This window comes from Flavobacterium sp. NRK1 (assembly GCF_024054175.1).
In the GTDB taxonomy this organism is placed as follows: domain Bacteria; phylum Bacteroidota; class Bacteroidia; order Flavobacteriales; family Flavobacteriaceae; genus Flavobacterium.
The window spans coordinates 1,292,199-1,349,869 of the sequence record NZ_JAMXLA010000001.1; the positions used below are offsets into that span (position 1 = coordinate 1,292,199).

At 36.1% G+C, this 57,671-nt stretch carries 57 protein-coding genes (2 of these 57 cut by a window edge); 47 read left to right on the top strand and 10 right to left on the bottom strand.

Annotated features, from left to right (window positions below):
* Positions 1 to 288: the 3' portion of a DUF5684 domain-containing protein gene (locus NHE85_RS06080; protein WP_252810684.1), read on the top strand. 111 nt of this gene lie to the left of the window's left edge; only the last 288 of its 399 coding nucleotides appear in the window; the start codon falls outside the window, past its left edge; its stop codon occupies positions 286 to 288.
* An 80-nt stretch (positions 289 to 368) separates the two neighbouring features.
* On the opposite strand, the gene tatA is transcribed toward NHE85_RS06080, so the two are convergent.
* On the bottom strand, positions 369 to 563 hold the full coding sequence (tatA, locus tag NHE85_RS06085; RefSeq protein ID WP_252810686.1) for a twin-arginine translocase TatA/TatE family subunit: 195 nt from the start codon (positions 561 to 563) through the stop codon (positions 369 to 371).
* Between the two features lie 192 nt (positions 564 to 755).
* On the opposite strand from tatA, the gene NHE85_RS06090 reads away from it, so the two are divergent.
* The 14 genes from NHE85_RS06090 to purD all read left to right on the top strand — a co-directional run bounded on the left by NHE85_RS06090 (position 756) and on the right by purD (position 18,021).
* A complete protein-coding gene (locus NHE85_RS06090; RefSeq protein WP_252810688.1) occupies positions 756 to 1,625 on the top strand; it encodes a M23 family metallopeptidase in 870 nt (289 codons plus the stop codon).
* Entirely contained in the window at positions 1,625 to 3,109 is a 1,485-nt protein-coding gene (locus NHE85_RS06095; protein WP_252810690.1) for a GH3 auxin-responsive promoter family protein, read from the top strand. The genes NHE85_RS06090 and NHE85_RS06095 overlap by 1 nt, the downstream gene beginning before the upstream one ends.
* Positions 3,110 to 3,207: 98 nt before the next feature.
* Positions 3,208 to 4,896, top strand: a complete 1,689-nt coding sequence (locus tag NHE85_RS06100; RefSeq protein WP_252810692.1) for a hypothetical protein — start codon at positions 3,208 to 3,210, stop codon at positions 4,894 to 4,896.
* A gap of 3 nt (positions 4,897 to 4,899) precedes the next feature.
* Complete coding sequence (locus tag NHE85_RS06105) at positions 4,900 to 5,907, top strand: hypothetical protein (protein WP_252810695.1); 1,008 nt, start codon at positions 4,900 to 4,902, stop codon at positions 5,905 to 5,907.
* 48 nt (positions 5,908 to 5,955) lie between these two features.
* Positions 5,956 to 7,200 carry an oligosaccharide flippase family protein gene (locus NHE85_RS06110; protein ID WP_252810697.1) on the top strand — a complete coding sequence of 415 codons (1,245 nt, stop codon included), beginning with the start codon at positions 5,956 to 5,958 and terminating at the stop codon, positions 7,198 to 7,200.
* A gap of 13 nt (positions 7,201 to 7,213) precedes the next feature.
* A complete protein-coding gene (locus NHE85_RS06115) occupies positions 7,214 to 8,206 on the top strand; it encodes a glycosyltransferase family 2 protein (RefSeq protein WP_252810699.1) in 993 nt (330 codons plus the stop codon).
* Positions 8,203 to 9,504, top strand: a complete 1,302-nt coding sequence (locus tag NHE85_RS06120) for a hypothetical protein (protein WP_252810701.1) — start codon at positions 8,203 to 8,205, stop codon at positions 9,502 to 9,504. Before NHE85_RS06115 ends, NHE85_RS06120 begins: the two co-directional genes overlap by 4 nt.
* Positions 9,494 to 10,657: a glycosyltransferase family 4 protein gene (locus NHE85_RS06125; protein ID WP_252810703.1), complete on the top strand. Its 1,164-nt coding sequence runs from the start codon at positions 9,494 to 9,496 to the stop codon at positions 10,655 to 10,657. The genes NHE85_RS06120 and NHE85_RS06125 overlap by 11 nt, the downstream gene beginning before the upstream one ends.
* Complete coding sequence (locus NHE85_RS06130) at positions 10,641 to 11,876, top strand: O-antigen ligase (RefSeq protein ID WP_252810705.1); 1,236 nt, start codon at positions 10,641 to 10,643, stop codon at positions 11,874 to 11,876. The genes NHE85_RS06125 and NHE85_RS06130 overlap by 17 nt, the downstream gene beginning before the upstream one ends.
* A 24-nt stretch (positions 11,877 to 11,900) precedes the next feature.
* Entirely contained in the window at positions 11,901 to 13,013 is a 1,113-nt protein-coding gene (locus NHE85_RS06135; protein WP_252810707.1) for a glycosyltransferase family 4 protein, read from the top strand.
* 39 nt (positions 13,014 to 13,052) lie between these two features.
* Positions 13,053 to 14,432, top strand: coding sequence for a hypothetical protein (locus NHE85_RS06140; protein WP_252810709.1), 1,380 nt, complete (start codon positions 13,053 to 13,055; stop codon positions 14,430 to 14,432).
* On the top strand, positions 14,377 to 15,360 hold the full coding sequence (locus NHE85_RS06145) for a UDP-glucuronic acid decarboxylase family protein (RefSeq protein WP_252810711.1): 984 nt from the start codon (positions 14,377 to 14,379) through the stop codon (positions 15,358 to 15,360). Before NHE85_RS06140 ends, NHE85_RS06145 begins: the two co-directional genes overlap by 56 nt.
* 2 nt (positions 15,361 to 15,362) lie before the next feature.
* The gene (locus NHE85_RS06150; protein WP_252810713.1) at positions 15,363 to 16,724 is read left to right on the top strand and encodes an undecaprenyl-phosphate glucose phosphotransferase; all 1,362 of its coding nucleotides are present in this window, start codon (positions 15,363 to 15,365) and stop codon (positions 16,722 to 16,724) included.
* A gap of 25 nt (positions 16,725 to 16,749) precedes the next feature.
* Positions 16,750 to 18,021 carry a phosphoribosylamine--glycine ligase gene (gene purD / locus NHE85_RS06155; RefSeq protein ID WP_252810715.1) on the top strand — a complete coding sequence of 424 codons (1,272 nt, stop codon included), beginning with the start codon at positions 16,750 to 16,752 and terminating at the stop codon, positions 18,019 to 18,021.
* On the opposite strand, the gene NHE85_RS06160 is transcribed toward purD, so the two are convergent.
* Positions 18,016 to 18,246, bottom strand: coding sequence for a uracil phosphoribosyltransferase (locus NHE85_RS06160; RefSeq protein WP_252810717.1), 231 nt, complete (start codon positions 18,244 to 18,246; stop codon positions 18,016 to 18,018). The two genes, purD and NHE85_RS06160, sit on opposite strands and share 6 nt — an antisense overlap.
* A 48-nt stretch (positions 18,247 to 18,294) precedes the next feature.
* On the opposite strand from NHE85_RS06160, the gene NHE85_RS06165 reads away from it, so the two are divergent.
* From NHE85_RS06165 to NHE85_RS06175, 3 genes are all read left to right on the top strand, one after another.
* The gene (locus tag NHE85_RS06165) at positions 18,295 to 19,224 is read left to right on the top strand and encodes a DUF6427 family protein (RefSeq protein ID WP_252810719.1); all 930 of its coding nucleotides are present in this window, start codon (positions 18,295 to 18,297) and stop codon (positions 19,222 to 19,224) included.
* Between the two features lie 68 nt (positions 19,225 to 19,292).
* On the top strand, positions 19,293 to 19,898 hold the full coding sequence (locus tag NHE85_RS06170; protein ID WP_252810721.1) for a DUF4254 domain-containing protein: 606 nt from the start codon (positions 19,293 to 19,295) through the stop codon (positions 19,896 to 19,898).
* Positions 19,899 to 19,908: 10 nt separating this feature from the next.
* A complete protein-coding gene (locus NHE85_RS06175) occupies positions 19,909 to 20,946 on the top strand; it encodes a glycosyltransferase family 9 protein (RefSeq protein WP_252810723.1) in 1,038 nt (345 codons plus the stop codon).
* Positions 20,947 to 21,055: 109 nt separating this feature from the next.
* On the opposite strand, the gene NHE85_RS06180 is transcribed toward NHE85_RS06175, so the two are convergent.
* Complete coding sequence (locus tag NHE85_RS06180; RefSeq protein WP_252810724.1) at positions 21,056 to 22,108, bottom strand: ferredoxin--NADP reductase; 1,053 nt, start codon at positions 22,106 to 22,108, stop codon at positions 21,056 to 21,058.
* 129 nt (positions 22,109 to 22,237) lie between these two features.
* On the opposite strand from NHE85_RS06180, the gene NHE85_RS06185 reads away from it, so the two are divergent.
* The 22 genes from NHE85_RS06185 (at position 22,238) to NHE85_RS06290 (ending at position 42,579) form a co-directional block, all read left to right on the top strand.
* Positions 22,238 to 22,585: a PadR family transcriptional regulator gene (locus tag NHE85_RS06185; RefSeq protein ID WP_252810726.1), complete on the top strand. Its 348-nt coding sequence runs from the start codon at positions 22,238 to 22,240 to the stop codon at positions 22,583 to 22,585.
* A gap of 3 nt (positions 22,586 to 22,588) precedes the next feature.
* Positions 22,589 to 23,200: a hypothetical protein gene (locus NHE85_RS06190; protein ID WP_252810729.1), complete on the top strand. Its 612-nt coding sequence runs from the start codon at positions 22,589 to 22,591 to the stop codon at positions 23,198 to 23,200.
* A complete protein-coding gene (locus NHE85_RS06195) occupies positions 23,193 to 23,810 on the top strand; it encodes a hypothetical protein (RefSeq protein ID WP_252810731.1) in 618 nt (205 codons plus the stop codon). The genes NHE85_RS06190 and NHE85_RS06195 overlap by 8 nt, the downstream gene beginning before the upstream one ends.
* 128 nt (positions 23,811 to 23,938) lie before the next feature.
* A complete protein-coding gene (locus NHE85_RS06200) occupies positions 23,939 to 24,631 on the top strand; it encodes a hypothetical protein (protein WP_252810738.1) in 693 nt (230 codons plus the stop codon).
* A 69-nt stretch (positions 24,632 to 24,700) separates the two neighbouring features.
* The gene (locus tag NHE85_RS06205; RefSeq protein WP_252810743.1) at positions 24,701 to 26,173 is read left to right on the top strand and encodes a DUF5687 family protein; all 1,473 of its coding nucleotides are present in this window, start codon (positions 24,701 to 24,703) and stop codon (positions 26,171 to 26,173) included.
* Positions 26,174 to 26,188: 15 nt separating this feature from the next.
* Positions 26,189 to 26,884: an ABC transporter ATP-binding protein gene (locus NHE85_RS06210; protein WP_252810745.1), complete on the top strand. Its 696-nt coding sequence runs from the start codon at positions 26,189 to 26,191 to the stop codon at positions 26,882 to 26,884.
* Between the two features lie 136 nt (positions 26,885 to 27,020).
* Positions 27,021 to 29,843 (top strand): gliding motility protein, encoded by a 2,823-nt coding sequence (locus NHE85_RS06215; protein WP_252810748.1) that lies wholly within the window; start codon positions 27,021 to 27,023, stop codon positions 29,841 to 29,843.
* Positions 29,844 to 29,846: 3 nt separating this feature from the next.
* On the top strand, positions 29,847 to 30,242 hold the full coding sequence (locus tag NHE85_RS06220) for a polymer-forming cytoskeletal protein (protein ID WP_252810750.1): 396 nt from the start codon (positions 29,847 to 29,849) through the stop codon (positions 30,240 to 30,242).
* Entirely contained in the window at positions 30,220 to 30,444 is a 225-nt protein-coding gene (locus tag NHE85_RS06225; RefSeq protein WP_252810752.1) for an AtpZ/AtpI family protein, read from the top strand. Before NHE85_RS06220 ends, NHE85_RS06225 begins: the two co-directional genes overlap by 23 nt.
* Positions 30,445 to 30,447: 3 nt before the next feature.
* On the top strand, positions 30,448 to 30,840 hold the full coding sequence (locus NHE85_RS06230; protein WP_252810754.1) for a hypothetical protein: 393 nt from the start codon (positions 30,448 to 30,450) through the stop codon (positions 30,838 to 30,840).
* Between the two features lie 119 nt (positions 30,841 to 30,959).
* On the top strand, positions 30,960 to 32,144 hold the full coding sequence (gene atpB, locus NHE85_RS06235) for a F0F1 ATP synthase subunit A (RefSeq protein ID WP_252810756.1): 1,185 nt from the start codon (positions 30,960 to 30,962) through the stop codon (positions 32,142 to 32,144).
* A 31-nt stretch (positions 32,145 to 32,175) separates the two neighbouring features.
* On the top strand, positions 32,176 to 32,373 hold the full coding sequence (gene atpE / locus NHE85_RS06240; RefSeq protein ID WP_057670617.1) for an ATP synthase F0 subunit C: 198 nt from the start codon (positions 32,176 to 32,178) through the stop codon (positions 32,371 to 32,373).
* Between the two features lie 89 nt (positions 32,374 to 32,462).
* Complete coding sequence (locus NHE85_RS06245; RefSeq protein ID WP_252810758.1) at positions 32,463 to 32,963, top strand: F0F1 ATP synthase subunit B; 501 nt, start codon at positions 32,463 to 32,465, stop codon at positions 32,961 to 32,963.
* Positions 32,964 to 32,970: 7 nt separating this feature from the next.
* Positions 32,971 to 33,504 (top strand): ATP synthase F1 subunit delta, encoded by a 534-nt coding sequence (atpH, locus tag NHE85_RS06250; RefSeq protein ID WP_252810761.1) that lies wholly within the window; start codon positions 32,971 to 32,973, stop codon positions 33,502 to 33,504.
* Positions 33,505 to 33,544: 40 nt separating this feature from the next.
* The gene (atpA, locus tag NHE85_RS06255; protein ID WP_252810763.1) at positions 33,545 to 35,119 is read left to right on the top strand and encodes a F0F1 ATP synthase subunit alpha; all 1,575 of its coding nucleotides are present in this window, start codon (positions 33,545 to 33,547) and stop codon (positions 35,117 to 35,119) included.
* A 71-nt stretch (positions 35,120 to 35,190) separates the two neighbouring features.
* Positions 35,191 to 36,057 (top strand): ATP synthase F1 subunit gamma, encoded by an 867-nt coding sequence (gene atpG, locus NHE85_RS06260; RefSeq protein WP_252810764.1) that lies wholly within the window; start codon positions 35,191 to 35,193, stop codon positions 36,055 to 36,057.
* Between the two features lie 157 nt (positions 36,058 to 36,214).
* Complete coding sequence (locus NHE85_RS06265) at positions 36,215 to 37,684, top strand: polysaccharide biosynthesis C-terminal domain-containing protein (RefSeq protein WP_252810766.1); 1,470 nt, start codon at positions 36,215 to 36,217, stop codon at positions 37,682 to 37,684.
* Positions 37,685 to 37,699: 15 nt separating this feature from the next.
* The gene (gene dut / locus NHE85_RS06270) at positions 37,700 to 38,134 is read left to right on the top strand and encodes a dUTP diphosphatase (RefSeq protein WP_252810769.1); all 435 of its coding nucleotides are present in this window, start codon (positions 37,700 to 37,702) and stop codon (positions 38,132 to 38,134) included.
* Positions 38,135 to 38,161: 27 nt separating this feature from the next.
* Complete coding sequence (locus NHE85_RS06275) at positions 38,162 to 39,172, top strand: sugar phosphate nucleotidyltransferase (protein ID WP_252810771.1); 1,011 nt, start codon at positions 38,162 to 38,164, stop codon at positions 39,170 to 39,172.
* 4 nt (positions 39,173 to 39,176) lie between these two features.
* On the top strand, positions 39,177 to 40,541 hold the full coding sequence (locus tag NHE85_RS06280) for a lipopolysaccharide assembly protein LapB (RefSeq protein ID WP_252810773.1): 1,365 nt from the start codon (positions 39,177 to 39,179) through the stop codon (positions 40,539 to 40,541).
* The gene (locus NHE85_RS06285) at positions 40,541 to 41,314 is read left to right on the top strand and encodes a DUF4292 domain-containing protein (protein WP_252810775.1); all 774 of its coding nucleotides are present in this window, start codon (positions 40,541 to 40,543) and stop codon (positions 41,312 to 41,314) included. The genes NHE85_RS06280 and NHE85_RS06285 overlap by 1 nt, the downstream gene beginning before the upstream one ends.
* Before the next feature lie 14 nt (positions 41,315 to 41,328).
* Positions 41,329 to 42,579, top strand: coding sequence for a murein hydrolase activator EnvC (locus tag NHE85_RS06290; RefSeq protein ID WP_252810777.1), 1,251 nt, complete (start codon positions 41,329 to 41,331; stop codon positions 42,577 to 42,579).
* Positions 42,580 to 42,615: 36 nt separating this feature from the next.
* Here the strand turns inward: NHE85_RS06290 and NHE85_RS06295 are convergent, their stop codons facing one another.
* Positions 42,616 to 43,125, bottom strand: coding sequence for an acyl-CoA thioesterase (locus tag NHE85_RS06295; protein ID WP_252810779.1), 510 nt, complete (start codon positions 43,123 to 43,125; stop codon positions 42,616 to 42,618).
* Between the two features lie 58 nt (positions 43,126 to 43,183).
* Entirely contained in the window at positions 43,184 to 44,122 is a 939-nt protein-coding gene (locus NHE85_RS06300) for an SPOR domain-containing protein (protein ID WP_252810781.1), read from the bottom strand.
* 99 nt (positions 44,123 to 44,221) lie between these two features.
* On the opposite strand from NHE85_RS06300, the gene dprA reads away from it, so the two are divergent.
* Positions 44,222 to 45,325, top strand: coding sequence for a DNA-processing protein DprA (gene dprA, locus NHE85_RS06305; RefSeq protein WP_252810783.1), 1,104 nt, complete (start codon positions 44,222 to 44,224; stop codon positions 45,323 to 45,325).
* 183 nt (positions 45,326 to 45,508) lie between these two features.
* On the opposite strand, the gene trpS is transcribed toward dprA, so the two are convergent.
* Positions 45,509 to 46,480, bottom strand: coding sequence for a tryptophan--tRNA ligase (gene trpS / locus NHE85_RS06310; RefSeq protein WP_252810785.1), 972 nt, complete (start codon positions 46,478 to 46,480; stop codon positions 45,509 to 45,511).
* A gap of 77 nt (positions 46,481 to 46,557) precedes the next feature.
* Between trpS and NHE85_RS06315 the strand changes: the two genes are divergently transcribed.
* On the top strand, positions 46,558 to 47,310 hold the full coding sequence (locus tag NHE85_RS06315; protein ID WP_252810787.1) for a 1-acyl-sn-glycerol-3-phosphate acyltransferase: 753 nt from the start codon (positions 46,558 to 46,560) through the stop codon (positions 47,308 to 47,310).
* Positions 47,311 to 47,377: 67 nt separating this feature from the next.
* Here the strand turns inward: NHE85_RS06315 and NHE85_RS06320 are convergent, their stop codons facing one another.
* From NHE85_RS06320 to recA, 4 genes are all read right to left on the bottom strand, one after another.
* Positions 47,378 to 49,201 (bottom strand): hypothetical protein, encoded by a 1,824-nt coding sequence (locus tag NHE85_RS06320; RefSeq protein WP_252810789.1) that lies wholly within the window; start codon positions 49,199 to 49,201, stop codon positions 47,378 to 47,380.
* Positions 49,198 to 49,740: an RNA polymerase sigma factor gene (locus tag NHE85_RS06325; RefSeq protein WP_252810791.1), complete on the bottom strand. Its 543-nt coding sequence runs from the start codon at positions 49,738 to 49,740 to the stop codon at positions 49,198 to 49,200. The genes NHE85_RS06320 and NHE85_RS06325 overlap by 4 nt, the downstream gene beginning before the upstream one ends.
* Before the next feature lie 12 nt (positions 49,741 to 49,752).
* Positions 49,753 to 50,178 carry a hypothetical protein gene (locus NHE85_RS06330; protein WP_252810793.1) on the bottom strand — a complete coding sequence of 142 codons (426 nt, stop codon included), beginning with the start codon at positions 50,176 to 50,178 and terminating at the stop codon, positions 49,753 to 49,755.
* A 100-nt stretch (positions 50,179 to 50,278) separates the two neighbouring features.
* Positions 50,279 to 51,283, bottom strand: coding sequence for a recombinase RecA (gene recA, locus NHE85_RS06335; RefSeq protein ID WP_252810796.1), 1,005 nt, complete (start codon positions 51,281 to 51,283; stop codon positions 50,279 to 50,281).
* 210 nt (positions 51,284 to 51,493) lie between these two features.
* Between recA and NHE85_RS06340 the strand changes: the two genes are divergently transcribed.
* From NHE85_RS06340 to NHE85_RS06360, 5 genes are all read left to right on the top strand, one after another.
* Positions 51,494 to 52,921, top strand: a complete 1,428-nt coding sequence (locus NHE85_RS06340; RefSeq protein ID WP_252810798.1) for a hypothetical protein — start codon at positions 51,494 to 51,496, stop codon at positions 52,919 to 52,921.
* An 87-nt stretch (positions 52,922 to 53,008) separates the two neighbouring features.
* Positions 53,009 to 54,364: a rhodanese-related sulfurtransferase gene (locus tag NHE85_RS06345; RefSeq protein ID WP_252810800.1), complete on the top strand. Its 1,356-nt coding sequence runs from the start codon at positions 53,009 to 53,011 to the stop codon at positions 54,362 to 54,364.
* Positions 54,365 to 54,855: 491 nt separating this feature from the next.
* Positions 54,856 to 56,319, top strand: coding sequence for a regulatory iron-sulfur-containing complex subunit RicT (locus NHE85_RS06350; protein ID WP_252810802.1), 1,464 nt, complete (start codon positions 54,856 to 54,858; stop codon positions 56,317 to 56,319).
* Positions 56,276 to 56,791 carry a gliding motility lipoprotein GldH gene (locus tag NHE85_RS06355; RefSeq protein WP_374676553.1) on the top strand — a complete coding sequence of 172 codons (516 nt, stop codon included), beginning with the start codon at positions 56,276 to 56,278 and terminating at the stop codon, positions 56,789 to 56,791. The genes NHE85_RS06350 and NHE85_RS06355 overlap by 44 nt, the downstream gene beginning before the upstream one ends.
* Before the next feature lie 9 nt (positions 56,792 to 56,800).
* Positions 56,801 to 57,671, top strand: partial view of a penicillin-binding protein 1A gene (locus NHE85_RS06360; protein ID WP_252810804.1) — the 5' portion only. Its footprint extends 1,442 nt past the window's final position; 871 of the gene's 2,313 nt are visible here — the first part of the coding sequence; its start codon is at positions 56,801 to 56,803; its stop codon lies off the right edge, out of view.

Here is a 57,671-nt window from a genome sequence, read left to right on the forward strand (position 1 = left end):
CCGGGATGGGCTGCAATTGTGCCTATTTACAATAATCTGATATTGCTTGAAATAATAAGAAAACCGTGGTGGTGGCTATTACTGATGTTAATACCGGGGGTAAATATTATATTTAGTATCTGGGCTACCAACTTATTTGTAAAGAGTTTTGGTAAAACTGAAGGCTTTACAGTAGGAGTATTGTTTTTACCTGTAGTATTTTATCCGATACTTGCCTTTAGCAAATCTACGCAGTACATACACAGTATAACAAATGAAATGAACGATATAGGTAACACAACTTACTAATAAGTCCATTTAAAAAAATTATAAACAATAAAAACCCCGCTAAAATCCTTAGCGGGGTTTTTTATAACTATATATATTAATTATAGCTTGTTCTCGTCGTTTGACTGTTTTTTAGGTGCAGAAGTTGGGTGATCTTCACCGTCTTTAGCTGCATTCTTGAATTCTTTAATACCGGTACCAAGCCCTTTCATAAGCTCAGGAATTTTTCTTCCTCCGAAAAGCAGCACAACAATCACTAATATTACCAGTATTTCTGTTAAACCAAGTTTTCCCATGACAACAAATTTAAATTATTAAGGCAAAGTTAAATATAAAACTAATTACAATAACCATTTACGGCAAATATTTAGATATGGTTTTCGTTAAATAAAATAAAATACCCAAAGTACTGTTACTTTAGTGTAATGTTTATAGATATAAATAATAAATAGTGCAGTATTACTATATTTGTCAATTAAACAGGTTATATGAGCAAAAAAAGGCTGAAACGGCAGATAATCAAGAAAAAATTATTCAATAAAAACCGTTTGGTAATACTAAATGAAGATACTTTTGAAGAACTTTTTTCTCTTAAGCTTAACCTCATGAATGTGTTTGTGGCAATTACAAGCATTAGTATTGTTATGATTGCCCTTACTACTTATATTATTGCTTTTACCCCATTAAGGGAATATATTCCGGGTTATGCATCTACCCGGTTAAAACGCGAAGCTACCGAAAATGCTATAAAAAGCGACTCACTGCAAAAAATAATAGATGAGAACAGCATGTACCTGGCATCTATAAAAAAAGTACTTACGGGCGACTTAGAACATTCAAGGCTAAGCCGCGATTCTATACAGCCGGCAGAACCCAAAGATCTAAGCAAAATAGATGAAGGGCCATCGGAAGCAGATAAAAAGCTCCGCGAAGAGGTTGCCCTTGAAGATAAATATAACCTTTTTGAACAGGCAAAGCCTAAGGTAAACCTGGTGCTTTTTCCGCCTGTTAAAGGCCATATTACAGACCCTTATAACTCTAAAGAGAAACATTTTGCTATAGATGTTGCCGTAGCTAAAGATACGCCTATAAAATCTATAGCTTCCGGAACAGTAATATTTGCAGACTGGACACCAACAAACGGAAATGTTATTATACTTCGTCATAACGATGGTATAATGTCGGTTTACAAACATGCCGCTTCGCTTACAAAAGAACAGGGTGATATTGTAAAATCGGGCGAAGTTATCGCCATGGCCGGATCTACAGGTTCGCAATCTACAGGTGTATACCTTCATTTTGAACTCTGGAAAGACGGTTATCCTATTAATCCTTCACAGTTTATAGATTTCGAATAATGTCAGTAAAATCATTTGCAGCAAAAATATTTGCAGGAATAGTAAACAACAGTACCCAAAAATGGGCTAAAAACCCTGTTGCTACCCAGCAAAAAGTATTCGAAAAACTTTTGGCTGAAGCCAAAGCAACACAGTTTGGCCAGGATCATAATTTTGCAGGAATTACATCTTACAGCGATTTTGCAGATAATGTTCCTGTTCGCGATTATGAAGGGCTAAAGGAATATGTTGACAGGGTGGTGCATGGTGAAGAAAATGTATTATGGCCGGGTAAACCGGTTTATTTTGCAAAAACGTCGGGAACAACATCCGGAGCTAAATATATACCACTTACAGCAGCCTCAATGCCTTTTCACATTCAGGCCGCACGCAATGCAATACTGGCTTATATTCACGAAACAGGCAAAGCAGATTTTGTAGATGGCAAAATGATATTTTTACAGGGCAGCCCTGTGCTTGACGAAAAGCACGGAATAAAATTTGGCCGCCTTTCAGGTATTGTGGCGCATTATGTACCTGCCTATCTTCAAAAAAATCGTATGCCAAGCTGGGAAACCAATGTTATAGAAGACTGGGAAACCAAGGTTGATGCCATTGTTGAGGAAACGTATAATGAAGATATGGCTGTAATATCGGGCATTCCGTCATGGGTACAAATGTATTTTGAAAAACTGCAGCAAAAAGAAGGCAGAAAAGTGGGCGATATTTTTAAAAATTTCGGCCTGTTTATATATGGCGGGGTAAATTTTGAGCCTTATCGTGCCAAATTTGAAAACCTTATAGGACGTAAGGTAGACAGCATTGAACTTTTTCCTGCATCTGAAGGCTTTTTTGCCTATCAGGATGCCCAAACCGAAAAAGGGATGCTTTTACTGCTTAATTCGGGCATTTTTTATGAATTCATTAAATCAGACGAATTTTTTACAGAAAACCCACGCCGCTATACTATTGGCGAAGTAGAATTAGGTATAAATTATGTACTTATTATTTCTACCAATGCAGGGCTGTGGGCATATAACATTGGTGATACTGTTGCGTTTACTTCTCTTAAGCCTTATAGAATTATTGTTACCGGCAGGATTAAACACTATATATCGGCATTTGGGGAACATGTAATAGGCAAAGAGGTAGAGATGGCGCTTAAAGAGGCTATGGAAGGTACAGATATTAGTATAAATGAATTTACCGTTGCCCCGCAGATAAATCCTGATAACGGCCTACCCTATCATGAATGGCTTATTGAATTTGAACATGAGCCTGATGATATAGATGCTTTTGCCCTGAAAATTGACGGAGCAATGCGCCGCCAGAATGTATATTATGACGATCTTATTGTAGGGAATGTATTGCGGACGATTGTAATAACAAGCGTGAAGAAAAATGGCTTTCAGGAGTATATGAAATCTGTTGGTAAACTGGGAGGACAAAACAAATTGCCAAGACTGGCTAACGATAGAAAAATTGCCGATTTTTTTAACGCTTAATGAAGCAACCACCTCTGATTTTTTTCATCCTACACAGGTAAAACAGAGGATGTAACAACTAAAAATAAAATCCTACATTTGCCGTAAATCCTAAAAATATGCAGGGTATAAAAAACATATCACGATCAAGGGCGCAGGAGTCTTCTGCAGCCATAGAGCGGCTGTATATTACAATGAGACATTTGTTTAACAGGGGATTTTATAAACCCATGGGTGTATCTGGTGATACGCTCAGGGAAGCACTTCTCTCCTTGCGCCCCGAAATTTACGGATCTATAGCCGAAGAAAAGGCAGAGCTTAACGGACTGCTTTACGTTATAGAACGTTTACCGATAGGTATTGAGGAATGCAGATTTGTTAACCTTACATCTGACGAAGGTTATTCAAAATCACATTTTAAAGCCATAATACCGCCTAAAAGAAGGCGCAACTGCTATCGTATAGATGATGAGCAGATGAATGTGGAAATTACCCGTGGGCGATCGGATATTTACGATATATTAACCCATCTTACTTTTATTTATTTAGAATCGCATAAAATTAAAAACCGTGTGATTATAGATGATAACGGTGAGATTGCCAGGGACTGGCTTAAGCTGGAGCAGGTTATACAGGCAAATACCAAACTGAATCTTATTGAAAGAGAGCAGGCTATATCGCATGCATCCATTATTTTAGGGCGTACTTTTGCTGAGATTACAGATATATATGACGCGTTTGGTACCAAAGCAATACCTGACAGATTTTTACATGTTATTTACTGGCTGGGCAAACTGGCGCTTGAGGAAACGCTTGGCGGAGCTAAACGTATTATAACCTTTAGCCCTATTTTGCGCGAAAGGCTTGGCCACCATATACATGGAGAGATATGGGCAGATAATATTAAAATGGTACTGAAGCAAAACGGACTTCTGGAAAGGCCCATACATATTATAAGTGCTAATATGCATAGTGTAATGAACTCGATTTTTGCTCCTTATGAGCTAAGATCTAAATATAAAGATAAAAGCGACTTTTTTATTTTTGAAGAATTAAGCAAATCAGGCAATGATATACTAAGAAATAAAGTAGAAGAGACTGCGCTTAAAAATGGTATGATAGCTATGCCCGATACATCGGGTACTAATATAGATGTGCAGATATTTGACACTGCCGGGATAGATTTTTCTAAAACGGCATTTCCTGAAGCAAAACCCAATAATGCTCCTGTTATATTAGTTATGGATTATGCTTTTGGCGAACAGGCTTATGAAACAATAGATGAGCTTTTAAAACCGTTTAAAGAAGGCAAAAACAGGACACTGCTTAATGTTGAGTCGGTTTCTATAATGGGTAAGGCAGGGATACTTGAAGGGGCTAAGGGTGATATCATGATACCTTCGGCTCACATAAATGAAGGAACAGGAGATAATTATCCTTTTGAAAACGAATTAACGGCAGAAATGTTTGCGGGCCAGGGAATTCCTGTATATAGCGGGCCTATGGTAACAGTATTGGGTACATCATTACAAAACAGAGATTTACTTAAGTTTTTTAATGAATCTACCTGGGGTGTAATAGGCCTTGAGATGGAAGGAGCTCACTATCAAAAAGCTATACAGTCGGCGTCAAAAATAAGAAAGAGCATTAATCCTGATGTTAAGGTGCGCTATGCTTATTATGCTTCAGATAATCCGTTGGAAACGGGCAGTACGCTTGCTTCCGGAGGGCTTGGAACAACAGGTGTAAAGCCTACTTATATTATTACTATAAAAATTTTAGAACAAATATTCAATCTATCAAACTAACCAATGGCACAGCAAACAGAAACCACTAATCATGAGATTGATCTTGATCAGATATCAAAAAAAGTAAAAAATGTTATAGGCAGGACAAATGATTCTGTTTTTGACGGAATACTTTTCATTAAACGAAATATTATAATAATTGCTGTGCTTATTATAGTAGGTGCAGCTTTTGGTTATTATAAGGATAAAAAAACCAGTATATATGAGCATACTATTTTGGTAAAACCTAATTTTGGGAGTGTAGATTATTTATATGAACAGATAAAAAACATTAATGCCAAAATAGCCGAAGGAGATACTGGCTTTCTTAATTCCATAGGAATTAATGAAGAAGCGCACCTTGCAAAAATTGAAATAGATCCTGTTGTAGATATTTATAATTATGTTGCGCAGGAAGAAGGGCTGAATATTATACAGACAGATAATATGAAGTTTTTAATTTTCAGGCAGATTGCTGACAAAAGGGATATGACAGAGGTTCTTGAAGAATATGCTACATCTAAAAATTATAAAAGTCATCTTATTACAATTACTACTGCCGGATCTATAAGCAAAAAAGAAGATGTTATAAACCCTATACTCGATTATTTAAATTCCAGCAATTATTTTAAAGATGTTCAAAAAGAGGCAATTAAAAGCCTTGACAGAAAAATTGCAGAGAACGACAGTATGGTTAAACAGGCAAATGCTATATTAGACCGTTTATCTAATAAAAATAATGCCAACCCGGGTATGCTTTTGCTTAATGAAAAAAAAGAACTTAATGATATACTCGTAATAAAAGATCAGCTTATAAGGCAACAGGCTAATAATATGATACATAAGATTGATTATAATAGTATTATTAAAGAAACCACTACTATAGTAAACAATAAAAAGCATAGCCTTTTAAGTAACAAGATGAAATATATTTATCCTATTTTACTATTGATGATATTTTTTGCTTTGATGTCTTTTAAGAACTATTATGTAAGGCAGGTAAATAAACGAAAAGTGATTATACAGGAATAGCACTTTTTATAATTAATTACTCTTTCCGGAAGATAACACCGGTATAATATGCTTAAAAAAACAGGACAATTAAAAGATTATATTGTTTATGGTTCAGGTCAGGTATTAAACCTAATTGCGCCATTGGTAGTTGCACCTCACATAATTATTGTCTGCGGTATAGAAAACTGGGGTAGAATAGGGGTAGCATTGTCTGTTTTTGCGCTATTAGGAATATTTATTGACTTTGGCTCACTGCTTTTTGGCGTTAAAGAGCTAAGTATAAATAAAGGTGATAATGCTAAAATAAAGAAACAACTGGAAGAGGTTTACACTTTTAGGACTATAGTGTTTCTTGTTGTATTGGTATTACTTTTATTAAGTTTTCTGTTCTTCCGTATAGATTATAAACTCTACCTGTGTGGTATAGCTATGCTGGCAGCGCAGTTATTAAATCCGTTATGGATATATCAGGCTTTTGAAGAGTTTACTATAATAAACCGTATAATTTTAGTATCTAAAGCTTTATATGTTATTGGTGTATATGTTTTTATTAAAACTCCTCAAGCTTATCCGTTTATGCTTTTATATTTAGGCGGAGCCAATACAATTGTTTACGGTTATTTTTTATTAAAATTAGGTAAAAAATATAATCTGGCTTTATTTCATGTGCCGGCAAAAACACTAAAAGAGAATTTTAAAAAAGAGTACCCAATTGTTATTTCCAATTTCTCTATAACGGCTTATACCTGGGGGCCTATACTTATTGTAGGATATGTAGGTGGTGAATATCTGGCAGGGCTGTATCATATAGGAGATATGCTGCTTAAAATAATAAGGAGTTATTTATCTGTTTTTTTTAATGTAAGCTTTCCAAAATTCTGTAAATCATATAATGAGAATAAACATAAAGGAATGGTATTTTTAAAAAAACTTAATAAGTATCATTTATTGCTTATGGGCTTAGGTATTACAATGGTATATATTGTAGTACCACTTTTTATAGATAGTTTTTCATTAAGTGAAGAGTATTACGACAAGGTATTTTTTTGCATGAAATTTTTAGGCCTAGGTATTATAATAGCGCTTAACATTCCTTTTTATCAGTTGCTTATTTATTATAATAAGCAAAAGCAAGTATCTGGCATATCCACAATAGGAGCGGTAATTATGCTGTTAACATGTTATTTTTTAACCAGAAAATTTAATTTAAGCGGAAGTGTAGTTTCTCTGTATATAGTTGAATGTTTTATAACTTCTTCAATTATAATTGTATATTTTAAATCAGTATTTAAAAAAGAACTTCATTCATAATTTGAAATAGAAAATGAACAAGGCTTATATAATACTGTTGAACTATAAAGGCACTAAGGATACCTTAGAATGCCTGGAAAGCCTTTTGAAACTGAAATATGAAAACTTTCAGATTTTTGTAATTGATAATAGTGAAGACATTACTTATTATAATGGTTTAATTGAATGGGCTCAGGGAATGCCAAGTAGTATAAAAACCAGCTTTAAACATTTAGTATATCCCCTCTCTTTAAAACCAGTAGATTACGCAGCTGTTTCAGAAGCAGATTTTTTATCTGCAGCCCGGCATGAAAAAATTGTTTTAATAAAAGCAGATAAAAATAAAGGATTTGCTGCGGGTAATAATATAGCCTTAAATTATATAATGAAGTTTGGAAGCGAAGATTCGTTTATCTGGCTTCTTAATAATGATACGATTGTAGAGAAACAATCACTTGATGCACTTGTAGAATATGCCAATAAAATTGAAAATTTAAAAACAGGCATTATCGGCAGCAAACTAATATACTATTATAGCCCGGAAACAATACAGGCTGTTGGTGGGAAATTTAATGAAACCTTTTTTATATCAACACACGAAGGTGAAGGCCGGCCGGTTACTACACCTAAATCTGATTTTGGAACAATAGATTATGCTGTAGGTGCATCAATGTTCATAACCTATAAATTTCTTATAGATGTAGGACCATTGAGCGAAGATTATTTTTTATATTATGAAGAACTTGACTGGTCATACAAAGCAAGGGAAAAAGGCTGGAAAACAGACTGGTGTCCTGATTCTGTAGTTTACCATAAAGAAGGGGCTTCAATAGGATCTTCATACCGGAAAGAGAAGAGCCTGTTTTCTGAAACAGAAATTTTTAAAAGCCGCAAAATATTTGTAAAAAAATTTTACGGACTCTCACTGCGGTTTTACCTCTCAAGTTTACTGCTAATTTTAAACAGAGTAAGAAAGGGTAATTTTAAAGCAGCTAAGGCAGTAACAAAAATAACATTTACACAATGAAGCTAAAAGTAATAGTAATTTTTATAGTCCTTTTTGCGAGTGTGTATCAGGATTTTCCTTTGGTAAATGTTTTTGGGGAGCTGGCTAGAACCCCCATTGTATTTATGAGCATACCAATGGGTATTTATCTTTTATTTAGCAATAAGGTATATATATCCAAATATAATAGCTACATGATTTTATATTTAATTTATTTGGCTGTTATTAGCGTTGCTTATGTTTCGTTTGTTATTATTTATACAGACAGTGCTGAATTTTTAGGTGAAAATTTGGTAATAAAAGCCGTAAAAATGGCCGTTTATCCTCTAGTTATAATTATTTATTATCAATTTATATATACCTGGCTAAATAACGGAGATGATAAATTTACGGCCTTACTGTATGCCCTTATTGGACTCGAAGTTTTTATTACCTTATATTTAATAGTAGAGTCTTTAAATTTGGGATCCGGATATTTTTTAACGGCTATTCATGCTTCTAAAAATAGTTATTGGAGAATAAGACTGTTAACTTATGAAGAAAGCTGGATAGGTTCTATCTTAACTATTTTAATTTTTGTACCTGCTTTTTTGGTAAGCTATTTACGTAAGCCAAAACTACTGCGAAACATTGTTTATAGCCTCTCGGCGTTTCTCTTAGTATATTATACTTTTAAAAGCCAGTCTAAAGGATATTTATTGTTAATATTAATATCTATTCTTCCTTTAGCAATTAAAAAACTATATGACAATAAAGAAACAAGAAAGCTATTGATTTTTGCTATTCCTGTTTTCTTAATAGCAGGAATAGGAGTATACTTTTCACTAGCTGAGATTATAGCTAAAAGCTGGTATACAAGCGGTAGTTTTGGAACCCGGTTTGGGTCATACATGGGTGCATTAAATATATTTGTTTATAATCCATTTGGAGTTGGATTGGGATCGTTTATTTATTTTTTTGCTAATGCAATTACTGATATATTAAGATCTGAAATGTTTTCAGGCCTCGTATTGTCTGAGCTGATGGGTTATAGGGCAACCACACAGGCTCTATCAACCAAAACCTACTTTTTTGACCATCTTATAATAGGAGGGGTGGGGTTTTTAGTATTTTTTTATTACTTTTTTATAAAAAGGTATATTTTCTTTTCGAGGATTAAAAGACGCGATATCATATTTATAATAATACCGTTGGTTTTTGTGATTCTTGGTGGGATTGTATATTTTACTTATGATATTAAATATGATGTTTGGTTTTTACTGGCGTTTACAGATGTATTACAAAAAAAACTTATGAATAAACAGGATCATGCAGTATAAAAGAATATTAGTAGCCGTTGGTTTTTTTCCTTATCCATGTTACTTTGGCGGGGCCTTTGATGTGTTTGGGAGGATAGAGGCATTAAAAAAAGCGGGATATGCTATTGATTTGGTATGTACTTGTAAAGAATATCCTGCTAAAGCAGATATAGCCGTAATGCAGTCAGTTACAGACAATATATATATTGCCGGAAGAAAAAACAGGCTTATAGATTTAATCAGGCCTATACCGCTTCAGGTTGCTTCCAGAGGTGAATTAAAAAATATTAAATTAGATAAAACGTATGATTTAGTTATACTTGAATCTGAAAGCACAGCCCCTGTATTAGAAAATAAAACACTAAAAGCTTCAAAGATTGTACTTAGAGTGCATAATAATGAATCAAAATATTTTTTTCAGTTAGGCAACAGTACATCTAATATATTTAAGAAGTTTTATTATTATCTGGATGGTTTAAAATTTAAAATATATTCAAAAAAATTATTCCTTAAGTCTGACAGACTATGGTTTATTTCTAGAGATGAAAAGAAGGATTTTGCCAGCAATAATAAGTTAGCAGAAAAATCATTTCATATGCCGGCACCGTCAGGTCAAATACCCGTAAAGCAGGATCTGGGTGGCAAAAATGTATTGTTTATAGGTTCATTGTTTATGCCTAATAATATTAATGCTATAGATTGGTATCTTGAAAATGTACACGAGCGTATAGTTAATGGTTTTCCTGACTACACATTTATTATTGCAGGTAGCACGGGAGATGTAAAAAAAGAAGATCTGATTAAAAAATATCAAAATTTCACCAACCTGAAAATTAGATTTAATGTGCCCGATTTAAGGGCTTTGTATTCAGACGCTGCTGTATTTGTTAATCCTATGCAATATGGCACAGGGGTAAAATTAAAATCATTAAATGCTATTATGAATGGCCTCCCCCTTATATCAACACGTGTAGGCACTGAAGGGATAGGCCTCATAGATAAAGAAATGTTCTTCAGGGCAGATACTGCTGAAGAATTTTATAATGCAATAAATAATGTTTTTACATCCTCTAAGGAAGATATTGCACAGGTAGTACAGAAAGCCCAGGATTTTATAACAGCAGACGATTATATAACCATTTTGAAAAAAGAAACAGATGATCTCTTTAGATAAGTATAAAGGTTATAATTATGTATCGGCATTTGTGGCTGCTTTTCCAATATTGGGGCAAAAGGGAAGTGTTTTTGCAATTATAATATGGTGCATCTATTCTGTATTTATTACTATAAAAACCCGGTCATGGAAGCTTGAAAAAAAAGATATATGGAATATTTTAATGCTTTCGGTGCTATACCTCTCATATATAGTAAGTTATTTCATAGCCGCAGATAAGCATGAAGTAGCCAAGTTATTGGAAAGAAGCAGTCCGTTTTTAGTATTTCCATTGTTAATGGTACTAAACAAGCGATTTATTACAGCAAAAACGCTTAAAATTTGTTTAACTGTTTTTGTAATTAGCTGTGCATTATTGTGTCTTTATGTGTGGGGAGTAATATTTTCTTATGGTATAGAAGAAGTATTTAAGGAAGATAGTTACTATAATCCCCTCATCAGAAATATCTTCAGCGACGTTACAGGTATTCACCTTCCTTACCTGGGCATGCTGTTTATATTTGCCTCATTAATACTTTTATACGAGATGCTTTCAGCATCAGAAAAGAATTATTTTTTATTGCTGGCACGTATTTTAACACTGATTTTTTTATTGATCTCGGTGGCGGCTTTTATGGCGAGGACTTCTTTATTAATATTTTTTATTGTCAGCTTTTTTTTCTGTGTAAAAAAATTAAAAACGGGAAAGCAGCTTTTATGGGTAGGCGCATTAGGTATAGTATTTTTAACTGTAATTTTAGTCTTACCCTCATCGCAGCGGCGAATAAAAGAAAGCCTGTCAGCCAACTATGAATTGCCACATGCCGGTCAGCCATCTAAAGAAGTAAATTTTAGATACGGTGTGTATCATTGTGTAAAAGAAGTGCTTAAAGAAAAGTGGTTAACAGGTGTTGGTGTGGGTAACGTACAAAAAACATTAGACTCTTGTTATGAGCAATATACTTATAAAGCTACAGATGATTTTCATTCTATATCCTATAATTCCCATAATCAATATCTTGATATAACACTTAAATATGGTATTTTTGGTTTAATTGTTTTTATGATTTCTTTATTATGGGGCGTAAAAACAACGAATACAGTTTATCAGGGGTTTATAATCATAATTGTTATTGCTTTATTAACTGAAAACGTATTTTCACGTCAGGCAGGAATAATTTTTTTTACATTTTTTAATACTTTGTTTTTTGTAGGTAAAAAAAGTGATGAAAACAGATAAGAATATTATATATTATTTAGCACATTGAGAAAGGCATTAATAAACGACTGGTATTATATAAACGGAGGTGCCGAAAAGGTGATACATTCTTTAAACAATATTTGGGATGATTTTGATCATTTCGCTTTAATAGATTTTTTAAACGAATCCGACAGAGCCTTTATATTAAAGGGAAAAAGAGCAAAAACAAGCTTTATTCAAAAGCTGTTCACCGCAAAGAAAAACCATAGGAAATATTTACAATTATTCCCCTATGCAATAGAGCAATTCGACCTTTCAGAATATGATTTAATTATAAGCTCATCTGCCTCTGTAGCAAAAGGAGTTTTAACAAATCATGAGCAATTACATATATGTTATTGTCATTCACCTTTAAGGTATGCATGGGATTTATACTTTAGATATCTTGCTGATTCGGGGCTTATGTCAGGACTCAAAGGTATATATGCTAAATACGTACTACACAAGATTAGACTCTGGGATCAGTTAAGTAGCAATAGGGTAGATTATTTTATTGCTAATTCGTATTATGTAAAAAAAAGAATAAAGAAAATTTATAACAGGGAAGCTAAAGTCATTTATCCACCTGTTGATACTTCTTTCTTTTCCTGCAATGAGAAAAAAGAAGATTATTATTTTACTGCCTCAAGAATGATTACTTATAAAAAGATAGAAGTGATTGTTGAGGCATTTAACCGAATGCCTGAAAAAAAGCTGATAGTAGCAGGAGATGGCCCTGAGTTTAAGAGAATAAAAAAAATTGCAAAGTCTAATATAGAAATTAAAGGCTTTATAGACAGAGATCAATTAAAAACTTATATGCAAAATGCAAAAGCATTTGTGTTTGCTGCAGAAGAAGATTTTGGTATTGTGCCTGTAGAGGCACAGGCTTGTGGCACACCGGTTATCGCTTTTGGAAAAGGTGGTACACTGGAAACGGTAAAAAATGGAAAAACTGGCGTATTTTTCAAAGAGCAATCGGCAGATTCAATAAAAGAAGCTGTTGACAGGTTTGAAAAAATAACTTTCGATTATAAACAAATAAGGGAGCACTCTTTGCAATTTTCTAAAGAAAGGTTTGAAACAGAGATGAAGAATTTTGTTGATGAAAAATGGGCAGAACATATTAATAAATAGAGTAATATCTGCTTTTTAATACAGCTAAGAATTATTTAAATGACACACGAATACAATTCATCAAGAAGTGACTTGCTTAAAAGAATAGGATTGTCTCCCAGTAAGAGATTGCTGGTGTTTCTTATATCGGCTGTATTGGTCACCATACCTTTAGGTTATGCTTATAACAGTGTAGCCATTATTCTTTTTGTTTTATATTCGTTACTTTCCGCAAAAAAAAAGGATTTCTCTTTACGTCTTTGGATATTATTGCCTTTGCTTCTGTTCGTGCTTATTGTTGCCTCGTTAATTTGGACAATAGATTTTAAAAGTACATTAAGGGCCATTAGTAAAGAAGCAGCGTTTTTTTTTATACCAATTGCTTTTTGCTTTAACAGGCACCTTATACAAAAAGGCACTCAAACAATACTCAAAAATTTCAGCATCTTAATGCTGCTTTTTGGAGTATATTTTTTAGGCAGGGCAGCAGTACGTTATCAGGAATTTGACAATGCAAACGTGTTTTTATACAATGAACTGGCTACTCCTGTGGTTACGGCTGTATATTTATCATCTCTTTTTTCAGTTGCTTTTTTTTATTTCTTATCAGTAAATAAAAAGAAATTTTTAGACTATGCAGCTATAGTTTTTATTGCTCTACTATTGTGTTTATTAGTGGTTAAAGTGGTAATAGTAATAGATGTTTTGCTAACAGCTACTTATTTTGTTTTTTTCTCGGGCCTTTCAAAAAAAATAAAAATAATTTTGATTGCTATTTTTGCTGTTGCCGCCGGAAGCTTTGTGTATTTTGCAAAAACTAATGGTAATTTACCTGCAGAATATACTTCTAACATTCCTGAAATGGAGGCTCTTGCCAAAGAAGGTATACCTGTACACAACGTTACTGTTGCCGAAGCATGGAACAAGCCCGTTTTTCAGGAGAATGATTATTTTAACGGCACAGCTTTCAGGGTATATCAGTTAAGAATATTTAAAGAATTAATACAGGAAGATAAAATATTTTTTACGGGTTATGGGCTTAATGCATCTTTAAAGAAAATTGAAGGCAAGGCAATAGAGCATAATGTGTTTGAAGGAGGAATATTAAATCATAGGTATAACAGGCAAAATTTTCATAACCAGTATGTTGAGGTTTTTGCAGATTTAGGTATTATTGGTTTTTTACTTTTAATAACCATACTTTTTATAAATCTTAAAAATGCATTAGAGTCTAAAGATTTTAATCATATTGCTTTTGCAATTCTTATGATAGCCTTACTTTTGACCGAATCATTTTTATGGAGGCAAAGAGGGGTGGTTTTATTTACGGTTTTATATTGCCTTTTTAATATAAGATTGCCTAGGGGCAGTGAAAAAGAAAAACATGAAAAGAATACTCATAACCGGGGCGGCAGGATTTCTGGGGTCGCATCTTTGTGACAGATTTATAAAAGAAGGTTACTATGTTATTGGCATGGACAATCTTATAACAGGCAATCTGAAAAACATTGAGCATCTTTTTAAGCTTGAAAATTTTGAATTTTACCATCACGATGTTACCAAATTTGTAAATATTCCCGGAGAGCTGGATTATATTCTGCATTTTGCATCTCCGGCATCTCCTATAGATTATTTAAAAATACCTATACAAACCCTTAAAGTAGGTTCGTTAGGCACGCATAACCTTTTAGGCCTTGCAAGGGTTAAAAAGGCAAGAATACTTATTGCTTCTACATCTGAAGTATATGGCGATCCGTTAGTACATCCGCAAAATGAAGATTATTACGGCAATGTAAATACAATAGGACCCAGGGGTGTATATGATGAAGCAAAGCGTTTTCAGGAATCTATGACAATGGCTTATCATACATTTCATGGGGTAGAAATAAGAATAGTAAGAATATTTAATACTTACGGACCAAGAATGCGGCTAAATGACGGCAGGGTAATACCTGCATTTATTGGGCAGGCATTAAGAGGTGAAAATCTGACTATTTTTGGAGACGGAATGCAGACAAGGTCTTTTTGTTTTGTAGATGACCAGGTTGAAGGTATTTTCAGGTTATTGCATTCAGATTATATTTACCCTGTTAACATAGGAAATCCTGACGAGATAACTATTAAAGATTTTGCCGAAGAAATAATTAAGCTTACAGGTACCTCTCAAAAAGTAATATATCTTCCATTACCTGTAAATGATCCGCTTCAAAGACAGCCGGATATTACACGTGCAAAAGAATTACTGGGATGGGAGCCTAAAATATCACGAAGTGAGGGCATGAAAATTACTTACGACTATTTCAGGACACTTTCTCAGGAAGAACTTTTAAAAGAAGAACACAAAGATTTTTCAGATTTTATTCATTAGAAATGGTATTATCCAGCAGGGGTAGATATTCAAAATATTTAAGGCCTATCAGCATATCTTTTGATATACTGACAATCACTCTTTTGCCTTTTTATTTCTTTAAACATCAGGAGCTAAACTATTTTCATTTTTGCCTTTATCAGATAGTTTCATGGTCTATTATATCTTATTTTTCCGGATTTTATAATGTATACAGGTACACCACTATAGTAAGGATATTTTCTAAGCTTATAACCCAGATAATAATTTTTCTGTTAACGGTTATTGCTTTTTTCCCTTTTGCAAAAAAAACTATATTCAGCAGTGAAGCAGTAATCAGCTATATAATAACTGTATTTGTAGCTGTAACCGTATTTAAGCTTTTATTGTTCTTTTATCTGAAAAAGTACAGAACAGCAGGCAGTAATATAAGGAACACTATTATAATAGGGTATACGCCTCAGGCTATCAATATGAAAAATCTGTTTGATACTAAACCTGAATACGGCTATCATTTTAAAGGTTTTTTTTCAGACAAAAAACAAAATGAATTTATTAACGGTAAAATAGATGATATTGAAAGTTTTGTTCTTGAAAATAAAATTGACGATATTTATTGCTCTCTTAACGAACTGAATAGTATACGATTAAGAGAGTTGGTGGCTTTTTGTGAAATTAATAATATAGTAATAAAGTTTATTCCTGATTCAAAGGAAATTTTTTCGAGAAACCTGACGGTTGATTATTATGAATTTTTCCCTGTATTGTCTTTCAGGAAAACACCATTGCACGAGCCTGTAGCTATGATTGCAAAAAGGGCTTTTGATATTGTTTTTTCATTTCTTATTATAATTTTTGTTTTGTCCTGGCTAACCCCAATTATGATTATTCTTATCAAAATGGAATCTAAAGGGCCGGTTTTTTATATGCAGAAAAGAGCCGGAATGAATGAAGAGCAATTTTCCTGCTTTAAATTCAGGTCTATGCGCATTAATAATCAAATGGATAAGCTTGCTGTTAAAAATGATCCGCGGGTAACTAAAGTTGGAAAATTTATAAGAAAAACGAGTATTGATGAATTACCTCAATTTATAAATGTTTTAAAAGGCGATATGTCGGTAGTGGGGCCAAGGCCGCATATTTATTCTATAAATCACAGGTATAGCATTAAAATAAAAAAATATGGAGCCAGGCATGCCGTAAAACCGGGTATTACAGGGCTTGCCCAGGTAAGAGGCTTCAGGGGAGAAATAAACAGCGATGAAGATATGATCAACCGTATAAAATATGATGTATTTTATATAGAAAACTGGTCTATTTTATTAGATATAAAAATAATTTTACAAACAATTGTGGGAATGTTTGGCGATGAAAAAGCCTATTAGCATTTGCCAGAAATAATTTTGCAACATGAAAATTTTATTATTAGGATCCGGAGGAAGAGAACACGCACTGGCATGGAAAATGCTGCAAAGCCCGCTTTGCGATAAACTATTTGTTGCACCGGGTAATGCAGGAACGGCCTCTATAGCAGACAATGTAAATATTAATCCGCTTGATTTTGAATCTATAAAAGGCTTTGTACTTCAGGAAGAGATAAGCATGGTAGTTGTTGGGCCTGAAGATCCGTTGGTAAAAGGTATTTATGATTACTTTACAAAAGATGATGAGCTTAAAAATATACCTGTTATAGGCCCGTCTAAAACAGGAGCACAGCTTGAAGGAAGTAAAGAATTTGCCAAACAGTTTCTTGTAAAAAACAATATACCTACGGCAGCTTATGATAGTTTTACAAAAGAAACGGTAGAGCAGGGCTGTGAATTTCTTTCTACGCTTAAACCGCCTTATGTATTAAAAGCAGATGGCCTTGCAGCAGGTAAAGGAGTACTTATTATTCAGGATCTTGCAGAAGCTCAGGATGAGCTTAGAAATATGCTTGTAGGCGAAAAATTTGGGCAGGCAAGTACTAAGGTAGTTATAGAAGAGTTTCTTGATGGTATAGAGCTTAGCTGCTTTGTGCTTACAGATGGTAAAAGCTATAAGCTGCTGCCTACAGCTAAAGATTATAAACGTATTGGTGAAGGAGATACAGGCCTTAATACAGGCGGTATGGGTGCAGTATCGCCCGTTCCTTTTGCTGATGCAGAATTTATGGAAAAAATAGAAACGCGAGTTGTTAAACCTACTATTGAAGGTCTTAAAAAGGCTAATATAGATTATAAAGGCTTTGTGTTTATCGGACTTATTAAAGTGGGTAATGATCCTTTCGTTATAGAATATAATGTAAGAATGGGCGATCCGGAAACAGAAGTAGTTATACCAAGATTGAAATCAGATCTTGTGGAATTATTTCAGGCTGTGTCTAAACAGGAATTAGATACAGTAAGCCTTGAAATTGATGAGCGTTCGGCAGCTACTATTATGGTGGTATCAGGCGGGTATCCGGAAGATTATGATAAAGGTATGGTTATTACCGGCCTTGAAAATATAGAAGGCTCAACAGCATTTCATGCCGGAACCAAGCTAGATAATGGGAAAGTTGTTACCAGCGGAGGTCGCGTAATAGCAGTAACATCTTACGGCAATGACTTTAGGGAAGCCATAAAAAAATCTTACCAAAATATAGACATGCTAAATTTTGATAAGATGTATTTTAGAAAAGATATCGGCTTTGACTTATGATAAGAAAGAGTGAGCCGTAGTATCCTGATCGTCGTCGTTATTCTGTTTAAATATTGTAAGCTGTTTTAGCCAGTACATAGTAGCTGCACAGCAGATAAGGATAAATATCCATGTTATTATGTTGGCAAGCCACCAGTTTTGTAACTCAAGGCTGCGGAAAAAGTTTAATGGCAAAAACAGGATGTCTGTAAACAGGTAGCCTATTGCTTCGAAAAATGCTTTCATTTTTAAACAAGTATTATATTTACTGTCACAAAAGTATAAAATATTCACATGCTAGCAAGTGTTTTTAATAAATCAAGGCCTGTAAATTACGTTTTAATAGGCGCGGTCCTGATTTTAGGCTATTTTTTATATATATTTAAGGAAGATGCCTGGACAAAAGACTATTTGCTGATAGTTCAAAAAACAGGGCTTTTGTTTCTTTTAGGAGGAGCCCTGTTTTTAACTAACTTTATTACCAGGCGTAATACACTAAGCAAGGCCAACACTTATGCCATGTTCCTGTTTCTGGTATTTTTAATACTGTTTCCTACCACACTGGTTAACGTAAACATTATTATTGCAAACTTTTTTTTGCTGCTTGCATTACGAAGGCTTATTTCATTACAATCCTTAATTACACCCAAAGAAAAAATATTTGATGCCTCTTTCTGGATATTTGCTGCAGCAATATTCCATTTTTGGTGTATTATTTATATCGTGCTTGTATTTATATCTATAATATTTCACGTTTCACGCGATTACCGTAACTGGATTATTCCTTTCATTGCTTTTTTTGCTGTAGGTGTACTGTACCTGATGGCAGGACTTATAATGGGAGAAGGTTTTTTTGAAGCTATGTCTGAAAACATAGCAGTAAGTTTTGACTTTACTTATTTTGAGAATATTTATCAGAACATAGCCCTTGCCATATTTTCGTCAATAACAGTATTGTTTGCTTTTCCCTATGTGTTTTCTATTACCGGCAAACCCTTAAACTTGCAGTCATCGCATAAAAAAATCCTTTATTCTTTTCTTATCGGTGTTGGCATATATGTATTATCGTCAAGTAAAAACAACAGCTTTTTAGCATTTACATTTGCGCCGCTGGCTATTATGGGGGCAAATTATTTTGAGAGCCTCGAAAACAAATGGTTTAAAGAAGTGATGATGGGGCTGATAGTATTAATTGCAGTTGTGCTGTTTACCTTGCAGTTATAATGCCGCGTTAAACCTGTTAGCAGGTTACAAGTATTAAGTCTATATTTGCAAAATAAAAATCATACACTATGTTTTCTAAGATCGCTTTCCCAATATTTGAGCAGAGCATAAACGATTATCATCAATATGATAATGTTGACCAGCCTATAAACAATCCGTTCCGTAAGGATAAGATAGAACATTTGCTTTATGCTAAAAACTGGATAGATACAGTACAATGGCATCTTGAAGATATAATCCGTAATCCGGAAATTAATCCGGTTGAAGCGCTTGCGCTAAAAAGAAGAATTGACGCATCTAACCAGGAGCGTACAGATATGGTTGAGTATATAGACAGCTATTTTTTACAGTTATATAGCAATGTAACGGTTAAAGATGGTGCAAAAATAAATTCTGAAAGCCCGGCATGGGCACTTGACAGATTATCTATACTTGCGCTTAAAATTTTTCACATGAATGAGGAGGCAACCCGTGAGGATGCTACACCGGAGCACAGGGCAAAATGTAACGAAAAGCTTAATGTGCTTCTTGAACAGAAAAAAGACCTTTCTACAGCGATAGACGATCTTCTTACTGATATTGAGAATGGTGATAAATTCATGAAAGTATATAAGCAGATGAAAATGTATAATGACGAGGAACTAAACCCGGTATTATACCAAAACAAAAAATAATACCTGATTAATGTCAGGCATAAAAAATATACTGGTAATAAGGCTTTCGGCAATGGGAGACGTCGCAATGACAGTTCCGGTGCTGAGAGCCTTTGTTGCTCAGTACCCTCAGGTAAAAATTACAGTACTTTCCAAAGCATTCTTTAAGCCGTTTTTTGACGATATTCCTAATATAACCTTTTATGCTGCCGATGTAAGCGGAAAGCACAAAGGCTTTTTAGGACTGTTTAAACTTTATAACGAACTTAAAGAATTACGCATTGATGCAGTAGCTGACCTGCATAATGTACTACGGTCTAAAATTATTACAAAACTCTTTGCTGTTGCCGGAAAGCGTACAGCTACAACAGATAAGGCCCGTGAAGAGAAAAAAGCGCTTACACGTGCCGAAAATAAGATTTTCAGGCAGCTCACCCCAATAGTTGAAAGACATTTACATACGTTTGAAAAATTAGGCTTTCCAATAGATATTACCCAGCTCATATTTCCGGAAAAAAAACAGTTGCTGCCTGATGTAACTGCCGTTAGCGGAAACAAAACCGGGAAATGGATAGGTATTGCTCCTTTTGCACAGCATGAGGGTAAAGTATATCCTCACGATCTAATGCAGCAGGTTATTGATATACTGGCGGAAAGACCCGATTATAGACTATTTTTATTTGGCGGAGGAAAAGAAGAAACAGCTTTATTAGAACAATTTTCGCAAAACAGAAGCAATGTGGTTGTTACTGCCGGAAAGCTTAAATTACAGCAGGAACTAAATTTAATAAGCCATCTTGACCTTATGCTGAGCATGGATAGCGGTAATGCGCATATGGCAGCAATGCTTGGTGTTAAGGTAATTACTTTGTGGGGAGCAACACACCCTTATGCGGGGTTTGCACCTTTTGGCCAACCTCAAAGTTATATGCTTACTGCCAACCGGGAGAAATATCCTTTATTACCAACTTCTGTTTATGGCAATAAAATAGTTGAAGGATATGAAGATGCTATGCGTACTATAACCCCTAAAATGGTTATTGATAAAATTGATGAAGTTTTATTATAATAGTTGTCTATTTAGAACGTGATTTTCATCATTCTTCCTTGCAATGATGCACTTTATAAAACAAAAAAATCCTCAGTTTAACTGAGGATTTTTATAGTATTAGATGTTATTAAACATCGTCAAAATCTACATAAATTTCAGAAGATGTTGGGTGTGCCTGGCAGGTAAGTATAAGGCCTTCGGCAATTTCGCTGTCTGTCAGTATCGCATTCTTTTTCATTTGTGCAGTACCGTTAGATATACGCGCCATACAGCTGCTGCAAATACCACCCTGGCAGGAATAAGGAGCATCTACTCCTTGTTTAAGTGCAGCATCCAGAATTGTCATTTGCTGCGACATTACAAAGGTAACTTCTTCATCATCTACTAAAACGGTAATTTTAGTCTGCCCGTCCAGATTTTCTTCAATTTTCTTTTCGGCTATAGGTGTAGAGAATAATTCAAACTTAATGTTCTTTTCAGGAACATTATTTTCTCTTAAAACATCGTTTACGGTAAGAATCATCTCTTCCGGCCCGCAAAGGTAGAATTTAGAAAATTCTTTTTCTTTGTGCTTGTTTTTAAGTACAAAGTTTACTGTAGACCGCTCTATACGGCCAAAAAGCGAATCTTCTTCCCTTGCCTGGCTGTAAACAAAATGCACAAAAAAACGGCCTACATATTCCTGTTGCAAATCATGCAGAAACTGGTGAAAAATAGTATCGTCAGGGGTTTTGTTGCCATAAACCAGTACAAAAGTACTTTCCGGCTCGTTGTGTAATACCGATTGTATTATCGATAATACCGGCGTAATACCGCTTCCTGCTGAAAAAGCAGCATAGTTGCGCTGACGGTCTGTTTTAGGTTCAAAAACAAATTTTCCTTCCGGTGTGCCTACTTCCATAGTGTCGCCTACGGCAAGCTGTTCGTTGGCAAAAACAGAGAATCCGCCATTTTTAACGGCTTTTATAGCTACACGAAGCTCATTACTGTTGGGAGCAGAGCATATAGAATAAGCCTTTCTTATATCCTGCCCTTCAAAATTTGTTTTAATGTTTATGTATTGTCCTGCAACAAAGTTATAATCTTCGCGCAGATTATCCGGAACCTCAAAAGATATAGAAACTGCCTGTGGAGTTTCCCTTCTGATATCTTTTATTTTAAGCGGGTGAAATGTTGACATGTTTGCTAATTTCCTGCAAAAATAAGCATTCCAAACAGCTTTATAAAATAACCTGTTGTAAAATAATACCTAAAATTATCATGCATAAGAAAATTATGTATATATTTGTGGCAACGAATTTATTATTAAATGAAAAACTCTCAATTATATAAAGGCAGCCTTAATACTATAATTATGAAGCTATTAGAAGAAAATGGCAGAATGTATGGTTATGAAATTACTCAAAAGGTTAAGCTTATAACGGCAGGTGAGCTTACTATTACCGAAGGTGCATTATACCCGGCTTTGCATAAACTGGAGGCCGATGGATTTTTGGATGTTGAGGTTGAAAAAGTGGATAACAGGCTTCGCAAATATTATAAGCTTACAGAAAGCGGTACGAAGGAAACGGTAAACCGACTTGCCGAGCTAGAAGAGTTTATAAGAAATATGCAAAACCTTGTAAACCCTTCGCCAAAACCTGATTTACAGTTTTAAGCTATGAAACTTACATCTGATCAAATAATAATAATTGAAAAATATCTTGATAAAGACGGGATATTTTATGATGACATAAAAACAGAAATGATTGACCATATTGCAGCCGCAATTGAAGAACAATTAAATGAAAATACGAAGGATGTTAATATATCTATTAAAACCTACATGAACTCTCATCTTAAAGTTAAACTTCTTTCTAACATAAAGCAACAGGAAGAACTTAGGGATAAACAAAATAGAAAATTTGTACTTAAGCAGTTTTATAGCTTTCGCGGGCTACTATTTTTTGGAGTAGTTTTTGGATTAGTATTCCTGTCAACATTAAATATATGGGTATATCGTTTTATTGAAGGAATAATGATGTTATTAATGCTCTTAATATTAGTAGGACAAAAATGGCTGGATATTAATTTCCCTTTTTTTAAACGGCTTGTACATATATCGCAATTTTATTATCTATTGCCATTTTTACTTCTTACTCAGGTACACCGTTTTGTGGATGAAACGAATTTTATCCTGTTATGTAGAGTAGTTGCTTTAAGTATGGGATTAACGGGATACTATTTAACGTATAGATCTTCACTTATATTACAAAATAATAAATATGTCTAAACTTACAGAACAACAGATAGGGGAAATTGAAGCAGCACTGAAAAAAGTCGGTTTTCTTTATGTAGATATACTTCATGAAATGACTGATCATATAGCAGCTGCATTAGAGGAAATGGAAGGTGATTTTGACAGGAATCTTAAGCTATATATAGGCAGGCATAAAAAAGAACTGCTCCGGTTTAACAGAAAATATATTTTTGCTGCATGGTTACAGTCCTATAAATCGCTTTTCCGAAATATTATCACAATTCGTTTCGTCTCCTTTTCTGCGCTTGTATATTTGATAGTATCAGGATTAAGTACAGTTATAGAAACAGAATCTTTTATAACAATAATGTTTTTAATTTTCTGTGCAGTTAATGGTATGCTATCTTTCCCGGGCGTTTACAATATTTTAAAAAAACGTGACCAATACTCGGCAGGGGAGGGTTTGGCAGTGCTAAATGTATTTGTCTTTTTCCCGGGTTTATTTATGATTAATTTTATAGATAAAACAGCATCTGATACTATAGCAATACTTTATTTTACTTCCCTGATTTCAATTTCGGCAGTAATGGGTTATACCTTACGTCGTTTAAAAACAGTATATAAATTGCGTTATAATGCTTAAGCTAATATAATATCAAATAAAATTTATAGACAGCTATCTGTAAAATTCGGGTGTGGAATATATTGATTATAGTTTAGAGTATTCAATCGTATTTACAACTTAAAAAATGTATAAGCTGAGGTTTAATAATGAATAAACTAAGAAAAATATCGGCAGAACAATTTACTGATCTTATGGGTTTTACCCGTAAGCATTTTGTAGAGCATTATGATTTGCAATGCGAACTTGCAGACCATCTTGCCAATGCTATTGAAGAACGCTGGATAATTAATCCTGACCTTGATTTTAATGAAGCCCTTAACATAGAATTTAAAAAATTTGGAGTATTCGGCTTTATGGATGTGGTAGAACAAAGGCAGCTGGCACTTACTAAAAAGTACCACAGGCTTATGTGGAGTTATTTTAAGCAGTTTTTCAAATTGCCCAAAATAGCAATAACGATTTTACTTATTTTCGGAATTTTCAAATCACTTGAATATAGTGTAACTATTTATACTACGCTTTTATTAATTGTAACATTTGCGGGTATTTACCGCCTTGTTGCAATGAATATAAAATACAGAAAGAGATTAAAACAAACCGGTCGGCGCTGGCTGTTTGAAGATATTATTATGAGGTGCGGCGGTGTGGCTGCATTTATATATATACCATATCAGGTGCTTTTTCACGCTTATGATAATATTGAGCCGGGTATTGTTGCAAAGTATATTATAACATTGCTTTTAGCTGCATTTTCACTTTATCTTTATACCGTGCTTTATATAATTCCCACAAGAGCACAGGAACATCTTTTAAAAACCTATCCTGAATATAATTTGTAATTTTTATAAGTAAAAGTGTAACGTTTTGCTTATTTTGATTACCTATTACTAAACCAACATCTAAATTACATGTTCAAACAATTCATTCGCCTGGAATGGAAATCATTTTCCAGGGCTTCTTCTTTCGCCGCCAATATGGTCATTAAAGTATTTATGATACTTGGGGCACTTTATTTTACAGCAATATTTTTACTGGCAGGTGTAGGCACTTATTATTTAATTAAGAAAGAGCTGCATCAGGATCCGCTGGTTGTGGTAAGCAAGTTTGTTATATTTTATATGATATTTGATTTGCTTATACGCTATTTTTTACAAAAAATGCCTGTAATTAATATTAGGCCTTTGCTTACACTGCCTATTAAACGAGGGACTATTGTGAATTTTGCATTAGGTAAAACAGCGCTTTCGTTTTTTAATATAGTACATGCTTTCTTTTTTGTACCATTTTCTATAGTGCTTCTTGTAGAGGGATATGATCCTGTAAATGTAGTGCTTTGGCATATAGGCATGATGTCGCTTATTTATGCAAACAATTTTATTAATATCCTTATCAATGATAAAGACTGGGTATTCTGGACAGTTGCCATTATTTTTGGCGGGTTGCTGCTTATACAGTATTATAGCTTTTTTGATATTACACTTGTAACATCGGTGTTTTATTACGGATTCTATTCTACTTATTATATGGCTCTTATACCTGTAGCAATTTTAGCAGGGCTATACTATATCTGTTTTAATTATTTTTCAAAATCGCTTTATCTCGATACAGGGCTTAAAGGAAAACATGAAATAGCAGAAACCAGAGATTATACATGGCTTAATAAATTTGGCCTGATGGGTACTTTTCTTAAGAATGATATAAAATTGATATTAAGGAATAAAAGATCCAGAGGTACAATTCTGGCTAGTGTAATGTTTCTTTTTTACGGGCTTCTTTTTGGCACCGGCGCTGTAGAAGTATATAGTGCCCCAACATGGAAAATATTCGGAGGAATATTTGTTACCGGTGGATTCCTGTTTACGTTTGGGCAATTTGTACCTAGTTGGGATAGTGCTTATTATCCGTTAATGATGAGCCAGAACATACAATACCGCGAATATATAGCATCTAAGTGGTGGCTGGTGGTTATAGGAACAGTAATAAGTACAGTACTTGCATCATTCTATCTTTATTTCGGGATAGATTACTATCTGCTTATTCTTGCAGCAGCAATATATAATATTGGTTTCAATTCGCATTTGGTATTATTAGGTGGTGCTTTTATAAAAACACCTCTTGATCTGGCAAGCAGTAAACGTGCCTTTGGCGATAAAAAAGCATTTAATGTGAAATCATTATTGCTAACGTTTCCCAAACTTCTTTTCCCGGTACTATTCTATGCTGCAGGATATTACTTAATAAGCCCATTGGCAGGAACTACTTTTGTAGCTATTGCGGGAATATTGGGTTTTGCTTTAAGGAACTGGGTATTTAAACAAATTGAAAAGGTATATAAATCGGAAAAATATGCCACGCTTGCAGCTTATAAACAACAAAACTAAAAACATCTTACTACCATGATACAAATATCAAATCTTAAAAAAACATATAACGGAGTAACCGTACTTAATATAGGACATTTAGAAATTAAAAAAGGCGAAAGCTTTGGGCTTGTAGGTAATAATGGTGCCGGTAAAACAACATTATTCAGCCTGTTACTCGATCTTATTGAGCCAACTACAGGTTATATAAAATCTAAAAATATACAGGTAAACGAAAGCGAGGCCTGGAAACCATTTACATCTGCCTTTCTTGATGAGACTTTCCTGATTGGCTACCTTACTCCCGAAGAGTACTTTTATTTTATTGGCGAACTGCGCGGGCGAAACAAAGCCGATGTAGATGCTTTGCTAAAAAAGCATGAAGATTTTTTTAACGGAGAGATACTTAATAAAAAGAAATACCTGCGCGACCTTAGTAAAGGTAACCAGAAAAAAGTGGGTATTATTGCAACATTAATAGGCAGCCCGGAGGTTATAATTCTTGATGAGCCTTTTGCTAATCTGGATCCTACTACGCAGTTTAGGCTAAAGAAGATAATTAAGGAACTGGCCGATGATAAAAATGTTACCATACTTGTATCAAGCCATGACCTTGCCCATACTATAGAAGTAAGCAGCAGAATTGTAGCGCTTAATAAAGGCGAAATTGTAAAAGATATTCAAACTTCTCAGGAAACACTCAGGGAACTCGAAACGTTTTTTGCGGTATAAATTATATACTCCCCCTTATGGCAATAAGGGGGATTTTTTTTGCTAAAAAATCTTCATATAACAAAAAGAACCGTATTTTTACCCTCTTTTATACTAAAGTAAGATTTTAAAAGTTAAGGATAAAAAAGCTTTCACATTGAAAACCAGTACTTCTAAATATTTCCTTCTTTTTGGTGCAGTAGGTTTGGTTATAGCCTGTTCTACCAAAAAAAATTCGTTTGTAAACCGCAACTATCATGCTGTTACTACCGAATATAATGTACTTTACAATGGTAATCTTGCCCTTGATGCAGGACTGGTAGAACTTACGTCTACCTACCAGGATAACTTTTGGGATGTTTTACCTGTAGAAAGGATGCAGCCGGTTACTGCTGTAGCAGATGTTCCTGGCGCAGCGCCCTCTTCCGCACCTGCAAAATCTGCATTGCCTCCATCACCATCTCCTTCTGGGGCTGGTTCTAAAGCTTCACAATTTTCACAATTGTCAAAAAATCCTATGGGATCAACATTAGGAGCAAAGGGAGGGAAAGACAACAGCCTTAATGCAACGGCACCTACTCAACAGGCTCCGGGCCAAACTACAAACTTTAAAAGAGCGGAAGAAAAAGCTACAAAAGCAATACAAAAACACTCTATGAATATTGGCGGTAACGAAAGGAATCCGCAAATTGATGAGGCTCACTTACTATTAGGAAAAGCCAGGTATTATGAAAACCGCTTTCTACCTGCTTTAGAGGCTTTTAATTATATACTTTTAAAATATCCTTCAAGTGATAAAATTGATGATGCAAAAATCTGGAGGGAAAAAACAAACATCCGTATTGATAATGAAGGTATAGCTGTTAGAAACCTTAAAGAATTAATTGAGCAGAAAAAAGACGTAATGAGCGAGCAGACTTTTGCTGATGCCAACGCTATTCTTGCCGAAGGTTATTTAAAAATGCAGGCACGCGACAGTGCTATAACTGTTTTAAGAAATGCTGCTGCATTTACTAAAAACAACGAACAAAAAGCCAGGTACCATTTTATATTAGGACAACTGTACAGTAGGGAAAAAATGCCCGATAGTGCTTATGTTGAGTATCAGAGGGTAATTGATATGAAAAGGAAATCGCCAAGGCGATATGTTATTCAGGCACATGCTATGCAGGCCGGGCAGTTTGATTATGAAAAAGGAGACACGCTGGCCTTTATGGAGAAGTATCGTAAACTTCTTAAAGACAGAGAGAACAGGCCATACCTTGATATTATAAATCATCAGGTTGCTTTATTTTATGATAAGCAAAATGATACCGAAAGGGCTACAGAATATTATAACAAATCGTTAAGAGCAAATTCTCAGGATCGTTATTTAACAGCATCTAACTACAGGAATATTGCCGAAATTAATTTTAAGGCGGCAAAATATCCTATGGCAGGAATGTATTATGATAGTACAATGGTGTATCTTGATAACAGGTCAAGAGAATACAGAAGTATTAAAAAGAAAAGGGACAACCTTGAAGATGTTATAAAATATGAAGCCATAGCTAAGACAAATGACAGCATACTGAATGTTGTTGCCATGGACGAACCGGCCAGAAAAGCCTATTATGAAGATTATATAGAAAAGCTAAAAGAAAAAGAAGAGATAGAGAAAGAGAGGCTTGAAAAAGAGGCAATACGACAGGAAAACCTTGCCAATGCCGGCGGAGCAGGTGCGGGAAGATTTGCAGGCGCTATGGATTCAAGACTAGCTGCAAGAAATGCAGCGAGTAGTAGTGCTAATTCTTTCGATCCGCCGGGAGGATCAGCAACTGGTGCAGTAGGTGGTAAATTTTACTTTTATACACCATCAACCGTTTCTTATGGAAAACTTGAATTTAAAAAGAAATGGGGTAACAGAAAACTTACCGAAAACTGGCGCTGGTCGGCAGAACAGGCTAATAAAAAAGACAATACTACAGAAGATGCTGTTGCAGGAACAGAAGAAACTGACGCTAAACCGGATAAAGAACAATCAGTAGAGCCAAGATTTACTACAGATTTTTATATCTCTCAGTTACCTACGTCGCAGGTAGTATTAGACAGTCTTGCTAAAGAACGCAATTTTGCTTACTATCAGTTAGGCTCTATATATAAGGAGAAGTTTAAAGAATACAGGCTTGCAGCTGACAAGCTTGAAGTATTGTTGCAAAACAATCCTGAAGAAAGGCTTATACTTCCATCTAAATACAACCTATATAAAATATACCAGATAATAGATCCTACCAAAGCAGAAGTTTATAAACAGCAAATATTAACCGAATATCCGGACAGCCGATATGCGGAGATCATTAAAAACCCTACGTCAGACGCTGCAAGAAATCTTTCTCCTGAAGTAGCTTATGCTACACTTTTCAAAAAATATGAGGAAGGTAAGGTTAGGGAAGTTTATGCCGAAATTGATGATTATATAGATAATTATACAGGCGAAGAGATTGCATCTAAATTTGAATTGCTTAAAGTAAAAGCTGCCGCAAGGCTTATGGGTGTGGAAGAGTATAAAAAAGGACTAAACTTTGTAGCACTTAATTACCCTAACAGCCAGGAAGGTAAAGAAGCTGAAGCAATACTGAAAAACGATATTCCGGTTCTTGAGAGCCAGGCATTTGGACAGCCTGCGGCAAGCTGGAAAATTGTATTTAAATTTGACAGTGCAGATGACCCAAGAATAAAACCACTTAGCGATAAAATACAGAAATTTATAAAAGAAGGACTTAATAATTATATTGTTATTACTAACGACGTATATACTGTAACAGAAAATATGTTGGTGGTACATGGATTTATAAGTAAGCTTGCTGCTGAAGATGCTGTTTCTGTACTGAAAGATTATAAAAAATATAAGGTTGCCGAAACTCCGGTAATCATTTCCAGCGAAGACTATAAAGTTGTACAGATAAAAAAGAATTTTACCGAATTTTTAGCAATAGAATAAGGAATGTTTGAAAAAAAACAAAAGCCGTATACCGATCTGCTTGGCAAAACCAACAGAATAGTAGAAGGCACAATTATTAAAGGAGATATTATTTCACAGGCAGACTTTAGGCTTGACGGAGAACTTAATGGAAATTTTACTACTACAGGCAAAATTGTAATAGGCCCTGCCGGAAGCGTAACAGGAGATATTAAATGTAAAAATGCCGACATAGAAGGCAGCTTTAATGGGAAGATTGAGGTTGCTGAAATGTTAAATGTAAAATCGAAGGCACATATAATTGGGGAAGTTGTAACAGCAAAACTGTCTGTAGAACCCGGAGCTGAATTTACAGCAACATGCAGTATGATTACAACAGAGCAAACTTCTAAGCATAATGAGCAGCAGCAACCCGGATAAAAAACAACGCAATAAGTGGATAGCACTTATTAATATACCCTTACAAATGGGTATTATTATTTTTTTATTTTCCTGGCTTGGCGGCTGGATTGATGGTGAGTATGGAAATGTAAAAAATACGAACCGCATTATTTTTACCCTTATTGGCGTATTTATAGCACTATACAATGTTATCAGGCAGGTTAATCAACTCAATAAATAATAAATGGATAAAAACTACATTAGTATTTTTGTTAAAACAGCTGTTATGGCAGCAGCATTTTTAATAATCAATCTTCTTGTTTACCAAATTCCGGATTTAAAAGGGGCAATGGAAAACTTTGTTTATCCTTTACCTGTAGTTTATCTTTTATTTTTTATCCTTTCCTTAATGATACTGGCAGTTCTTATAAAAGTGGGAGCTAAAAACAGCGGGCAGATAGGCTATGTGTTTTTGCTGTTAACCAGTATTAAGATGGGAGTAAGTTATATTTTTGTACGCCCTATACTTGCCCGGTCGGGAGAAAATCCTACAGAAAAAGTTAATTTTTTTGTGATTTTTATTTTGTTTTTAGCAATTGAAGTTTATTATACAGCTCGTTTATTGAACAATAAGTAATAAAGAGCAATATTATCTGAAATTAAACGAAAAAAATTTTGGCTTACCTCTTGGAATATTAATTAAAAATGTACCTTTGCACAAAATTTTAGGACCGTAAAATTAAGATATTTAATAAGATGGTGTTACCCGGAAGAATAGTCAAAAATACATTAACAGCTCTTTTTGCTGTAGTTCCTTTTATCACTTTTGCAAATTCTGCAAACGATACAGTACAGGTTTCTGTTGAACATGCCCCTGCGGCAATTCACGCAGAAGCTGAACATGGTCATGCCGAACATGCGCCGGCTGGTAAAAAGGATGTTATAGATGCATATATTGAACATCACCTTCAGGATGCTCATGATTTTACTTTCTTTTCAGATTCTGAAACAGGTAAGCATTATGGTTTTTCACTTCCTGTGATTCTTATTGATAATGGCTTAAAAATTTTCTCTTCATCTAAATTTCACCACGGTGAAAAAGTGGCTGAAGTAGATGGTAATTATTATGCGCTTCATCATGGTAAAATTTATAAGACTGACGCAACAGGAGATTTAAAATTAGATGAGCATCATCATCCAACAGTTGCAATGCCATTTGATATTTCAATAACAAAAAATGTTGTTACAATGTTATTTGTGTCGGCTTTAATGTTTTTCATGTTTGTTGGTTTAGCCAAGTCTTATAAAAAAGGGCCTATACCAACAGGTTTTGGTAGGGTGCTTGAGCCTCTTATTATATTTATTCGTGAAGAAGTTGCTATACCAAATATAGGTGAGAAAAAGTATAGAAAATATATGGGCTTTTTGCTTACAGTATTTTTCTTTATCTGGATACTGAATCTTTTAGGTATGACCCCACTGGGAGTAAATGTTACAGGTAACATTTCTGTTACGGTATGTCTTGCTTTATTTACATATTTTATTACACAATTTAGTGCTAATAAAGATTACTGGAAACATATTTTCTGGATGCCGGATGTGCCTGTAGCTATGAAAATAGTTTTAATGCCAATAGAAATATTAGGTACGCTTACTAAACCTTTTGCTCTTTTAATACGTTTGTTTGCTAACATTACAGCAGGGCACGTAGTAATAATGAGTTTAATTGCAATGATGTTTGTTGGAAAAAACCTTGCGGCTGATATGCCAATATCTATAGGCCTTACATTGTTTATCTCTGTAATTGAGCTTTTGGTTGCATTTCTTCAGGCATTTATTTTTACAATGCTGTCGTCGCTGTTCATTGGTATGGCGGTTCAGGAGCATCATCATGAAGAAGACCATGATGGTCATACAGATGAAGAGCCTATAATTATTTAATTTAGAAGTTTAATTTTATTTATATACACTCATGGAAGGAACTCTTAATTTAATCGGTGCTGGTTTAGTAGTAATCGGTGCAGGTTTAGGTTTAGGTAAAATCGGTGGTTCTGCAATGGACGCTATTGCTCGTCAGCCAGAAGCTGCTGGAAAAATCCAGACTGCGATGATTATCATCGCTGCTTTATTAGAAGGTCTAGCATTTGCTGCTTTGATCCTTGGAAAATAATAAAGGCTAATTTAACAATACCTGTAACGGTTGGTTACAGGTGTTGTTTTGCTTAGAAAAAATTAAATCAAACATACAATCTATTTAAGATGGAGAAATTAGTAAACGATTTTTCATTAGGCTTATTCTTTTGGATGGCTATTATACTTGTAGTGCTTATTTTACTTCTTGTAAAATTTGCATGGAGACCAATTATGACAGCTATTGCTGACAGAGAAGCTGGTATTGTTAATGCGCTTGCTGCTGCTGAAGCTGCACGTAAAGAAATGCATAACCTGCAAGCTGATAATCAAAGAATTCTTAACGAAGCACGTGCTGAGAGGGATGCTATGATTAAAGAAGCAAGAGAGATTAAGGACAAAATGATTGCTGATGCAAAAGCTGAGGCTGCTGTGCAGGGTGAAAAAATGATAGAGCAGGCTAAAGCGGCTATTGCAAGCGAGAAAAATGCTGCTATGGCTGAGCTTAAAAATCAGGTTTCTGGTTTTTCTCTTGAAATTGCTGAAAAAATTCTTAGAAACGAATTGTCTAATAAGGAATCTCAAACTTCATTGGTTGAGAAAATGCTTGAAGACGTAAAATTAAACTAATAGCTATATGACAGGTTCAAGAGCTGCAATACGATATGCAAAGGCTATCCTGGATATGGCTCAGGCTTCAGGAGCTGCAGGTCAGGTAAATGAAGACATGGCCCTTATAGCATCTACTATTAAAGATAATACCGAGCTTAGCAATTTTGTTAACAGCCCGGTGGTGAAGGCAGAAGCTAAAGAGGCTGCTTTGAAAGAAATTTTTGCAGCTACGCAAAATATTACTCAGGGGCTTTTTCACTTGCTGCATGAAAATAAAAGGTTTGAAATACTTCCGCTTATAGCAGAACAGTATAAAGCCCAGTTTGATGTACTTAATGGTGTGGAGGTTGCAACCGTAACAACGGCTATTCCTCTTACCGATGATCTTGAAGCCAAGGTAATGGCTAAGATAAAAGAGTTTTCAGACAAGAAAATTACCATAAAAAATATAGTTGATCCTGCTATAATAGGAGGATTTATTCTTAGAATAGGGGATAAGCAGTTTAATGCTTCTGTAGCAAACAGACTGACAACATTAAGAAGAGAATTAAGTAATTAAGTATTTTATCGCACTAAAAGTGTTTAAACTATAAAGTAACATGGCAGAAATTAAAGCTGCTGAAATTTCAGCAATATTAAAGAAACAATTGTCCGGTTTTGAATCGGGTGCTACATTAGAAGAAGTGGGAACAGTTCTTAATGTAGGAGATGGTATTGCCCGTGTTTACGGACTATCTAACGCACAGTATGGTGAGTTGGTTCAGTTTGAAAACGGGTTAGAAGCTATTGTATTGAACCTTGAAGAAGACAATGTGGGCGTGGTATTGCTAGGTCCTTCAACTGGTGTCAGGGAAGGTTCTACAGTAAAAAGAACACAGCGTATCGCTTCACTTAAAGTAGGTGAGCAAATGGTAGGCCGTGTGGTAGATACACTTGGTAACCCAATAGACGGTAAAGGCCCAATAGGTGGTGACCTTTATGAGATGCCTCTTGAGCGTAAAGCTCCGGGAGTTATCTTCCGTCAGCCGGTAACTGAGCCGCTACAAACAGGTGTTAAAGCTATTGATGCTATGATTCCTGTAGGGCGTGGCCAGCGTGAGCTTGTAATTGGTGACCGTCAGACTGGTAAAACTACAGTATGTATTGATACCATTCTTAACCAAAAAGAATTTTATGATGCTGGTAAACCGGTATTCTGTATATATGTAGCTGTAGGTCAAAAGGCTTCTACAGTTGCAGGTATTGCTAAAACATTAGAAGAAAAAGGCGCAATGGCTTATACTGTTATTGTTGCTGCTAATGCTTCTGACCCTGCTCCGATGCAGGTTTATGCTCCGTTTGCAGGTGCTGCAATTGGTGAGTATTTCCGTGATACAGGCCGTCCTGCATTAATCATTTATGATGATTTATCTAAACAGGCAGTTGCTTACCGTGAGGTATCTCTTCTATTAAGAAGGCCACCGGGACGTGAGGCTTATCCTGGAGACGTATTCTACCTTCACTCAAGATTACTTGAGCGTGCTGCAAAAGTTATTGCAGATGATGATATTGCTAAAAACATGAACGATCTTCCTGAGTCGTTAAAACCAATCGTTAAAGGTGGTGGTTCATTAACTGCACTTCCTATTATCGAAACTCAGGCAGGTGACGTTTCTGCATATATCCCAACAAACGTAATTTCAATTACAGATGGTCAGATATTCCTTGAGTCAGATCTATTCAACTCAGGTGTACGTCCGGCTATCAACGTTGGTATCTCTGTATCCCGTGTAGGTGGTAATGCTCAGATCAAATCAATGAAAAAAGTAGCAGGTACGCTTAAGCTTGACCAGGCACAGTTCCGTGAGCTTGAAGCATTTGCTAAATTCGGTTCAGATCTTGATGCTGTAACGCTAAACGTAATTGAAAAAGGACGTAGAAACGTTGAGATACTTAAACAGGCTGTTAACGACCCTTATACTGTAGAAGATCAGGTTGCAATTATTTATGCAGGTTCTAAAAACCTACTTAGAAATGTACCGGTTAGCAAAGTAAAAGAGTTTGAAAAAGACTATATAGAATATCTTAATGCTAAACACAGAGTTACGCTTGATGCTCTTAAAGCAGGTAAATTTACAGATGAAATTACAGACGTGCTTGAAAAAGCAGCAGTTGAAATTTCAGCGAAATATTAATAAACTAATGTATCAGTTAATCAATGTAACAATTATTACATTGGTTAACTGATTAATTGTTACATTATAAAATGGCAAACTTAAAGGAAATACGTAACAGGATTGCTTCCGTTTCATCCACAATGCAAATTACAAGTGCGATGAAAATGGTTTCTGCAGCCAAGCTTAAAAAAGCACAGGATGCTATTACGGCTATGAGGCCTTATTCTGAAAAGCTTACTGAGCTATTGCAAAACCTTAGTGCTACCCTAGACAGCGACAATGGGGGTATATTTGCCGAGCAGCGACCGGTAAATAATGTGCTTATTGTTGCCATTACTTCAAACAGAGGGTTATGCGGTGCTTTTAATGCCAATGTTATAAAACAAATTAAAAACCTTCAGGCAGGTTATGCTGGCAAAAAGGTTGATGTTTTGGCTATTGGTAAAAAAGGTAACGATGTGCTTAAAAAAACCTGTAATATTGTAGGTAATAAAAGCGAACTGTTTGATACCCTTACATTTGAAAATGTTGCCGAAGCTGCGCAATTGCTTATGGATAAGTTTGCTGCCGGAGAGTATGACAAAATAGAGCTGGTGTATAACCACTTTAAAAATGCCGCTACTCAGGTTGTTTTAACAGAGCAATTCCTTCCGCTTGAGCCTGCAGCAGCAGATGAAAAAGCAGCTAATGCTGCTACTGATTATATTTTTGAGCCAACAAAAGAAGAAATTGTACTTAGCCTTGTGCCGCTTTCGTTAAAAACACAGTTGTATAAAGCAGTACGTGACTCTTTTGCTTCTGAGCATGGCGCACGTATGACGGCAATGCACAAAGCAACCGATAATGCTACAGCATTAAGGAATCAGCTTAAACTTACGTATAACAAAGCCCGTCAGGCTGCTATTACAAACGAGATACTTGAAATAGTAGGTGGAGCAGAGGCATTGAACAACTAAGATACAAAACAAGCATATTGATAAAGAGGCTGCCTAAAAGGCAGCCTCTTTTATTTATGTATATTTTATGATTTATACAATTATTCTTTTATTGTGTAGTTTTTATAATGCTACAAAATATAGTTACTTTTGCTAATAACTAAAACCAACTACTTTTTTGAGCTTATATAAGAATCTTTTTAAGCAGACAGCGATTTATGGTATAGCTACTGTTGTACCACGTATGTTTAGTTTTATACTAACACCTTTATATACTGATGCTTCTGTCATGAATATTGCTGAATACAGCAAAGTTCAGGTTATTTTTTCGTGGCTCGTGCTTTTTAATGTTGTTCTTGCTTATGGTATGGAAACTGCTTTTTTTAGGTTTTTTCATAGCGACAATAAAAAAGCTGTAATGAGTACCTCTACAATATCATTATTCTGGTCATCATTGCTTTTTTTAAGCGCAGCGCTCCTGGGTAGAAATTACCTTGAGAAGCTTTCAGGTATAGATGTTGAGTATATTACCTATACAATTTGGATTTTAGTGCTTGATGCACTGGTTATCATTCCTTTTTCCCGTTTAAGGGCAGAGGGCAGGCCGGTATTTTATGCATTAATAAAAATAGGTAATGTTGCTATCAATTTAGGACTTAATCTGTTTTTTCTAATTTCACTGCCAAAATTAGCGGCTCAACATCCGGGTAGTTTCCTTTCCAGTATTTATGTGCATGATTTTGAAGTAGGATATATATTTGTCGCTAACTTGATTTCCAGTCTGACTACATTTTTAATTCTTTTACCTCATTATTTAAAACTTTCCTGGCACTTTAATTCAGAATTGTGGAAAAGGATGATGGTATATGCGCTTCCTGTAATGGTTGCAGGTATTGCTTTTGCCATTAATGAAACCTTTGACAGAATATTGCTTGATTATTTACTTCCGGCGGCACAGGCCGAAAAAGATGTAGGCGCTTATGGGGCATGTTATAAATTAGCGTTATTCATGACATTATTTGCTACTGCCTTCAGGCTCGGTATTGAGCCTTTTTTCTTTAGCCATGCTAAAAATGAGAACGCACCCCAGACGTATGCTCTTATAACCAAATATTTTGTAATATTTGGTTCTGCAATTTTATTATGTGTAGTTGTGTTTGCCGATGTGCTGAAAATATTATTTATAAGAAGCGAGGAATACTGGGAAGCTATGACTGTGGTGCCGTTAATTATACTGGCTAATTTTTTTCTTGGTATTTACCATAATTTGTCGGTATGGTATAAACTTTCAGATAAAACAAAAATGGGAGCTTATATATCAATTATCGGGGCGGTAGTAACACTTGTGCTTAACTTTGTACTAATACAATATATAAGTTATGTAGGATCTGCAATAGCTACAATATGTGCCTATGGCACAATGATGTTTATTTCGTATAGGTTAGGGAATAAATATTATCCTATTCCGTATGATGTAAAAAAGATTTGCCTTTATTTAGGGCTTTCGGTAACACTCTCATGCCTTTCATTTTATATACAAATATTCAGGGAAACTTATATATTTGGAATAGTATCGCTTATGGTATTTATGTTCATAATTTACAAAGGCGAAAAAGAAACATTGCAAAAAATATTAAAAAGAAAATAATACAGAATTTTAAAGATGACGATTAATATAATAAACAAATCAGGTCACGCATTACCTAATTATGAAACGATAGCTTCGGCAGGGATGGACCTTAGGGCAAATATAGAAGAGCCTGTTGTACTGGCTCCGTTAGGCAGGGCACTGGTAAAAACAGGATTATTCATAGAATTGCCAATTGGTTATGAAGCGCAGGTACGCCCAAGAAGCGGACTTGCATTTAAAAAGGGCATAACAGTACTTAACAGTCCCGGCACTGTTGATGCCGATTATAGGGGTGAAATTGGTGTAATTTTAGTAAATTTATCCAATGAGGCTTATACCATAGAAAATGGTGAACGGATTGCCCAGCTTATTATTGCCAAACATGAGCGTGCCGAATGGATGGAAGTAGAAGTGCTTACCGAAACTTCGCGTGGGGAAGGCGGATTTGGAAGCACAGGCGTAAAATAAAAACAACAAACAACAACCAATATTTAAATGAAAATTATTGTTCCAATGGCCGGACGCGGTTCGCGTCTTCGCCCACATACACTTACAGTACCTAAACCATTAATACCTATTGCGGGCAAGCCGATCGTACACAGGCTTGTAGAAGATATAGCGGGGGTACTAAACCAAAAAATTGATGAAATCGCATTTATAGTTAGCAGGGATTTTGGCATGCAGGTAGAAACCGACCTTGTAGCTATAGCCGAAAAACTGGGTGCTAAAGGCACAATTTATTATCAGGAGAAGCCTTTGGGAACTGCCCATGCTATTATGAGTGCTAAAGAATCTATGACCGGACCTATAGTTGTGGCTTATGCCGATACACTTTTCAGAGCCGATTTTACGTTAGATACTACAGCAGATAGTGTTATCTGGGTAAAACAGGTAGAAGATCCAAGCGCTTTTGGAGTGGTTAAGCTTAATGATAAAAATGAAATTGTAGACTTTGTTGAGAAGCCTAAAGATTTTGTATCTGACCTTGCTATTATAGGGATCTACTATTTTAAGAGTGGAGAAACCCTGCGTGATGAATTACAATATTTATTAGATAATAATATTGTAAAAGGTGGTGAGTACCAGCTTACAGATGGTTTGGAAAATATGAAGGAGAAGGGCATGAAATTTGTTCCCGGTAAAGTAGATGAATGGATGGATTGCGGAAACAAGAATGTAACTGTAGAAACTAATTCCCGTATGCTTGGATTTTTACAGGGCGATGGCGTTAATTTGGTTTCTGACAAAGTACAAATGGAAAACAGTACTATTATACCACCATGTTTTATAGGTGAAAATGTAGTGCTTAAAAATTCTACTATCGGCCCTAATGTGTCGTTGGGTGATAATTCAAAGGTAGAAAGCAGTATAATAAAAAACAGCCTTGTACAAACACATGCGGTTATTAAAAATGCTATTTTAGATAATGGTATGATAGGTAACCACGCTGCTTTTAACGGTAAATTTACCAGTATAAGCATTGGTGACTATTCAGTTATAGAATAAGCAAATGAAATTTAAAATCCTTTTTTATAGTTTAATGTTATCGGGGTCAATGCTGAGTCCTGCAGTTATGCATGCCCAGCAAGACAAAGAACCTGATGACATTGCAATGACCGAAAATGAATTTGAAGATAATTTTTTTGAGGCATTAAAACAGAAAGGGATTGAAAACTATGATAAAGCAATTCAGTCATTGCAAAAATGCCTTGTTAAGGAGCCTGATAATGCAGTAATATATCATGAGCTGGGAATAAATTACCTGGCAATGAAAAATTATCCGGAAGCTGAAAAGGCTTTTTTGAAAGCAAGAGATATAGACCCGACTAACAGATGGTATTGGCAGAGTCTTTATGATGTATATTATGAGACTAAAGATTTTAATAAATCTATACCTATAGTACAAAAGCTTACAGAATGGCGTAAAGAATTCTTTCAGGAAGATCTGGTATCATTATATATGTACACGCAGCAGTTTGACAAAGCTCTTGATCTTATAAATGAGATGGAGCAGACAGTTGGAATGTCTGAAAAGCGTGAAATGTATAAATTGCAGATATTAAGCGACAGCCGCTACAGGAAACCTCAGAAGGAATCGCTTGAAGAGGCAATTAAAAAAAATCCGAAAGAGGAATCCAATTACATTGAGCTTATTTATCTGTATTCGGAAAGCAACCAGGAACAAAAGGCACAGGAAGTAGCAAAAAAACTAGAGAAGGAAATACCAACATCTGACTGGGCACAGGTAAGCCTTTTTAAATTCAACCTGAGTAATAATGAGGGCAAAAAAGCTGCCGAATCTATGTTCAGGGTTTTGGAGAGCAAAAAGATAGACCGTAAAATAAAACACAGGGTGCTTAACGAGTTCCTGATTTTTGCGAGCAATAATCCTCAATATGCGGGTGATCTTGAAAAGGCGGTAAATTATTTTGAAGATGACCAGCAGATAAATGTACCTAAAGAAATAGGAAAATTCTTTTTTAGTAAGGCAAGATATCCTGAGGCTGCATATTATTTTGAAAAGGCCTTATCTTTAAAACCTGATGATATAGAAACGGTAGAATTATTACTTTATACTTATACTGAAAGCGCTCAATATGATAATTTGCAAAAAAAAGCTGCAGAGTATATAGACCTGTATCCTACGCAGGCGCGCCTGTATTATTTTGCAGGGTTTGCCGCAAATCAGGTTAAACAATTTGCAAAAGCAAAAGATTATCTGGAAACAGGCATTGATTTTGTAGTAGAAGATCCCGAACTGGAACTGAAAATTACCAAACAGCTTACAGAAACTTACAGTGCACTTGGAGATATAAAGAAAAAAGATTCAATGCTGCAAAGACAGGCTAAACTTGAAAAATCTAAAAGTAATTAATGAGAAAAAGCATCGCCATATTGCTTGTAACTTTATCGTTTGCATCCTGTAAAACTAAACAGGCTGTAATTGCAGAAGGAGCAGCAAACGAAGAAAAAGCAGTAAAAGAAATTATAGAGGGGCATTATAAAAACACTAAGAATTTTAAAACACTTTTAATCAAGGCTTCGGCAGATTATAAGTCAGATAAAGATTCTTATAGTTTCAATAGCGAAATACGTATTAAAAAAGATGAAGCTATACTGGTAAGTATTCGTTTCTTAGGAATTACGATGGCAAAAGCCATTATTACTCCTTCAAGAGTGAGCTACTATGAAAAAATAAACAATACCTATTTTGATGGTAATTATGCAGCATTAAGCCAATGGCTGGGTACAGAGTTGGATTATGCAAAAGTGCAGAACATGCTTACCGGAGAAGCAATATTTGACCTTACTAAAGGGAAATATATGGCAACTATTGAAAACGGGCAGCACAAATTACAGTCTATGGACAGATCGGCCATTAGTAAGCAGTTCTTTTTTGAAGCAGCAAACTTTTTATTGAAAAAAGAAGTTGTTATGCAGAATGGTATAGATGCACGAAACCTTGAAATAAGTTATCCTGCGCATAAAGAATATCCGGGTGCTGTATTGCCTACAGCTATCAAGATAGAAGCAGAACAAAAAGACAGAATCAACATAAGCATAGAATATAATACTGTTACCTTTGACGAAGAACTTACTTTTCCGTATAATGTTCCCGAAGGATTTGACCAGATATTTATAGATTAAACCGTATCATAACCATGACCAGATTATTTCTTATTATTTTTTTCATTGGCTTTACTGCCTGCGGATGGAGCCAGAGTGCCCAGCAGCGAAAGCTTGAGCAGCGGAAAGCACAGATATTAAAAGAAATGAGGGATCTGCAAAACCTTGAATCTCAAAGCAAGACTAAAGAAAAATCAGTACTCAGCAGAATAGAAGAGAATAATGCTAAGATACGGCTAAGCCAAAACCTTATTAGCACTACCAGTAAACAAACCCGTTTGCTTTCAGATGATATTTATGCCAATCAGCTTAGTATAAATAAACTGAACAGAGAACTTAAAGTGCTTAAGGAAGATTATGCAAATATGATTGTTAAAGCTTATAAAAGCAGGTCAGAACAAAGCCGTATAATGTTTATACTCTCTTCAGAAAATTTTCTTCAGGCGTATAAGCGTATGCAGTATATGAAACAATATGCTACTTTCAGAAAAATTCAGGGAGATGAGATACGGGCTAAAATGGAAGAACTCGAGAGCCGTATTACAAAGTTAAAAAGCCAGAAAAAGGAAAAAGAAAAGCTTCTTGCAGAAAGTGAAAAACAAAAGCAAACACTGGAAAAAGACAAAGATGAACAGGAAAAGCTTATAAAAAACATTCGTAAGGACAAGAAAAAATATGCTGCCGAAATAAAGAAAAAGAAACAGGAAGCAAAAGAAATAGACAGGAAAATAGACAAGATGATTAAAGAAGCTATTGCTGAAGCTAACAGAAAAGCCGCAGCAAAAGCAAGTTCTGCATCTGAAAAGAAAGAAATAGCTGCTGCTGCTAAAAAAGAACCTACTAAAATTGTATTGACTAAAGAAGAGAAACTTATAGCAAGCAATTTTAAAGCAAATAAAGGCAGGCTGCCGTGGCCGGTTGCCGAAGGCTATGTGTCATCTAAATTCGGAACGCATGAAAGCCCGCTTGAAAAAGGTGTAATTGTAGATAATAAAAATATTGAGATCACTACTAAAGAAGGTGCTCAGGTAAGAGCGATCTTTGATGGTAAGGTAACATTTATTCAGATCATATCGGGTACTAAGGCGGTTACTGTTCAGCATGGTGATTTCATGACCATATACTATAATCTTGCTTCGGTAAATGTAAGTGTAGGAGATAAGGTTTCTACAAAACAAACTATAGGAACCATACATACCTATCCTGGTTCAGGTAAAACAGTTCTTAAGTTCTTCATAGTTCAGAATATGAATTATCTTAATCCGGAATCATGGATAGCACAATAAAAAAAGAATCCCGCCACAATATGGCGGGATTCTTTTTTATAGAAATAAAGCTTTAAGTTCTGTTGCATCATGAGGGCTCATTTTGCCAGCCAGTACCAGGCTTAATTGTTTTCGTCTTAAAGCTGCATCATAACGTTGTTTTTCAATTTCTGTTTGCGGCTCAACTGCGGGTACTTCTACCGGCCTTCCGGTTTCATCTACTGCAACAAATGTGTATATAGCTTCATTTGCTTTTGCTTTTGTTCCGCTTTCACGGTCTTCCGTCCACACATCTATATATATTTCCATAGATGTTTTAAAAGTGCGTGAAACCTTAGCTTCTACAGTAACTACACTTCCCAATGGAATGGCACGGTTAAAAGCAACGTGATTTACAGATGCCGTAACTACAATTCTGCGCGAATGCCTTCTGGCAGCAATGCTTGCTGCACGGTCCATGCGGGCTAAAAGCTCACCTCCGAAAAGGTTATTAAGCGGATTGGTTTCGCCCGGTAAAACCAGGTCGGTCATAATGCAAATGGAGTCTGATGGATATTTTGCCTGCATGTTTTTTTTTGCAAAGATAGTATAATGCAAAAAAAAATTCCCCGAAGGGAGTTTAGTTTTATAATTCTTTTACCAAAAGCCAGGCATCGCTGTTTTCCGTTCTCTGAATTTTTTTCATACTTTCATGTGCTTCGGCATATGTAGCATAGCTTCCGTAAGCTACAGGATACAGCCCTTTGGTTTTATCAAGCTTTCTGGCCTTAAAGCCTTTTGCTGTAAGCTGGTTTAAGGCTTTTTGCGCGTTGGCCTGGCTTGAATAAGCGCCGGCAACCACGTGGTATGGCATTTTACTGTTTTCTTCTTTAAGCGAAAGAGTAACAGCAGGCATGGGGTTTTCTATAAAAAAGGTAGCCTCCTGTATTTTATTGTGTACTTTTTCCTGTACAGATTGTTCTACTAAAAGCGTTTGCCTTGCTATTTCATTATCCCTGTATATCTTGAAAGCAGTGCCGCCAACACTTGATATTACTGCGAATATTGCAGCATATTTAAGGTAAGAGTAACTTCTTTTTCTTTCAGGTGTGAATACTACCGGAGCGATCTCTTCTATTTCTTCGGCAATAGCTTTAAGTTCTTCCCTTTTTACTGCTGGCGATTTTACCATGCTAAGCCCAAAAGCTTCTGCAAGATAATTTACTGTAGTATTTGGAGTAAATACAATGTTGCCTTCAAAATTATAGGATACGTCACCAAGGCTTTTAAACTCAAGGGTTTCTTTGTTTTGAAGTTTGTCAAACCATACCTCTACGGCTTTACTAATAGCAGCTACGGCCTGTTCGTAAGAAATTTTTTCCTGTAAAGCGATATGATTGGCTAAAAGCCCGTCATTATTTTTTAAATTCGCGTTGAATGAAAGAAGCTTTTTTGGAGGATAGAAAGTATAAGTGTCATTATTTAGCTGCGCAGGCTGGGTTTCTGTAAGGAACGCGCCAAAACCGGGAACAGTAACGCACTGGTAGCGATACAATAAGGCAGATATGTGTTTTTCTATCATCATAGAAACAAAATTAACAATTCAACGGTAGCTGCAAAATTTTATTCACAATTTTTATTAACAATACACATAAATCCGACAAACGGTAATTAAATTAGGTTAATGACTGATAATGAACTGCTTAATGTGCTTGCATTAATGCGTATAGAAGGTGTTGGCGATATAGTGGCCAAAAGGCTTATTAACCATCTTGGTTCTGCCGAAGCAGTTTTTAATGCGAAAAAAATGCAGATAACAGCTATTGAGGGTATTGGAGAAATGGTATATAATAATCTTAAAAACACTACTGTTTTTAGATTGGCGGAACAAGAGGTTAAATTTATTCGTGAAAATACTATTACTCCGTTATTTTATCAGGACGCTCAATATCCAGATAGGCTTAAGCATTGTATAGATGGCCCTGTTGTATTGTTTACTTCGGGAAATATAAATCTTGAAGGGCGTAAAACCATAAGTATAGTAGGTACACGCCAAATGACTTCTTACGGATCTGATTTTTGTAAAAAACTTATAGAAGATCTGGCTCCCTTAAATCCGGTTATAATTAGCGGTTTTGCTTATGGAGTAGATATTCATGCCCATGCCATAGCCATGGAGCAGGGTTTGCAAACCATAGGTGTGGTAGCACATGGTTTAAACCAGGTATATCCTAAGACTCATAAAAAGTATGTTGCCAAAATGGAAGAGAACGGTGGTTTTATGACCGAGTTTTGGAGTACTTCTAACCCAGACAGGGAGAATTTTGTAAAACGTAACCGTATTGTTGCCGGACTTAGCGAAGCTACCATTTTTATAGAGAGTGCCGATAAAGGAGGCTCTTTAATTACGGCTAATATTGCAAATGATTATAATCGTGATGTATTTGCTGTTCCCGGGCGAATTACCGACAAATACAGTATGGGCTGCAATAATCTTATTAAGAGTCAGCGTGCTAATGTACTTACCGATGCTGCCGACCTTATATATATGCTGAACTGGCAATTGAATGAGGAAAAGAAAAAGCCTGTGCAAAAACAGCTTTTTGTTATGCTGGACGATGATGAACAACGGGTGTATGACTTTTTGCAGAAGAATGGCAAAGAGCTTATGGATCTTATAGCATTGCACTGCGAAATGCCTATTTTTAAAATCTCATCTCTATTGCTCAATATGGAACTTAAAGGTGTTATTCGCCCGTTGCCAGGGAAACTTTTTGAAGCCATTTAGCATCAGCAGAATATTATAAGAAATAAGAAAGGAAATGTCTCAAAAGCACTTAAATAAGTGCTTTTGTCATTCTGGCGTAGGAAGAATCTGTGTAATTATATAATTGAGATTCTTCACTTCATTGCATTGCGTTCAGAATGACACCTTTGAGACATTCCCTTTACTATTTAATATGAATACTTATTACTCGTATCCCAGTTTAATTCTTACCCTGCCTAAAACTTCGTTGGCTACAGTAGCAGCTTTAACGGCTCCGGCTTTAAGTAAGGCATCAACTTCAGGAAGGTTAGCCATATAGTAGGCGTATTTCTCTCTTTCGGTTTTAAATTTCTCTACAATAAGCTCAAATAAAGCCTGCTTAGCATGGCCGTAACCATAATTACCACCAAGGTAGTTAGCCCTCATAGCTTCAGTCTGCTTTGTAGTTGCTAATAATTTATATAATGCAAATACATTGCAGGTGTCAGGATTTTTAGGTGCTTCAAGCGGAGTGCTGTCAGTCTCAATACTCATTACCTGTTTGCGAAGCGGTTTATCTTCAACAAAAATATTAATGAAGTTATTGCGTGATTTGCTCATCTTCTCCCCATCTGTACCGGGAATAATTTTAGTTTCTTCGCCGGTAACAGCTTCGGGCAATACAAAAGTTTCACCCATCTGGTGGTTAAATCGCGAAGCCACATCGCGTGTAATTTCTATATGCTGAAGCTGGTCTTTACCCACAGGTACAAATTGTGCATCATATAATAGTATGTCTGCAGCCATAAGCATAGGGTAGGTAAACAATCCTGCATTTACATCTTCAAGCCTGTCAGCCTTATCTTTAAAAGAATGTGCAAGCGTTAAACGCTGATACGGAAAAAAGCAGCTAAGATACCATGACAGTTCTGCTGTTTGAGGAACATCACTCTGGCGGTAAAAAACAACTTTGTTAATATCCAGTCCGCAGGCAAGCCATGTTGCTGCCACGCTATAGGTGTTAGCGCGAAGTGTAGCGCCGTCTTTTATCTGTGTAATAGAATGCAGGTCGGCTATAAAAAGAAAAGAATCATTTTCAGGTTTATTAGCCATTTCCACAGCCGGTAATATTGCACCTAAAAGGTTGCCTAAATGCGGGGTTCCGGTGCTTTGCACTCCGGTTAATATTCTTGCCATTATACAAAAATTGAAATTTTTACAAAGGTAAACGATTTGGTAAGATTATAAGGAATGAATTCTTACATTTGAAAAATATGAAAATAGTAAAATATTTTTTGTGGACACTATGGCGTGTCTGGTTTTATATATTGATGGGGGTACCTATCATTATTCTCTCTCCCGTACTTATAATTACAATTTTATCGGAAAAAACATATCCGCAGTTTTTTATACTCGCGCGTTTTTGGGCAAAGATCATATTGTTCGGTATGGGATTTCCCTATCGCATAAAGCAGGAACAGAAAATGAAGAAAGGCAAAAGCTATATGCTTGTAGCCAACCATACCTCTATGACAGATATTATGCTTATGCTGGCGGTATCTAAAAATCCCTTTGTATTTGTGGGAAAAAAGGAACTGGTTAAAATTCCTATTTTCGGATTTTTTTATAAACGTACCTGCATATTGGTAGACAGGAACAGTTCTAAAAGCAGATTTGAAGTTTTTGAACGTGCACAAAAAAGGCTTGCGCAGGGATTAAGCATCTGTATTTTTCCTGAGGGCGGAGTGCCGGAAGATGAAACTGTACTTCTAGATGAATTTAAGGATGGCGCATTCCGTTTGGCAATTGAGCACCAGATACCTATTGTGCCAATGGTTTTTCCTGATAATAAAAAGCGTTTTTCTTTCCGCTTTTTTAGCGGGAGCCCCGGACTCATGAGGGCTAAGGTGCATAAGTTTGTTAAAACTAAAGGACTGACAATGGAAGATAAAACTGACCTTAAAGAACTTAAAGAGAAAGTAAGGCAGATTATTTATCAGGACCTGTTGTGGTTTTCAAAAAAATAAAAGCACCCCGAATCCAGAGCGCTTTTACAAGGAACTACCAAACAGCTTCTTAACAAACCAACAATGCTTAGAAGCTAAAACTTACACCCGTGTAAAGACCTATAAAGTAAGGTTTAAAGTTACCTGCGTCTTTACTGTAGGCATTTACCTGATATTTAAACATTGGTTCAAAATTAGCCTGGAATGCATCCCAGAAACGGTATTTAAACCCAACACCAACGTTTGTACTAAAGTGTATATCGTTAAGGTTTGCTGCTTCGCCCACTTTTGTGCTTAAACCTGCAGAAGAAACCACACTTACATTATTCTGATTAAGGAAAAGTGTACTTACACCCCCAATTACATCTATGCCAAATTTATTATTTACAAGTGCATAGCTCATCTCTAAAGGAACTTCTATATATCCTGTTTTCTGAACCATTGAACCGCTTACCAATTGGTTAGGCTGTCCGTCAATAAGGAAAGTATCAGGAACACCGTCGCCCGGGTTTTGCACTACAATATTTGCCGTTTTAGACTCACCAATATTGGTGGTAGAACTGTTTAAAGATGCATAGTAGGCAATATTATTTGTTGCATAGTTTAAGTTAACCGAGTTAATACCCGAACGTATGCTTATCCTGTCATTAACAGCATAGTTAATACCTAAACCGTAACTAAGGTCGTTATCATAACTTTTGCTGTTGTTGGCAAACTGCTCGTTTATTGGCGAACCGTTAGAAAGCGAATTGTAAAATACAGGGGCTACCTGTGGTTTTATATTCCACTTGTCTTTATGCTTTGTTTCGGCAACAGCTTTATCTTCATCTTTTTCACCGCTAAGTTTTTCCCTAAGCAGTTTTTCAAGTTCATTTTCCGGCACTACCGTAGTACTGTCAACAGTGGTTTGGGCAACAGCTTCGGTTGCAGGAATATTTTTATCTATAATAGTGTTGCTCTTTTGTGAAGTATTACCATTACTATTATCCACCGCATTTTTAGCCGATGAAGTAGCGGCATTATTATCGGCTACAGCCGGGGTAGTATTAGTACTGTTTGTAATGTTTTGCTGTTTATTGGTTACAGCATTATTTGTTGTAGTATTGTTATTGTCAGTAGCAGCTTCATTACTTGCTATGCCTTCATTAGCCTGTTGGGTATTGGCTATCCTGTTAGTGTCAGTCGGGTTATTAGTTGTTTTAACCACGTTGTTGTTTTGCGGCGTAGTTTTTTGCTGAAAATCTGCTACAGCATTCTGATTATTTTTATTTAATGCCGGGGTACTATTATTTACCGGAGCAATAATTGCCTGTTGCGTAGCAGCAACAGCATTACCCTGTTGTAAACCGGCTTTATTTTGTTTTATTCTTTTACCGTTGTTTTTGTTGATTGTACTGTTGTCGCTGTTTGCTACGGCATTATTATGATTGTTAACTGGCAGGCCATTAGTTGTTGTAATACCCTGTTTGCCTGATGCAGATGAAGCACCGTTGTTTTTGCTGTTAGCTGTATTTGAGTTTTCTTCGCCTAATGCTACAGCAGTATTGCTCTTGCCTGTAGTATTTTGTGTTGCGCTATTTGTATCCGCAGCCGATGGGCCGGACTGCGCAGGAATATTATCCGGAGCTGTTTTTACAGCATCAGACGGAGTAGCTGTAGTGTTATCTATAACTACAGGATTGTTTGTATTAATGCCATTTTCTGCATCATTAAAAAACAGGGTGAAAAGCAAACCGCCTAACACCAATAGCGCTGCTACACCCGATAGCCTGAACCATAACGGGATAACCCTGCGTTTCTTTTTTTCCTGGAGCGTCTCCTGTATGTTTTCCCATACAAATTCAGGAGGGGCAGCTTCAAAGTCCTTGAACTTTTCCTGGAATAGCCTGTCTAAATTCTTTTTCTCATTCATTTTGCCGATGGTATGCTATTGCCCTGCTGGGCTTCAATTTTTTCTTTTAATATCATTCTTGCGCGCGCAAGGTTCGATTTAGAGGTGCCGTCTGTAATACTCAGCATCTCTGCAATTTCTTTATGCGAATAGCCATCTATAACATACAGGTTAAAAACCATCCTGTACCTGTCCGGCAATTGCTGTATTATGCCTAACAGGTAGTCCATAGATATATTATCGCTTTCAATTTCAACGTCTTCAATATCGGGTGTATTCTCGCTTACAAGCTCAAATATACCCTCGGTGCGGTAACGCTGCAATACATTATTGATCATTACCCTTTTCGCCCAGCCTTCAAAAGAGCCTTTAAACTGAAACTGTCCTATTTTATTAAAGATCAGAAGGAAACCATCCTGCAGGTTGTCTTCGGCATCCGCGCGGTTGCGCGAATACTTAAGGCAGGCCGCAAACATTTTGGGAGCAAGCAGCTTGTATAGCTGTTCCTGCGCCCTAATGCTGTTTTTCTGGCAATCCTGTATGAGCTGATCTAAACCCAATAGTTTTATTTGTTATTGCTTCACAGGTATTTCTACCTGCTCATAGGTTTTATTTCCGTTATCGTCCAGTCCTGTATAAAATTTAAAAATATAGCTCTGAGTGGTTAAATCTTCTGCACATTTAAAAGTAAACGATCGGTCTTCCTGCTGCATATTCTCATATCTTTTGCATTCAGAATCCATTCTTACGGCTGCCTGTACGGCAATAAGAATAGCTTCGCCCTCCTGTTCGGTATGAAAACGGTCAAACAGGTAGCATCCGTTGGGTTTAGTATATAGTACTGTTACCTGGTAGCTCTCGCCCGGCACTACAAACTGCGGAATAATTACACCGTCTGCAGGTAAAAATTCGACATAGTAATCCGCCTGCGGATCCGGTTCAAGGGAGCAGGAGCTTATAACAAGCAGTGTTGCAAGCAACAATAAAATCTTTCTCATAAATCGTTTCGCGCGTAACTCATTTTTAGATAGATACAAAAAAAGTAAAAGGTTGCGTATTTGCAATAAAAAAACCCGAAAAAATCGGGTTTTAATAAATTTAAGAAGCCTGTTCTTTTATCATGTCTTTTATTTTGATCTCCAGTTCTTCAGAAAGTTCCGGATTATCTTTTATCAGTGCTTTAACAGCGTCGCGCCCCTGTCCTAATTTAGTGTCGCCGTAGCTAAACCATGAGCCCGATTTTTTGATGATCTCAAACTCAACGGCAAGGTCAAGTATCTCTCCTGTTTTGCTTACCCCTTCGCCATACATAATGTCGAATTCGGCAGTTTTAAACGGAGGAGCCACTTTATTTTTAACTATTTTTACTTTGGTACGGTTACCAATTACATTTTCACCATCTTTAATTTGTGCTGCACGGCGGATGTCTATCCTTACCGAAGCGTAAAATTTAAGCGCGTTACCACCCGTTGTAGTTTCAGGGTTACCAAACATAACACCGATTTTTTCACGAAGCTGGTTAATGAAGAATACCGTACAGTTGGTTTTGCTGATAGTTGCTGTAAGCTTACGCAATGCCTGTGACATTAAACGTGCGTGAAGACCCATTTTAGAATCTCCCATTTCGCCCTCTATCTCGCTTTTTGGCGTAAGTGCCGCAACCGAGTCAATTACTACAATATCTATAGCACCCGAACGGATAAGGTTCTCTGCAATTTCAAGTGCCTGCTCACCGTTGTCCGGCTGCGATATAATAAGGTTTTCTATGTCAACACCAAGTTTTTCGGCATAGCCACGGTCAAAAGCATGCTCAGCATCTATAAAGGCAGCAATACCGCCTGCTTTTTGCGCTTCGGCAATAGCGTGAAGCGTAAGTGTTGTTTTACCCGACGATTCAGGTCCGTATATTTCTATTATCCTTCCGCGGGGGTAACCGTTAACGCCAAGGGCAAGGTCAACACCCAGCGATCCTGAAGGAATAGATTCTACTTCTTCCACAGCCTGATCACCCATTTTCATTACTGTTCCTTTGCCGTAAGCTTTATCCAGTTTATCCAGCGTTAGCTGTAATGCCTTTAGTTTTGCTTCTTTATCTCCGCTCATTTTTTGTATAGATTTGACCGTAAAAATAAGGCTTTTTTTTGGTGTGGCAATATGAGGATGAGGGTTGTGGATAAGTTTATTTTTGAAAGTACTGTTAAAAAAAATCTTACAAAAAATAATTTATTAAGAAAAATTTAGTAGTTTTAAGCCTAATAAACGTATTCTATCCTAGTTATTATGGCATTTATAAGAGACCTCGCAACACACTTTATGAATAGACAGATTTCTGTAGAAATTGATCCTCTTTTGCTTCCAGATTTGAATACTTTAGATAAAGTGACGACTAGCAGAACAATTAGTATCAACTTATATAAGTTGATATATAGTATAGGAGCTATACAAACCAGAAGATTTGCGCCTTCAAATAGAATGAAATTCTTAGATAAAGCGGATTTGGTTGAGAAAATTTATTCAAACACAAATGAATTTAGAATTAAAATAGCAGAGATTCGACAAGCTACAGGTTCGGAAACTTTAAAAACAATTTCGGAGGATTTTGGGGTTGGAATTTCTGTGGCAATTTCTGAAAAACTTTTTAATATTAAGACTTCTACAATCCAGAGGATTTATGGGAATACTAAACGTCCGGATTGGAAATGTCAGATGGTAGACGATAGAGTTCTAGTTGTCGAATCCAAAGGTGCAATTAGTATTCAAACGTCTAATAGACAACAGGCTAATGCGATTGCGCAAAAAAATAGAGAAACGGGAGATATTAAAGTGGCTTCTCTAACAATTTTGAATGAGGATAGAATTAGTGCCAGTAGATTTATAGATCCTCCTATATCTAATGGTGAAACTTCTCCAATTATGGAAAATCATATTTTAAGAGCGGGTCATTACGCTTCTGTGTTTAGTTTTTTAGGGAATAGTAGATTGAGTAAATATTATTCTCAAATGAGGAAAAGGTTAGAAGGTTCAATTACTTTAACTGAACAAAATTTAAAAAATAGGGACTTTAAAGATTTACTGTTTAACGGTCCTATAGTTAACTATGCTAATAAAAATTTTGTTGGGTCATTTTATAAAATTGGTGGTCAAAAATTTTTATTTGTAGGGATTGATAGAGAATTACTTTCATATGAAGGATTTCTTAATTTTCGAGAGTATGAAGAAGATCTAGATATGGAAAATTCTAACAGCCACTATATTTTATATAAAGACGGTGTCTTAATAATTGAAATAAATGATATTGAACAATATTCAGATATTGTTGATATTCAAACTATAAATAATTATCAAGATAAAATTACAATTAGTGATATTGATGAAATGAATGAACTTTCATTCTCTAAGTTTTTTAAATATATACTTGAAAAGAATCATTTTACTGAAATTACAGATGTGTCATTAAGAAATGATACTGGGGTCGACTTATCGGCAAAATATAATGACATAAAGTGTTTTTTTGAATTTAAAATTTTGAAGAGGAAAAAAATTTCATTGTTAGAATCGAAATTTTTAAACAATCACAACTATGAAAATAGTAAATTGATTTTTATTACGAATGCCATTGTAAATAATAATGATTTAGCTCGTAATTTAAATATCATTATTATTGATAGAAATAAACTCGAATATCTTATTAAAAATAAAACTTCATTACAAGAGATATTAGATTTGCAAAAAAATAATTAAAGTTTAATATAAAAACTCCTACCTTTGCAGCCGGTTCCGCCATTGTGAACCGGTACATACTGAATATCTCACTTAAAATTGTATAGCATGCAACTGTTCAACACTTTAAGCGCAGAAGAAAGAACCGCTCTTATTGAAGAAAGCGGAAAACAGCGCCTTACTCTGTCTTTCTATGCCTACGCCAAAATTTCTGACCCAAAACAATTTCGCGATTCGCTTTTCCTTGCCTGGAACCCTCTGGAGGTATTAGGAAGGATATATGTTGCCACCGAAGGTATTAATGCCCAGCTTTCGCTTCCGGCAGATCATTTCTACGAATTTAAAGACCATTTAGATACTATACCTTTTCTTAACGGCATACGCCTTAACGTTGCTGTAGAACAGGACGACCTTTCGTTTTTAAAGCTTACTATTAAGGTGCGCGACAAAATTGTTGCCGACGGCCTTAACGATGAAACCTTTGATGTAATGAACAAAGGGATTCACCTGCGTGCCAACGACTTCAACAAAATGCTTGAAGACCCTAACACCATAGTGGTAGATATGCGTAACCATTACGAAAGTGAAATTGGCCACTTCCGTGGTGCCATTACTCCGGATGTGGATACTTTCAGGGAATCGCTGCCAATTATAGAAAATCAGCTTGCCGACCATAAAGAAGATAAAAACCTGTTGATGTATTGTACGGGCGGTATCCGCTGCGAAAAGGCATCGGCATTTTTTAAGCACAAGGGTTTTAAAAATGTATATCAGCTTGAAGGCGGTATTATAGAATATACCCGCCAGATTAAAGAAGAAGGGCTGGAAAGCAAATTTATTGGTAAAAACTTTGTGTTTGACCACAGGCTGGGCGAACGCATTACAGAAGATATTGTGTCGCAGTGCCACCAGTGCGGTAAACCGTGCGATAATCATACCAATTGTGCCAATGAGGCTTGCCACCTGCTGTTTATTCAGTGTGATGAGTGCAAGGCTGCGTCAGACAATTGCTGTTCTGAAGCTTGCCAGGATATTTTCCACCTGCCGGAAGAAGAGCAGAGAGCGCTTCGACGTGGTGTTATGAATGGCAACATGATCTTTAAAAAAGGGAAATCTGACCGTTTGAAATTCAAGAAAACAGGCGAGGCAGTATCAGACGTTGCATTGGCATCGGCACCAAAAACCAAAACGGTACGCCCAAGAATTAAAAAAACGCTTGTAGGTAAAGGCGAGCATTATTTTCCTAAAGCAAGTGTGGGCCAGTTTATTATAGAAAATCAGGAGCTTCATGCCGGCGATACAGTTATCATTTCTGGTCCTACCACCGGAGAGCAGCAACTTGTAATAGAACAGATGCGGGTTAACGGTCAGGAAGGTACTGTAGCGGTAAAAGGTGACAGGGTAACCTTTAGCCTGCCGTTCAGGATTCGCCTTTCCGATAAATTGTTTAAAGTAATAGGGTAACTCCTTAATTATATACTACCTGAAAAACCTGCATGAAAGTGCAGGTTTTTTTTGTTTTACTGTACTGTATTAAGGTGTGAGTACACCTTCCTCTCCTGTGGAGGGGTACCCGTAGGGTGGGGTGGTTAATTATTGAGATTGAACCATCCCGGCTTTCAGCCAGCCCTCCAAGGGAGGGGAAACTGAGCATTTGCTTAACACCACGAAGTTTAATGCCTTAGATTTATTCAGGTTTAAGTTATTAGTAAACTTTCCCCTCCTGTGGAGGGGTACCCGCAGGGTGGGGTGGTTAATTAGTGTGATTGAACCACCCCGGCTTTCAGCCAGCCCTCCAAGGGAGGGAAAGGCGTTATAAATCAACCCACTCTGTCTCATTCACACCCCGTCCACAGCGATTAACATCTTTCCGGTAAAAAAATACTATCTTTACCCGCAAAAACGTTTTACGAACAAGTAGCGGTAAGGCCGCGATCTATATATAAACACGAACTATGGCATGTACAAACTGTTCTACGGGATCCAAAGACGGAACACCCAGAGGATGTAAAAATAACGGCACCTGCGGAACGGACAGTTGTAATAAACTAACTGTTTTTGACTGGCTGTCTAATATGAGCCTTCCGGGAGGCGAAGCGCCTTTTGACTGTGTTGAGGTGCGCTTTAAGAACGGACGAAAAGAATTTTACCGCAATAGTGAAAAACTGACTTTAAGTATTGGTGATATTGTTGCTACGGAGGCTTCTCCGGGGCATGATATAGGCATTGTAACCTTAACCGGTGAACTGGTTAAGATTCAGATGAAGAAAAAGAATACTAAAGACAATAGTGAAATAGCTAAAATATACAGAAAAGCGTCTCAAAAAGATATTGATATCTGGAGCGAAGCCCGCGCCAAAGAAGAACCTATGAAGGTTGTGGCAAGGGAAATTGCAATACGCCTTAATCTTGAAATGAAAATATCTGATATTGAATTTCAGGGAGACGGGTCTAAGGCTACATTCTATTATACGGCAAACGACCGTGTGGATTTCCGCCAGCTTATTAAAGATTTTGCACGTGAATTCAGCACCCGTATCGAGATGAAACAGGTAGGCTTCCGCCAGGAGGCTGCACGTTTGGGTGGTATTGGGTCATGCGGGCGTGAGCTTTGCTGCTCTACATGGCTAACCGATTTCAGGAGTGTAAATACTTCGGCAGCGCGTTACCAGCAGTTATCGTTAAATCCGCAAAAACTGGCAGGCCAGTGTGGTAAGCTTAAATGCTGTTTAAATTATGAACTGGATACCTACCTGGATGCGCTGAAAGGTCTGCCGGATATGGATACTAAAGTTTATACCGAAAAAGGCGATGCTGTATGCCAGAAAGTAGATATTTTTAAAGGCCTTATGTGGTTTGCCTATACTAATAATATGGCGCACTGGCACGTGCTTAAAGCAGAGCAGGTAAAGGAAATAATAGAGCTTAATAAACTAAAGCAGCGCGTATCTTCGTTAGAGGATTATGCCGTGGAAGAAGTGGCTCCTGAGGTTGAAAAAACCTTCCAGAATGCTATGGGCCAGGACAGCCTTACGCGTTTTGACACGCCGAAGAAAAAGAAAAGGCCTAACAAAGACAAAAAGCGTGAGCATATTATAGCTAAAAAGGAAGACAGGCCTGCAGGTGAAAAACCTGCAAGTGACAGGAAACCTCATGGCGAAAGGCCCGCAAGGAGTAACAACAGGCCCGAAAGAAACAACGATAATAAGCTGGCAGGTGAAAGAAGGCCTAACACCAGACCTGTAGGCGAAAGAAAACCTAACGAAAGGAATAATAATAACGAAAGGCCTGCCGGAGAAAGGAAGCCTAACGAAAGAAATAACAACCGAAACCATAACAACAGGAATGGCAATAAAAAAAATCCTAACGATAAAAATGGTAACGACAAAAATGCAGGCAGCAACAATCCTGCGGAATAGCCTTATGGCTGCGGGCCTGCTTGTTCTTGTTAGCTCCTGCGATAAAAAAAGGGTATTTGACGAGTATAAGTCTCTGGACGGCAAGTGGAAAAAAAATGATACCATATCATTTAGCTTTGAGCAGAAAGACACCGTGTCAAAATATAACCTGTTTATTAACGTTAGAAATAATAACAGTTATCCGTACAATAACCTGTTTCTTATAGTGCAGCTGCAACAGCCTGATACGAAACTTGTGAAGGTGGATACGCTGGAATATCCTATGGCAAACCCTGATGGCAGCCTTATGGGAGAAGGCTTTACCGATATTAAGGAAAGCAAGTTGTGGTATAAGGAAAATGTAAAGTTTCCTAAGCCCGGCAAATATACCGTTAGCATTCAGCACGCCGTTAGAAAAGGCGGGGAAGTGCCGGGTGTTGAAGAACTGGACGGAGTTACAGATGTAGGTTTCAGGATTGAATCAATTGAATAATAATTAGCAATGGCAGCAAAAAAGAATAATAGCAAAACACCTGATTATTCGAGTTATGTAAAGAAATTCTGGAAGATATTTGGTATAGGCCTTTTATCGGTCTTTCTTTTCTTCCTTTTAGCCTCATGGGGGGTATTTGGCAAAATGCCAAGCTTTGACCAGCTTGAAAACCCCGACTCTAATGTGGCAACAGAAATTATATCTGAAGATGGCGAAACCATAGGTAAGTTTTACCTTGAAAACCGTACGCCTGTAAAATATGCCGATTTGCCTAAATGCCTTGTTGATGCTTTGGTTTCTACCGAAGATGAGCGCTTTTTTGAGCATTCGGGTATAGATACAAGGGGTACGCTAAGGGCTATGGTAACCCTTGGCGCAAGCGGAGGTGCAAGTACTATTACACAACAGCTTGCCAAAAACCTTTTTCATGGCGAGGGGTCTAAAAACCTTTTAATGAGGGTAATTCAAAAAGCTAAAGAATGGATTATTGCAACCAAACTTGAAAGGCAGTATACCAAAGAAGAAATTATTGCAATGTACCTTAATACTGTAGATTTTGTGAACCATGCGGTGGGCATACGTTCTGCATCTAAAGTATATTTTGGTAAAGAACCCAAAGACCTGAAAGTTGAAGAGGCTGCAGTGTTGGTTGGAATGCTTAAAAACCCGTCTTACTTTAACCCAATGAGGGAAAAAAGAAAAGAACTTGTTTTTAACAGAAGAAATACGGTTTTAAGCCAGATGGTTAAAAATGGTAAACTGGAAGAGTCTGTAAAAGTAAAACTGGCTGCACAGCCTGTGAAGACAAATTATAATCCGGAAAGCCATAATGAAGGAGTTGCTACTTATTTCAGGGAGTACCTTAGGGATTACATGAAAA

Bases quoted from the DNA above. Each gene is read 5' to 3' on its own strand.
- NHE85_RS06315 (WP_252810787.1), top strand. From the start codon at position 46,558: ATGAAAATAGTAAAATATTTTTTGTGGACACTATGGCGTGTCTGGTTT.
- recA (WP_252810796.1), bottom strand. From the start codon at position 51,283: ATGAGCGGAGATAAAGAAGCAAAACTAAAGGCATTACAGCTAACGCTG.
- NHE85_RS06170 (WP_252810721.1), top strand. From the start codon at position 19,293: ATGTTTTCTAAGATCGCTTTCCCAATATTTGAGCAGAGCATAAACGAT.
- NHE85_RS06350 (WP_252810802.1), top strand. From the start codon at position 54,856: ATGGCATGTACAAACTGTTCTACGGGATCCAAAGACGGAACACCCAGA.
- atpE (WP_057670617.1), top strand. From the start codon at position 32,176: ATGGAAGGAACTCTTAATTTAATCGGTGCTGGTTTAGTAGTAATCGGT.
- NHE85_RS06230 (WP_252810754.1), top strand. From the start codon at position 30,448: ATGGATAAAAACTACATTAGTATTTTTGTTAAAACAGCTGTTATGGCA.
- NHE85_RS06245 (WP_252810758.1), top strand. From the start codon at position 32,463: ATGGAGAAATTAGTAAACGATTTTTCATTAGGCTTATTCTTTTGGATG.
- NHE85_RS06195 (WP_252810731.1), top strand. From the start codon at position 23,193: ATGTCTAAACTTACAGAACAACAGATAGGGGAAATTGAAGCAGCACTG.
- NHE85_RS06125 (WP_252810703.1), top strand. From the start codon at position 9,494: ATGCAGTATAAAAGAATATTAGTAGCCGTTGGTTTTTTTCCTTATCCA.
- dut (WP_252810769.1), top strand. From the start codon at position 37,700: ATGACGATTAATATAATAAACAAATCAGGTCACGCATTACCTAATTAT.
- NHE85_RS06185 (WP_252810726.1), top strand. From the start codon at position 22,238: ATGAAAAACTCTCAATTATATAAAGGCAGCCTTAATACTATAATTATG.
- NHE85_RS06285 (WP_252810775.1), top strand. From the start codon at position 40,541: ATGAGAAAAAGCATCGCCATATTGCTTGTAACTTTATCGTTTGCATCC.
- NHE85_RS06160 (WP_252810717.1), bottom strand. From the start codon at position 18,246: ATGAAAGCATTTTTCGAAGCAATAGGCTACCTGTTTACAGACATCCTG.
- atpH (WP_252810761.1), top strand. From the start codon at position 32,971: ATGACAGGTTCAAGAGCTGCAATACGATATGCAAAGGCTATCCTGGAT.
- NHE85_RS06140 (WP_252810709.1), top strand. From the start codon at position 13,053: ATGACACACGAATACAATTCATCAAGAAGTGACTTGCTTAAAAGAATA.
- NHE85_RS06205 (WP_252810743.1), top strand. From the start codon at position 24,701: ATGTTCAAACAATTCATTCGCCTGGAATGGAAATCATTTTCCAGGGCT.
- NHE85_RS06320 (WP_252810789.1), bottom strand. From the start codon at position 49,201: ATGAATGAGAAAAAGAATTTAGACAGGCTATTCCAGGAAAAGTTCAAG.
- NHE85_RS06200 (WP_252810738.1), top strand. From the start codon at position 23,939: ATGAATAAACTAAGAAAAATATCGGCAGAACAATTTACTGATCTTATG.
- NHE85_RS06355 (WP_374676553.1), top strand. From the start codon at position 56,276: ATGGTAACGACAAAAATGCAGGCAGCAACAATCCTGCGGAATAGCCTT.
- NHE85_RS06110 (WP_252810697.1), top strand. From the start codon at position 5,956: ATGCTTAAAAAAACAGGACAATTAAAAGATTATATTGTTTATGGTTCA.
- NHE85_RS06300 (WP_252810781.1), bottom strand. From the start codon at position 44,122: ATGATGATAGAAAAACACATATCTGCCTTATTGTATCGCTACCAGTGC.
- NHE85_RS06165 (WP_252810719.1), top strand. From the start codon at position 18,295: ATGCTAGCAAGTGTTTTTAATAAATCAAGGCCTGTAAATTACGTTTTA.
- NHE85_RS06275 (WP_252810771.1), top strand. From the start codon at position 38,162: ATGAAAATTATTGTTCCAATGGCCGGACGCGGTTCGCGTCTTCGCCCA.
- NHE85_RS06180 (WP_252810724.1), bottom strand. From the start codon at position 22,108: ATGTCAACATTTCACCCGCTTAAAATAAAAGATATCAGAAGGGAAACT.
- dprA (WP_252810783.1), top strand. From the start codon at position 44,222: ATGACTGATAATGAACTGCTTAATGTGCTTGCATTAATGCGTATAGAA.
- NHE85_RS06100 (WP_252810692.1), top strand. From the start codon at position 3,208: ATGCAGGGTATAAAAAACATATCACGATCAAGGGCGCAGGAGTCTTCT.
- NHE85_RS06145 (WP_252810711.1), top strand. From the start codon at position 14,377: ATGAAAAGAATACTCATAACCGGGGCGGCAGGATTTCTGGGGTCGCAT.
- NHE85_RS06210 (WP_252810745.1), top strand. From the start codon at position 26,189: ATGATACAAATATCAAATCTTAAAAAAACATATAACGGAGTAACCGTA.
- NHE85_RS06290 (WP_252810777.1), top strand. From the start codon at position 41,329: ATGACCAGATTATTTCTTATTATTTTTTTCATTGGCTTTACTGCCTGC.
- atpB (WP_252810756.1), top strand. From the start codon at position 30,960: ATGGTGTTACCCGGAAGAATAGTCAAAAATACATTAACAGCTCTTTTT.
- NHE85_RS06150 (WP_252810713.1), top strand. From the start codon at position 15,363: ATGGTATTATCCAGCAGGGGTAGATATTCAAAATATTTAAGGCCTATC.
- atpG (WP_252810764.1), top strand. From the start codon at position 35,191: ATGGCAAACTTAAAGGAAATACGTAACAGGATTGCTTCCGTTTCATCC.
- NHE85_RS06105 (WP_252810695.1), top strand. From the start codon at position 4,900: ATGGCACAGCAAACAGAAACCACTAATCATGAGATTGATCTTGATCAG.
- NHE85_RS06115 (WP_252810699.1), top strand. From the start codon at position 7,214: ATGAACAAGGCTTATATAATACTGTTGAACTATAAAGGCACTAAGGAT.
- tatA (WP_252810686.1), bottom strand. From the start codon at position 563: ATGGGAAAACTTGGTTTAACAGAAATACTGGTAATATTAGTGATTGTT.
- NHE85_RS06225 (WP_252810752.1), top strand. From the start codon at position 30,220: ATGAGCAGCAGCAACCCGGATAAAAAACAACGCAATAAGTGGATAGCA.
- purD (WP_252810715.1), top strand. From the start codon at position 16,750: ATGAAAATTTTATTATTAGGATCCGGAGGAAGAGAACACGCACTGGCA.
- NHE85_RS06330 (WP_252810793.1), bottom strand. From the start codon at position 50,178: ATGAGAAAGATTTTATTGTTGCTTGCAACACTGCTTGTTATAAGCTCC.
- NHE85_RS06120 (WP_252810701.1), top strand. From the start codon at position 8,203: ATGAAGCTAAAAGTAATAGTAATTTTTATAGTCCTTTTTGCGAGTGTG.
- NHE85_RS06130 (WP_252810705.1), top strand. From the start codon at position 10,641: ATGATCTCTTTAGATAAGTATAAAGGTTATAATTATGTATCGGCATTT.
- NHE85_RS06175 (WP_252810723.1), top strand. From the start codon at position 19,909: ATGTCAGGCATAAAAAATATACTGGTAATAAGGCTTTCGGCAATGGGA.
- NHE85_RS06220 (WP_252810750.1), top strand. From the start codon at position 29,847: ATGTTTGAAAAAAAACAAAAGCCGTATACCGATCTGCTTGGCAAAACC.
- NHE85_RS06295 (WP_252810779.1), bottom strand. From the start codon at position 43,125: ATGCAGGCAAAATATCCATCAGACTCCATTTGCATTATGACCGACCTG.
- atpA (WP_252810763.1), top strand. From the start codon at position 33,545: ATGGCAGAAATTAAAGCTGCTGAAATTTCAGCAATATTAAAGAAACAA.
- NHE85_RS06095 (WP_252810690.1), top strand. From the start codon at position 1,625: ATGTCAGTAAAATCATTTGCAGCAAAAATATTTGCAGGAATAGTAAAC.
- NHE85_RS06340 (WP_252810798.1), top strand. From the start codon at position 51,494: ATGAATAGACAGATTTCTGTAGAAATTGATCCTCTTTTGCTTCCAGAT.
- NHE85_RS06190 (WP_252810729.1), top strand. From the start codon at position 22,589: ATGAAACTTACATCTGATCAAATAATAATAATTGAAAAATATCTTGAT.
- trpS (WP_252810785.1), bottom strand. From the start codon at position 46,480: ATGGCAAGAATATTAACCGGAGTGCAAAGCACCGGAACCCCGCATTTA.
- NHE85_RS06280 (WP_252810773.1), top strand. From the start codon at position 39,177: ATGAAATTTAAAATCCTTTTTTATAGTTTAATGTTATCGGGGTCAATG.
- NHE85_RS06090 (WP_252810688.1), top strand. From the start codon at position 756: ATGAGCAAAAAAAGGCTGAAACGGCAGATAATCAAGAAAAAATTATTC.
- NHE85_RS06345 (WP_252810800.1), top strand. From the start codon at position 53,009: ATGCAACTGTTCAACACTTTAAGCGCAGAAGAAAGAACCGCTCTTATT.